The 41875-nt window shown below is 74.5% G+C and carries 34 protein-coding genes and 1 rRNA gene (1 of these 35 cut by a window edge); 20 read left to right on the forward strand and 15 right to left on the reverse strand.

Annotated elements, in window-relative coordinates; all coding sequences use genetic code 11:
• Together ACIQPQ_RS18960 and ACIQPQ_RS18965 are read right to left on the reverse strand one after the other, a co-directional pair.
• Positions 1-226 carry the 5' end (the start) of a glycerophosphodiester phosphodiesterase gene (locus ACIQPQ_RS18960; protein ID WP_401305164.1) on the reverse strand. 542 nt of this gene lie to the left of the window's left edge, so the window shows 226 of its 768 coding nt (coding positions 1-226); it begins with the start codon at positions 224-226; its stop codon lies off the left edge, out of view.
• Positions 223-819: a YitT family protein gene (locus tag ACIQPQ_RS18965; RefSeq protein WP_401305256.1), complete on the reverse strand. Its 597-nt coding sequence runs from the start codon at positions 817-819 to the stop codon at positions 223-225. Before ACIQPQ_RS18965 ends, ACIQPQ_RS18960 begins: the two co-directional genes overlap by 4 nt.
• 212 nt (positions 820-1031) lie before the next feature.
• On the opposite strand from ACIQPQ_RS18965, the gene ACIQPQ_RS18970 reads away from it, so the two are divergent.
• Positions 1032-2531, forward strand: coding sequence for a PLP-dependent aminotransferase family protein (locus tag ACIQPQ_RS18970; RefSeq protein WP_401305166.1), 1500 nt, complete (start codon positions 1032-1034; stop codon positions 2529-2531).
• 107 nt (positions 2532-2638) lie between these two features.
• On the opposite strand, the gene ACIQPQ_RS18975 is transcribed toward ACIQPQ_RS18970, so the two are convergent.
• Complete coding sequence (locus tag ACIQPQ_RS18975; RefSeq protein ID WP_401305168.1) at positions 2639-4336, reverse strand: ABC transporter ATP-binding protein; 1698 nt, start codon at positions 4334-4336, stop codon at positions 2639-2641.
• 55 nt (positions 4337-4391) lie between these two features.
• A complete protein-coding gene (locus ACIQPQ_RS18980) occupies positions 4392-4586 on the reverse strand; it encodes a hypothetical protein (protein WP_383781034.1) in 195 nt (64 codons plus the stop codon).
• 296 nt (positions 4587-4882) lie between these two features.
• Here ACIQPQ_RS18980 and ACIQPQ_RS18985 point away from each other — a divergent pair, with 296 nt between their 5' ends.
• The 5 genes from ACIQPQ_RS18985 (at position 4883) to ACIQPQ_RS19005 (ending at position 10648) form a co-directional block, all read left to right on the forward strand.
• Complete coding sequence (locus tag ACIQPQ_RS18985; RefSeq protein WP_383781031.1) at positions 4883-5275, forward strand: ankyrin repeat domain-containing protein; 393 nt, start codon at positions 4883-4885, stop codon at positions 5273-5275.
• A 333-nt stretch (positions 5276-5608) separates the two neighbouring features.
• The gene (locus ACIQPQ_RS18990) at positions 5609-7030 is read left to right on the forward strand and encodes a HEAT repeat domain-containing protein (protein ID WP_401305170.1); all 1422 of its coding nucleotides are present in this window, start codon (positions 5609-5611) and stop codon (positions 7028-7030) included.
• A 260-nt stretch (positions 7031-7290) separates the two neighbouring features.
• The gene (locus ACIQPQ_RS18995) at positions 7291-8418 is read left to right on the forward strand and encodes a glycosyltransferase family 4 protein (protein WP_401305172.1); all 1128 of its coding nucleotides are present in this window, start codon (positions 7291-7293) and stop codon (positions 8416-8418) included.
• Positions 8415-9689, forward strand: a complete 1275-nt coding sequence (locus ACIQPQ_RS19000; protein ID WP_401305174.1) for a glycosyltransferase — start codon at positions 8415-8417, stop codon at positions 9687-9689. The genes ACIQPQ_RS18995 and ACIQPQ_RS19000 overlap by 4 nt, the downstream gene beginning before the upstream one ends.
• Positions 9686-10648, forward strand: coding sequence for an SGNH/GDSL hydrolase family protein (locus tag ACIQPQ_RS19005; protein ID WP_401305176.1), 963 nt, complete (start codon positions 9686-9688; stop codon positions 10646-10648). The genes ACIQPQ_RS19000 and ACIQPQ_RS19005 overlap by 4 nt, the downstream gene beginning before the upstream one ends.
• Before the next feature lie 20 nt (positions 10649-10668).
• Here the strand turns inward: ACIQPQ_RS19005 and ACIQPQ_RS19010 are convergent, their stop codons facing one another.
• The 5 genes from ACIQPQ_RS19010 to ACIQPQ_RS19030 form a co-directional block, all read right to left on the reverse strand.
• The gene (locus ACIQPQ_RS19010) at positions 10669-11595 is read right to left on the reverse strand and encodes a biotin-dependent carboxyltransferase family protein (RefSeq protein ID WP_401305257.1); all 927 of its coding nucleotides are present in this window, start codon (positions 11593-11595) and stop codon (positions 10669-10671) included.
• A gap of 40 nt (positions 11596-11635) precedes the next feature.
• Positions 11636-12307, reverse strand: coding sequence for an allophanate hydrolase subunit 1 (locus ACIQPQ_RS19015; protein ID WP_401305178.1), 672 nt, complete (start codon positions 12305-12307; stop codon positions 11636-11638).
• Entirely contained in the window at positions 12304-13056 is a 753-nt protein-coding gene (locus ACIQPQ_RS19020; protein WP_401305179.1) for a LamB/YcsF family protein, read from the reverse strand. The genes ACIQPQ_RS19015 and ACIQPQ_RS19020 overlap by 4 nt, the downstream gene beginning before the upstream one ends.
• A 12-nt stretch (positions 13057-13068) precedes the next feature.
• Positions 13069-13896 (reverse strand): putative hydro-lyase, encoded by an 828-nt coding sequence (locus ACIQPQ_RS19025; protein ID WP_401305259.1) that lies wholly within the window; start codon positions 13894-13896, stop codon positions 13069-13071.
• 71 nt (positions 13897-13967) lie between these two features.
• Positions 13968-15320 carry an MFS transporter gene (locus tag ACIQPQ_RS19030; RefSeq protein WP_401305181.1) on the reverse strand — a complete coding sequence of 451 codons (1353 nt, stop codon included), beginning with the start codon at positions 15318-15320 and terminating at the stop codon, positions 13968-13970.
• 202 nt (positions 15321-15522) lie between these two features.
• Here ACIQPQ_RS19030 and ACIQPQ_RS19035 point away from each other — a divergent pair, with 202 nt between their 5' ends.
• From ACIQPQ_RS19035 to ACIQPQ_RS19055, 5 genes are all read left to right on the forward strand, one after another.
• Positions 15523-16224 (forward strand): GntR family transcriptional regulator, encoded by a 702-nt coding sequence (locus tag ACIQPQ_RS19035; protein WP_401305183.1) that lies wholly within the window; start codon positions 15523-15525, stop codon positions 16222-16224.
• Positions 16225-16491: 267 nt separating this feature from the next.
• Complete coding sequence (locus ACIQPQ_RS19040; protein ID WP_401305185.1) at positions 16492-18018, forward strand: hypothetical protein; 1527 nt, start codon at positions 16492-16494, stop codon at positions 18016-18018.
• A complete protein-coding gene (locus ACIQPQ_RS19045) occupies positions 18015-18233 on the forward strand; it encodes a hypothetical protein (protein ID WP_401305187.1) in 219 nt (72 codons plus the stop codon). Before ACIQPQ_RS19040 ends, ACIQPQ_RS19045 begins: the two co-directional genes overlap by 4 nt.
• Positions 18230-19102, forward strand: coding sequence for a hypothetical protein (locus tag ACIQPQ_RS19050; protein WP_383781002.1), 873 nt, complete (start codon positions 18230-18232; stop codon positions 19100-19102). Before ACIQPQ_RS19045 ends, ACIQPQ_RS19050 begins: the two co-directional genes overlap by 4 nt.
• A gap of 219 nt (positions 19103-19321) precedes the next feature.
• Positions 19322-23989, forward strand: coding sequence for a hypothetical protein (locus ACIQPQ_RS19055; protein ID WP_401305189.1), 4668 nt, complete (start codon positions 19322-19324; stop codon positions 23987-23989).
• Positions 23990-24179: 190 nt separating this feature from the next.
• Here ACIQPQ_RS19055 and ACIQPQ_RS19060 read toward each other — a convergent pair whose 3' ends face one another.
• On the reverse strand, positions 24180-24761 hold the full coding sequence (locus ACIQPQ_RS19060) for a hypothetical protein (RefSeq protein WP_401305191.1): 582 nt from the start codon (positions 24759-24761) through the stop codon (positions 24180-24182).
• A gap of 450 nt (positions 24762-25211) precedes the next feature.
• On the opposite strand from ACIQPQ_RS19060, the gene ACIQPQ_RS19065 reads away from it, so the two are divergent.
• From ACIQPQ_RS19065 to ACIQPQ_RS19080, 4 genes are read left to right on the forward strand one after another with little or no spacing between them, the layout of a single operon-like run.
• On the forward strand, positions 25212-28049 hold the full coding sequence (locus ACIQPQ_RS19065) for a nitrate- and nitrite sensing domain-containing protein (protein WP_401305193.1): 2838 nt from the start codon (positions 25212-25214) through the stop codon (positions 28047-28049).
• A complete protein-coding gene (locus tag ACIQPQ_RS19070; protein WP_401305195.1) occupies positions 28046-28480 on the forward strand; it encodes a roadblock/LC7 domain-containing protein in 435 nt (144 codons plus the stop codon). The genes ACIQPQ_RS19065 and ACIQPQ_RS19070 overlap by 4 nt, the downstream gene beginning before the upstream one ends.
• Before the next feature lie 9 nt (positions 28481-28489).
• Positions 28490-28885, forward strand: coding sequence for a DUF742 domain-containing protein (locus ACIQPQ_RS19075; protein WP_401305197.1), 396 nt, complete (start codon positions 28490-28492; stop codon positions 28883-28885).
• Between the two features lie 52 nt (positions 28886-28937).
• Positions 28938-29543 (forward strand): GTP-binding protein, encoded by a 606-nt coding sequence (locus tag ACIQPQ_RS19080; RefSeq protein WP_401305199.1) that lies wholly within the window; start codon positions 28938-28940, stop codon positions 29541-29543.
• 245 nt (positions 29544-29788) lie between these two features.
• Here the strand turns inward: ACIQPQ_RS19080 and ACIQPQ_RS19085 are convergent, their stop codons facing one another.
• Both ACIQPQ_RS19085 and ACIQPQ_RS19090 read right to left on the reverse strand, forming a co-directional pair.
• Positions 29789-31000, reverse strand: a complete 1212-nt coding sequence (locus ACIQPQ_RS19085) for a lipid-transfer protein (RefSeq protein WP_401305200.1) — start codon at positions 30998-31000, stop codon at positions 29789-29791.
• A complete protein-coding gene (locus ACIQPQ_RS19090; protein WP_401305202.1) occupies positions 30997-31518 on the reverse strand; it encodes a Zn-ribbon domain-containing OB-fold protein in 522 nt (173 codons plus the stop codon). Before ACIQPQ_RS19090 ends, ACIQPQ_RS19085 begins: the two co-directional genes overlap by 4 nt.
• A gap of 104 nt (positions 31519-31622) precedes the next feature.
• Here ACIQPQ_RS19090 and ACIQPQ_RS19095 point away from each other — a divergent pair, with 104 nt between their 5' ends.
• Entirely contained in the window at positions 31623-32498 is an 876-nt protein-coding gene (locus ACIQPQ_RS19095) for a M15 family metallopeptidase (RefSeq protein ID WP_401305204.1), read from the forward strand.
• A 45-nt stretch (positions 32499-32543) separates the two neighbouring features.
• Positions 32544-33080, forward strand: coding sequence for an NUDIX domain-containing protein (locus tag ACIQPQ_RS19100; RefSeq protein WP_383782215.1), 537 nt, complete (start codon positions 32544-32546; stop codon positions 33078-33080).
• Positions 33081-33110: 30 nt separating this feature from the next.
• Here the strand turns inward: ACIQPQ_RS19100 and ACIQPQ_RS19105 are convergent, their stop codons facing one another.
• The gene (locus ACIQPQ_RS19105; protein ID WP_401305206.1) at positions 33111-35498 is read right to left on the reverse strand and encodes a glycoside hydrolase family 31 protein; all 2388 of its coding nucleotides are present in this window, start codon (positions 35496-35498) and stop codon (positions 33111-33113) included.
• Between the two features lie 216 nt (positions 35499-35714).
• On the opposite strand from ACIQPQ_RS19105, the gene ACIQPQ_RS19110 reads away from it, so the two are divergent.
• Together ACIQPQ_RS19110 and ACIQPQ_RS19115 are read left to right on the forward strand one after the other, a co-directional pair.
• Positions 35715-37682 carry an acetoacetate--CoA ligase gene (locus ACIQPQ_RS19110; protein ID WP_401305208.1) on the forward strand — a complete coding sequence of 656 codons (1968 nt, stop codon included), beginning with the start codon at positions 35715-35717 and terminating at the stop codon, positions 37680-37682.
• Positions 37683-37771: 89 nt separating this feature from the next.
• Complete coding sequence (locus ACIQPQ_RS19115) at positions 37772-38683, forward strand: hypothetical protein (protein WP_401305210.1); 912 nt, start codon at positions 37772-37774, stop codon at positions 38681-38683.
• A 79-nt stretch (positions 38684-38762) separates the two neighbouring features.
• Here the strand turns inward: ACIQPQ_RS19115 and ptsP are convergent, their stop codons facing one another.
• Both ptsP and ACIQPQ_RS19125 read right to left on the reverse strand, forming a co-directional pair.
• A complete protein-coding gene (gene ptsP / locus ACIQPQ_RS19120; RefSeq protein WP_401305261.1) occupies positions 38763-40433 on the reverse strand; it encodes a phosphoenolpyruvate--protein phosphotransferase in 1671 nt (556 codons plus the stop codon).
• 81 nt (positions 40434-40514) lie between these two features.
• The gene (locus tag ACIQPQ_RS19125; protein ID WP_383782222.1) at positions 40515-40964 is read right to left on the reverse strand and encodes a PTS glucose transporter subunit IIA; all 450 of its coding nucleotides are present in this window, start codon (positions 40962-40964) and stop codon (positions 40515-40517) included.
• A 616-nt stretch (positions 40965-41580) separates the two neighbouring features.
• Between ACIQPQ_RS19125 and ACIQPQ_RS19130 the strand changes: the two genes are divergently transcribed.
• A 16S ribosomal RNA gene (locus ACIQPQ_RS19130) occupies positions 41581-41875 on the forward strand; the annotation flags it as partial.

Raw genomic sequence — 41875 nt, forward strand, 5'->3', positions numbered from 1 at the left:
TACGGCCCGCGCCGTCGGTCACCCGGTCCAGCGTCGCGTCGTGGAAGGCGACGAGCCGGCCGTCGCGGGTGGCGTGCACATCGGTCTCGATGTAGCGGTAGCCCGCCGCCACCGCGCGCCGGAACTGGGCCACGGTGTTCTCCAGGCCGTCGGCGGCGCCGCCCCGGTGGGCGAACGGGATCGGACCCGGATGGTCGAGGTAGGGGTGGCGTATGAGGGTGGTCACGGACGCAGTATCGCCCCCCGGGGTGACCCCGTGGCAACGACGGTGCCACCGTCCGGTGCCGGGGCGACGGCGAACACCCGCAGGAAGAGCTGCGCCAGCGGCCCGATCGACACCGCGTACAGCACCGTGCCGACGCCGACGGTGCCGCCGAGGAGGAAGCCGGTCACCACGACGGTGACCTCCACGGCCGTCCGCATCAGCCGGATCGAACGCCCCGTGCGCCGGTGCAGCCCCGTCATCAGGCCGTCGCGCGGGCCGGGGCCGAAGGCCGCCGTGATGTACAGGCCGGTCGCCGCGCCGTTGAGGACGATGCCCGCGATCAGGAGCGGCACCCGCACCGCCAGGCCGGACGCGTCCGGGACCAGGGCGAGCGTGCCGTCCATCGCCAGGCCGACGACGAACACGTTGGAGACGGTGCCGAGGCCGGGCCGCTGGCGCAGCGGTATCCACAGCAGCAGCACCGCCGCGCCCACGACGATCGAGACGACCCCGATGGACAGGCCGGTCCGTTCGGCGAGCCCCTGGTGGAGCACGTTCCACGGCTCCAGGCCGAGACCCGAGCGGACGAGCAGCGCGGAGCTGGCGCCGTACAGGGCGAGGCCGGCGTAGAGCTGGACGAGGCGGCGGGGGAGGCGGGACGGTCGCGGCGCGGGGGCCGCCGCAGAGGTGGTGGGGTGGGGTCGTGGTGCGGACGGCGGCTCGGACAAGGGGTCCCCCGGTGGTGGCAGTGGCCTGACCCATGACACTCTGTGGCTTGTCGGCACATGGCATCCATGGCCAATTCGGGGAAGGTGGACTGATCTTCATGGCGCAGTGGACCTCGGCGGTGGGGGCCGCCCAGCTCGCCCGGCTCCTCACCTCCCAGCAGGACCGGCCCGCGGGCCCCGGCACACGCCGCCCGCCCGCCTACCGCGCCCTCGCCGACGGCGTCCGTCTGCTGGTCCTGGAGGGACGCGTCCCGGTCGCCGCCCGCCTGCCCGCCGAACGCGAACTCGCGCTCGCCCTCTCCGTCAGCCGGACCACCGTCGCCGCCGCCTACGAGGCGCTGCGCGGCGAGGGCTTCCTGGAGTCCCGGCGCGGCGCCGGGAGCTGGACGGCCGTCCCGGCGGGCAACCCGGTCCCCGCGCGCGGCCTGGAACCCCTGCCCCCAGAGGCGCTCGGCTCGATGATCGACCTGGGCTGCGCGGCCCTGCCCGCCCCCGAGCCCTGGCTGACCCGTGCCGTGCAGGGCGCCCTGGAGGAACTGCCGCCGTACGCGCACACGCACGGCGACTACCCGGCCGGACTGCCCGCCCTGCGCGCGATGATCGCCGAGCGGTACACCGCGCGCGGCATCCCCACCATGCCCGAGCAGATCATGGTGACCACCGGCGCGATGGGCGCCATCGACGCCATCTGCCACCTCTTCGGCGGGCGCGGCGAACGCATCGCCGTCGAGTCGCCCTCCTACGCCAACATCCTCCAGCTCATGCGGGAGGCGGGCGCCCGGCTCGTCCCCGTCGCCATGGCCGACGGGCTGCGCGGCTGGGACGTGGACCGCTGGCGGCAGGTCCTGCGCGAGGCCGCGCCCCGGATCGCCTACGTCGTCGCCGACTTCCACAACCCCACCGGCGCGCTCGCCGACGAGGACCAGCGGCGGCGGCTGGTGGAGGCCGCCCGCTCGGCGGGCACCGTGCTCGTCGCGGACGAGACGATGAGCGAGCTGTGGCTCGACGAGGGCGTGGACATGCCCCGGCCGGTGTGCGGGTTCGACCCCGCCGGGTCCACCGTGATCACCGTCGGCTCGGCCAGTAAGGCGTTCTGGGCCGGGATGCGCATCGGCTGGGTGCGGGCCGCCCCCGACGTGGTCCGCAGCCTGGTCGCCGCACGCGCCTACGCCGACCTGGGCACCCCGGTCCTGGAGCAGCTCGCGGTGAACTGGCTGTTCAGCACCGGGGGCTGGGAGCAGGCCGTGGAGCTGCGCCGCGCCCAGGCCCGCGAGAACCGGGACGCGCTGGTCGCCGCCCTGCGCCGGGAGCTGCCGACGTGGGAGTACACGGTGCCGAGGGGCGGACTGACCCTGTGGGTGCGGGCCGGGGGGCTGTCGGGGTCCCGGCTCGCCGAGGCGGGGGAGCGGGTCGGCGTCCGGGTGCCGTCCGGGCCCCGGTTCGGCGTCGACGGTGCCTTCGAGGGGTTCGTCCGGCTGCCGTTCACGGTGGGCGGCGCGGTGGCCGACGAGGCGGCGGCCCGGCTCGCCGCGGCGGCCCGGATCGTGGAGAGCGGCGGCACGGCCGGCGGCGAGGGTCCGCGGACGTTCGTCGCCTGACCGGCCTCACGCCAGGTACGCGTACGGGCGGGCGGTGACCCGGAGGTCACAGCCCGCCCGTACGCGTCTGGGTCTGCGTCCCGCCCGTGCCGGGGGAACGCGTGGGGTCAGCCCGTGCGCGGTGCGGCGTCCGCGGGGACGGCGTCCGACGGGACCTCGGCCGGGGGAAGGGCGTCCGCGGGTGCCGACTGGGCCTGCGGCACGGCCTTGGTCAGCGTGACCGCCGTGCCGCCGCCGGACCGTGCCTCGGCCGCCGCCGCCTCGGCCGGGACCGGCAGGTGCTCCCCGTCGGCCGGGGTCGAGCGCGGCGGCAGCAGCTCCAGCACCGCCTGCCGGTGCGCCTCGCTGGTGGCGTCGTCGTACGGGTCCGGGGTGGCCGGGACCTGGAGCCGGTGCACGGGGCCGGTGCCGAGCCGGGCGTAGCCGCGGCCCGGCGGCACGTGGTCGACCGGGGTGGTGTGCGGGCGGCTGCCGAGCACCGACTCCAGCAGGTCCAGCGGGGCGGCGCCGAGGACGACCCGCGCGCGCGTGTGCTGCCGGACCGGGTCGGTCAGCGCGTCCAGGCTGTCGAACTGCTCGGCCACCACGACCGTCACCTGGGCGGCGCGGCCGTGCCGCAGCGGGACCTGGAGGAGGGCCTGCGGGTCGGGGCGGCCGTCGGTGGCGGCGAGATGGCTGAACGCGGTCGGCCGGTCGAGCAGGATCCACAGGGGCCGGCGGGTGTCGGCCGGTGCGGGGTCACCGGCCTGGCGGGCGTGGTTCATGGCGATGAGGCGCCGCTCGGTCTCGTGCGCCGCCCACTCCAGCGCGGCCACCGCCCCGGACAGGCCGACCTCCACGCCCAGCACGCCGTCCCGGCCGGTCAGGCAGGCGTACTCGCCGGTGCCGCCGCCGTCCACGACGAGGATGTCGCCGTGGGGGAGGGTCTGGAGGGCGATCGAGCGCAACAGGGTGGAGGTGCCGCTGCCGGGGTGGCCGACCGCCAGGAGGTGGGGCTCCGTGGAGCGGGCGCCGGTGCGCCAGACGACCGGCGGGACGTCGCGCGGCTCCTCGCCGTGGGTGAGGGGGAGCGTGCGCTGGACCTGGGAGGGGTCCGTGAAGCCCAGCACGGTCTCGCCCGGGGCGGTCACGAATCGCTGGGCGGCGATGTCGGTGGGGAGCGGGACGAGCACCGTGACGGTGACGGCGTTGCCCTCCTCGTCCCAGGCGAAGTGGTATTCGCGGCCGCGTCCGGCCTTGCTGCTGAGCAGGTGCTCCACGCGCGCGCGGGCGCGTGGCTCGCCGTCCGGGAAGTACGCGGGGTAGCGGACCTCCAGCTGGTGGATGCGGCCGGAGGCGTCGAACTCGTAGGAGGGGAAGGCCTTCTCCCACTCTCCGCCGTGGACGTAGAGGGGAGAAGGGTCCTCCGCCGTCGCGAAGTACGGCACCAGGGCCTCGTACAGCGCCTGGAGTCGCTGGATCTGCGACTCGTCGGGGCCTTCCGGGGCCGCTGGGGCGCGGTCCCGGCCCTGCCAGGCCGCAGCCGCCATCAGGGTGACGACGGCGAGCAGCGGACCGTACGGGACGAGCGCCACGACCAGGATCACCGAGGCCGCCAGGAACAGCAGCGGCCCGCGCCGGTCCTTGGGGGTCTCGGCCCACCTGCTCCGGCCGGCCGCGGCCAGCCGGCGCAGACCACGGGAGACCGTGATCAGCGGGTGCAGGACGTCGGTGGCGCTGTCCGCCGCCGTCCGGGCCAGCTCCCGGCTCCGGGCGAGCTGCGCGCTGCCGTTGCTCAGGATGCGGGGGAGGGGGCGGCGGGCCACTGCTGTCTCCTGGAGGTGCGTACGGAAGGGACGGACGGCGGAGGGTGGGGCGGCCTCAGAACTTGATGCCGCCGAGCAGGCTGGCCAGGCTCTCCCCGCCCGCCTTGATGCTCGGGGCGATGGCCGTGCTCGCCAGGTAGAAGCCGAAGAGGGCGGAGATCAGGGCGTGGGACGCCTTGAGCCCGTCCTTGCGGAAGAAGAGGAAGACGATGATGCCGAGCAGGACCACGCCTGAGATGGACAGGATCATTTCGGTTTCTCCTGGTTCGTGGGGACAGTCACCATGAGTACTTCCAGGCTCACAGGATGTATCCATACGATAAAAGGTGCAAGTGAGTGAAATTCGGTGGATTTCACCCGCGTGGTGGAGGTTCCGAGGGGTGACGGAACGGCGTGGGACGGGGTGATTGCGGCGAACGGGTCGCCCCGCGGCGTCGGGGGGGGGCGGCCCCGCGTCCACCGGACCCGCCGATTCCGGCCCCGCCCGCGTCGAGCCAGTACGCTGGCGATTCACCTGAACGGTTGCAAGGAGAGGCGGACCGGCCGATGACTGAAGCCCCCGACCCCGAGGTCGTGGAGCTGGCGACCAGGATCTTCGACCTGGCCCGCAGGGGCCGGACCGAGGACCTTGTGGCGTACGTGGACGCGGGCGTTCCGGCCGATCTCACCAACGACCGCGGCGACTCCCTCGTGATGCTCGCCGCCTACCACGGCCACGCCGAGGCGGTGCGGGCCCTCCTGGCGCGCGGCGCCGCCGCCGACCGCGTCAACGACCGGGGCCAGACCCCGCTCGCCGGGGCGGTCTTCAAGGGCGAGACCGAGGTCATCGAGGTCCTCCTCGCGGCCGGGGCCGACCCGGCGGCGGGCACGCCGTCCGCCGTCGACACCGCACGGATGTTCGCCAAGGCGGACCTCCTGGAGCTGTTCGGCGCGACCTGACGGGACACACGGGGTCTCCGGTTCCAGCCGGTCACCCCGCGACGACGACCACGGGGGAGGGCGAGCCGCACGCGACGCGGGGGCCGCCGGATATATCGGTCGCGGCGGGCTGAGCTGCCGAGTCATCATGGCGACGTGATTCACGGACGCGATGGCTGGGCAGGTGTTGCCGCACCGCGCGGACCGTGACGCGGTCCGCATGGGCCACCGACGAGAGGCAGAGGAAGATGGTCTACAGCAAGCAACAGACGGCAAACGCCCCGACGTGTCGGCACGCGGCCTGACAGTGCGTGTCCCCCGGTTGCGTCGACGCTTGATGTGAGGCTGTTTCCCATGTTCGATCCGGTCATAGCGCCCAGCGGCACGCTGCTCGGCCTGCTCCAGCGGGGCCGCGGCGACGGCACACTGCACGCGCTCACCGCACCCCGCCGCGAGGCGATCGCGGCACTGAACCACTGTGTCCTGCGCGATCCCCGCCACGACTGGCAGGTGGAGAACCGCTCCCTGTACTACGCGCGCCTCTTCCTCGACCTGCACGGCGGTCTGGAGGAGATCGAGGCGCACCTCTTCGACGTCGAGGACGCCTTCGACACCGAGGAGTCCCGCACGGGCCTCGCCCTGGCCGTCCTCGGCCACCTCGCCTCCTACGGCAGGCGTGACGCCCTCGACCTGCTGCGCCGCTACGCGGCCTCCGGCACGAACTGGGCCTGGGCGCTCGACGAACTCGCGCTCCGCGACGACGACGCGGGCCTGCGTGCCCTCGCCGCCCCCGTGCTCGCCCGGTTCGCCACCGACGCCGAGGGCGAGGCCGAACTCGCCGCCGTCGTCCGCGACTCCTTCGAACCACGCCCCTGGCGGCTGTGGGCCGAGGACCCCCGCGAGTACGTCTCCGCGCGCGTGCGGGCCGCCCAGGAGTCCGGCTGCTTCGACCGCTGGCAACGCCAGATGAACCCCCCCGGGCCACGCCCCGGCTGGAGCGTGGCCGCCGTCTTCGAATGGGCCCAGCAGGGCCTCGAACGCGGCGCCGCCCTCCACGTCCCCGCCGCCCGCTGCCTCACCGCCGTGGCCGGGCCCGAGGACCGCCCCGAGATCGTGCGCGCCGCCGAGGACGGCACCGAGGGAGCCCGGTGCACCGCCCTGCGCTACCTCGCCGACCACGACGACCCCGCGGCGCCCGACCTGATCGAACGCGCCGTGGCCACCGGCACCGCCCCGGTCGTCGAAGCCGCCGTGGACGCCTTCGAACGCATGGGCAGCACCACCGCCGTCGACCGCGCCCGCGGCTGGGCCCACCGCCCCGACGCCCTCGGCGCCGCCGCCGGACGGATGCTCGCCTGCCGCGGCACCACCCGCGACAGCGCCCTCGTCCTCGGCGCCCTCCGCGAGGCCGTACGCGGCGAAGGCTGCGACGCGCCCACCCTGTGGACCCTCGTCGACGGCGCCGGCCGCCTCGGCATCGTCTGCGCCGCACCCGTCCTGCGGCACATCTACCGCGAGACCGCCTCGTCTCATCTGCGCGGCCGCTGCGCCCGCGCCCTCGCCGCCACCGACCCCTCCTTCGCCACCGGCTTCGCCGTCGAATGCCTCTGGGACTGCGAGGAGGGCACCCGCGAGATCGCCGCCCGGCACGCCGAGACCGGCGACGCCCGCGTCGTCGAACGCCTCCGCCGCCTCGCCGCCGATCCGGCCGAGGAGGCCGAGGTCCAGACCGCCGTCCGCAGCCGCATCGGGCCGGACGCCGCCACGGCCATGTAGCCCGCCCGCCACCCCGCCGCCGTCACCCCGCCGCCCCCGGCCCGTGACGCGCCCGCCCCGCCTCTCGCGCCCCGCCCCCCTGTGACACCGCCCGCGGCGCCCACCGCCGCTCGCCGGGTGAACAGGGGGTGACCCGCGGGGCGGCCCGGCATGGACACCGCCCGACCCGCGCGGGCGCGCAGCGCAACGCTCATGGGACGTTCGGCGGCCGGAAAGATCCACGTTGACGCGTCCACGTTCAGCACGGCGACAACACCGGTATGCGTGTCGTCATCGTGACCGAATCCTTTCCCCCCGACGTGAACGGCGTGGCCCACTGCGCCCTCCAGACCGCCCGCCACCTCGTGGACCGCGGTCACCTCCCGCTCGTCGTCGCGCCGGCCACCGCCGCCGGTACCGCGCCGGACACCGAGGCGCCCTGCCCCGTCGTCCGCGTCCCCTCCCTCCCCCTCCCCGGCTACCCCCAGGTCCGCGTCGCCCTCCCCAGCCGACGCGTCGCCGCCGCCATCACCGACCACCGCGCCGACCTGGTACATCTCGCCAGCCCCTTCGTCCTCGGCGTCCGCGGCATGACCGCCGCCGCCCGCCTCGGCGTCCCCGCCGTCGCCGTCTACCAGACCGACCTCGCCGGGTACGCCCGTACGTACGTCCACGCGGGCGAGGCCGCCGCCTGGCGCCGCATCCGCTCCGTGCACGCCGCCGCCGACCTCACCCTCGCCCCCTCCACCCCCGCCCTGCACGACCTGGCGGCCCACGGGATACCCCGCGTGAAACTGTGGCCCCGCGGCGTCGACACCGTCCGTTTCCGGCCGGACCTGCGCGACGACACCCTGCGCCGCGCCCTCGCCCCGAACGGCGAGGTCCTCGTCGGCTACGTCGGCCGCCTCGCCCCCGAGAAGCAGGTCGAACTCCTCGCCGGGGCCTGCGCCCTGCCCGGCGTCAAGGTCGTCGTCGTGGGCGACGGACCCAGCGCACCGGGTCTCGCCGAGGCCCTGCCCGGCGCCGTCCTCCTCGGCCGGCGCACCGGCGACGACCTCGCCCGCCTCTTCGCCTCCCTGGACGTCTTCGCCCACACCGGCCCCTTCGAGACGTTCTGCCAGACCGTCCAGGAGGCCATGGCCAGCGGCGTCCCCGTCGTCGCGCCCGCCGCGGGCGGCCCCCTCGACCTCGTCGCGCACGGCCGGACCGGCCTCCTCGTCCCGCCGCGCGACGCCGACGCCGTCCGCGACGCCGTCGCCTCCCTCGCCGGGGACCCGGCCCGGCGCCGCGCCTACGGGCAGGCGGGCCGCGCCATGGTCGAGGGCCGCACCTGGGTCGCCGTCGGCGACCAGCTCATCGGCCACTACGCCGACGTCCTCGGCGCCCGCCGCCCGGCGGTGGCCGCATGAGCGCCGCACCGCTGCGGATCGTCCGCCTCGCCAACTTCGTCGCCCCCGCCTCGGGCGGCCTGCGCACCGCCCTGCGCGAGCTGGGCAAGGGCTTCAAGGACGCCGGGCACGACCCGGTGCTCATCGTGCCGGGCGACCGGGCGAGCGACCGGGACACCGAACAGGGCCGCGTGATCACCCTGCCCGGCCCGCTGCTGCCCGGCACCGGCGGCTACCGCGTCCTCACCGACCGGCGCCGCCTCACCGCCCTCCTGGAGGACCTCGCCCCGGACCGTCTGGAGGTCTCCGACCGCACCACCCTGCGCTGGACCGGCCGCTGGGCGCGCCGCGCGCGCGTGCCCGCCGTGATGGTCTCCCACGAGACCGCCGACGGCGTCCTGCGCACCTGGGGCCTGCCGGAGAACGCCGCCCGCCGCGCCGCCGACACGCTCAACATCCGTACGGCGCACGCCTACGCGCGCGTCGTGTGCACCACGGAGTTCGCCGAGCGGGAGTTCGTCCGCATCGGCGCCCGCAACGTCGTCCGCGCCCCCCTCGGCGTCGACCTGGTCCAACGCCACCCGTCCCTCGCCGACCCGGCCCTGCGCGCGCGGTACGCCCCGGCGGGCGAGACCCTCCTCGTCACCTGCACCCGGCTCTCCGTGGAGAAGCGGCCCGGCACGGCGCTGGACGCCCTGGAGTACCTGCTGCGGCGGGGCACGCGCGCGGTGCTCGTCGTCGCCGGGGACGGGCCGCTGCGCGCGCGCCTCGTCCAGCGCGCGCGTGAGCGGGACCTCCCGGTCACCTTCCTCGGGCACGTCCGTGACCGGGGCGAGCTGGGCGCGCTCCAGGCCTCCGCCGACATCTGCCTGGCCCCCGGGCCCGCCGAGACCTTCGGGCTCGCCGCGCTGGAGGCGATGGCCTGCGGCACGCCCGTCGTCGCGTCCGCCTCCTCGGCCCTGCCCGAGGTGATCGGCTCCGCCGGGGCGACCGCCGCCGACACCGGGGACGCCTTCGCGGACGCCGTACGGCACCTCCTGGAGCGGCCCCCGGCCGAACGCCGGGCTGCGGCCCGCGCGCGTGCCGAGTGCTTCGGCTGGGACACGGCGGTCCGGGCGTTCCTGGCGGCACACGAGGCGACGGTGCTGACGGGGGCGGAGGCAGGCGCGGGCGCGGGGGCGTCTGTGGTGCCCGTTGCGGCGGGGCCGCCGTCCGCCGCTTCCGGTGCCGGTGCCGGTGCCGGGACCGGGGTGGACGGTGCGCGCCCCGTCGTCGCCGGAGGGCTCGGATGAGACCCGTCAGATTCGTGGCGCTCGGTGACTCGCTCACCGAGGGCGTCGGTGACCCCGTCGGCGACGGGTGGCGCGGCTGGGCCGCGCTGCTCGCCCCCGGCCTCGCCCCGGCGGCGGGGACGCCCGGCGGTGCGGGCACGTCCGGGGCGCCGGAGGTGGCCGAGGCGTCGCCCGCGTCCGTACGGGCCGTGCGTGCCGTGGGCCCCACGCGGGCCGTCGAGTTCACCAACCTCGCCGTCAGCGGCGCGCAGACGCGGGACGTGCGCGAGGCGCAGCTCCCGGCCGCCCTCGCGCTCCGCCCCGACCTGGCGTCCGTCGTGGTCGGCGTCAACGACACGCTCCGCTGCACCTTCGACGTGCACGCGGTCGCCGCCCGCCTCGACACCGTGTACGGCGAGCTGACGCGCCAGGGCGCCACCCTGCTCACCGCCTGTCTGCCCGACCCCGGCGCGATGCTCGGCCTGCCCGGCGTCCTGGCCCGCCCGCTGGCCCGCCGCCAGCGCGCGGTGAACGCCGTCGTCCACGCGCTCTCGGACCGCTACGGCGCCGTCCACCTGCACGCCGCCGAGGGCGCCTGGCTGGCGGACCGCGCCATGTGGAGCGTGGACCGGCTCCATCCGGGGGAGGCGGGCCACCGGCAACTCGCCGTCCGCTTCCACGCCCTGCTGGCCGGGGCGGGCCGGGCGACCGGGCCCGCGCCCTCGCCCGACCCGGAGTCACCCATGCCCTCGATCTCGGCGGGCCTGTGGTGGCTGGCCACCGCGGGGACCGGCTGGGTGGCCCGCCGCTGCACCGACCTGCTTCCGCAGCTGCTGGCCCTGGCGGCGGACGAACTGCGTCACCGCGCGCGCGGCACCAGCGCCCGCCTGGACCTGCGCGCCACGGCGGCGGTCTCGGCGGCGCTGGCCGCGCTGTCGGTGGCCGAACGGGTGGCCGAACGGCGGCCCGACGCGGCGTAGAAGGCCACGCGCGCGGGGCGTCAGCGGCGCCGTACCGCCAGGAAGCGGACCGGGGTGCCCGGGACCGCCTGCGCTGCGGCCGGGAGGTCGGCCGGGTGGACGACCGCGATCACCGGGTAGCCGCCGGTGGTCGGGTGGTCGGCCAGGAAGACCACCGGGCGGCCGTCGGGCGGGACCTGGACCGCCCCGAGGACCATGCCCTCGCTCGGCAGTTCGCCCGCCGCGGCCCGCTCCAGGGCGGGCCCCTCGGTGCGCAGGCCGATCCGGTTGCTCGCCGGGGACACGCGGTACGCGCGCGTGGTGAACGCCCGTACCGCCGCCGGGGTGAACCAGTCCTCGCGCGGGCCGAGCGTCACGCGCAGGAGGAGTTCGGCCGGGGGCGCGGGCTGCGGGGCGACGTCGACGCGCGCGAGGACGCCGGGCGGCGTGTGCGGCACGCGCGCGTGCAACGCGGTGGTCGCGCGCGTGGACGGGGTGCGGGCGGCCCCCAGAGGGAGGACGGTGCCGTCCGTGAGGAGGGCCGGGCCGAGGCCGGAGAGCAGGTCCGTCGAGCGGCTGCCGAGGACCGGTTCGACGGCGACCCCGCCCGCGACGGCGACGTAGGCGCGTACTCCGGACACGGCGGGGCCGACGTCCAGCACGGCCCCGGCGGGCACCCGTACGGGCGCCGCCCACGCGGCCGGTCGGCCGTCGACGGTCACCGGGCCGGGCGCGCCCGTGACGGCCACCGTCACCGTCGAGCGCGCGCGTACGGCGCACCCGGTGAGCGTCGTCTCCAGGACGGCCGCCTCGGGCGGGTTGCCGACCAGCCGGTTGGCGAGGGCCGCCGCCGGTCCGTCCAGAGCGCCGGAGCGCGGCACACCGAGGTGCGCGTGGCCCGGGCGGCCGAGGTCCTGGACGGTGGTGAGGGCCCCGGCGCGGACCACGACGAGGGCGCGGTCGGTCACGAGGCGCTCGGGGCGGGACGGTTCACGGGGGCCGGGCCGGTCATGTCGCACCCTCTGATTCTTCCGGTTCTCCCGGTGCTCCCGGTGCTTTCGTTGCTCCCGGTTCCGCCGGGACGAAGCGCACGCGCGTGCCGGGCGTCAGCAGGGCCGCCCGCGCGCGCGTGGGGTCCCACAGCACGGCGGGCGTCGTCCCGATCAGTTGCCAGCCGCCCGGCGACGCGCGCGGGTACACCCCCGTGTACGGGCCCGCCAACGCGACCGACCCGGCCGGGACGGCGGTGCGCGGAGTGGCCCGCCTGGGCACGTCGTAGCGCGCCGGAAGGCCGGTCAGATAGGCGAAGCCGGGTGCGAAACCGCAGAACGCGACCCGGAACTCGGTACCGGCGTGGACGCGGGCCACCTCCCGCTCCGGGACGCCCCAGTGCGCGGCGACCGCGGCCAGGTCGGGGCCGTCGTAGCGCACCGGCAGCTCGACCACGTCACCGGTGGGCGGGGGAGCGGGCGGTACGTCGGCCGCGGACAGCTCGGCGGCCCAGCGGGCCGGGTCGCGCAGGCCGTCCAGGAGCACCGTACGGGCCGCCGGGACGATCTCCCGGACGGTCAGCGAGCCGTCCGCGCGGCGGCGCAGCAGCTCCGCGTGGAGCGCCTGCACCTCCGCCCCGGAGGCCACCTCCACGAGCAGGGCGTCCGTGCCGACGGGAAGAGCCCTCACGCGAACGCCCCCACCGGTACGCCCGACTCGTCCAGGGCGCGCCGCACCCGGCGGGCCAGCTCGACCGCGCCGGGCGTGTCGCCGTGCAGGCAGAGCGAGCGCGCGCGGACCGCCACGCGGGCGCCCGCGCGCGAGGTGACCTCCCCGTCACGGGCGAGGCCGACCGAGCGCGCCACGACGGCGTCCGGGTCGCTGATCACGGCCCCGTCCTGCCCGCGCGGCACGAGCGTGCCCTCGTCGGTGTACGCGCGGTCCGCGAACGCCTCCGGGACGACCGGCAGCCCCGCCGCCGCGGCCCGCTCCAGCAGGCGCGAGCCGGGCAGCCCCAGCACCGGGAGTCCGCCGCCCGCCAGGAGCACGCCGTCGACCACCGCCGCGGCCTGCCCGGCGTCGTGGACGGCCCGATTGTAGAGCGCGCCGTGCGGCTTCACGTACGCCACGCGCGCGCCCGCCGCGCGGGCGAAGACGTCCAGGGCGCCGATCTGGTAGGCCACCTCGGCGGCGAGTTCGGCGGGCGGCACGTCCATCGCGCGCCGCCCGAACCCGGCGAGGTCCCGGTAGGAGACCTGGGCGCCGACCGTCACCCCGCGCGCCACCGCCAGCTCGCACACGCGCCGCATGGTGGCCGGGTCCCCGGCGTGGAAGCCGCAGGCCACGTTGGCGCTGGTGACGACGGACAGCAGCCCCTCGTCGTCGGTGAGCCGCCAGCGGCCGAAGCCCTCGCCGAGGTCGGCGTTGAGATCGATCATCCTGTCTCCTGGTCAGGCGACGCGGAACTGCTCGTCGCGCGCGTCGGTGAGGAACATCTGCCCGGGGGCGTGGGTGAGGGCGAACGGCGGCCGGGACGCCGTCACCACGGCCTGCGGCGTCACCCCGCACGCCCAGAACACCGGGATGTCGTCCGGCGCGGCGTCCACCGGCTCCCCGAAGTCGGGACGGCCCAGGTCGGCGACGCCGAGCCCCGACGGATCGCCGCAGTGTACGGGGGAGCCGTGCACCGCCGGGAGCAGGCCGCTCTCCCGGATCGCCGCCGCCAGGTGCTCCGGCGGCACCGGCCGCATCGACACCACCATCGGGCCGCGCAGCCGCCCCGCGGGACGGCACTGACGGTCCGTCACGTACATGGGCACGTTGCGGCCCTGTTCGACGTGGCGGATCGGCACGCCCGCCTCCGCCAGCGCCCACTCGAAGGTGAAGCTGCACCCGATCAGGAACGACACGAGGTCCTCGCGCCAGTACGCGCGCGCGTCGGTCGGTTCGTCCACCAGCTCGCCGTGCCGCCACACGCGGTAGCGCGGCAGGTCGGTCCGCAGATCGGCGCCCTCCGCCAGCACGGTCGACCAGGACCCGGCGTCGGTGACGTCGAGCACCGGACAGGGCTTCGGGTTGCGCTGGCAGAACAGCAGCATCTCGTACGCCCAGTCCGCGGGCACCGCGATCAGGTTGGCCTGGGTGTGCCCCGCCGCGACCCCGGCCGTGGGCCCGGCGAGCCCGGCCCGGAAGCGGGCCCTGGCCGCGGCGGGACTCCACGCGCGCGCGTGCGGGTGGGCGAGAGCGACCGGCCGGTCCTGCGCCGGGTGTTCCGGCACCGGAGCGTCCTTCCCGGCGGGGCGCGTCGCGGGCCTGAGCGCCGCCCCGACGGCCGCGGGCGTCCGCGTGCTCACTCCAGCTCCTTGCCGCGCGTCTCCGGCAGTCCCAGCAGCGCCAGGGCCGCGATGCCGTAGCCGATCGCACCGAACACCAGGGCCCCGCCCACGCCCCAGCTGTCGGCCAGGAAGCCCACCGTGGTGGGGAAGACGGCGCCGACGGCGCGCCCGGTGTTGTACGTGAAGCCCTGCCCGGTGCCGCGCACGGCCGTCGGGTACAGCTCGCTCAGGAACGACCCGAAGCCGCTGAAGATCGCCGACATGCAGAAGCCCAGCGGGAAGCCGAGCACCAGGAGCACGGTGTCCGCGCCGCTCGGGATGTTCGCGTACGCCAGGATGCACACCGCCGACAGCACGGCGAAGAGCCAGATGTTGCGGCGGCGGCCCAGCCGGTCGGTGAGGACCCCGCCCGCCAGGTAGCCGAGGAAGGCACCCGAGATGAGGAACGTCAGATAGCCGCCGGTGTTGACGACCGACAGGCCGCGCTCGCTCTTGAGATACGTCGGCACCCAGGTCGCCAGCGTGTAGTAGCCGCCCTGGACACCCGTCGAGAGCAGGCCCGCGAAGAGCGTCGTCCGCAGCAGGGGGCCGCGGAAGATCGCCCTGAACGAGCCCTTCCCCGCGTGGCGCTCGCGCGCGGCGACCGCCGAGGGCGCGTCCTGCACCCGGCGCCGCATCCACACCACGAGCAGGGCGGGCAGGGCGCCCGTCCAGAACATGACCCGCCAGGCGACGTCGTCGCCGAACACGGAGAAGACCACCGTGTAGACGATCGCCGCGAGTCCCCAGCCGACCGCCCAGGAACTCTGGATCACGCCCAGGGTCCGCCCCCGGTGACGGGCGCTCGCGTACTCGGCGACCAGGATCGCGCCGACGGCCCACTCGCCGCCGAAGCCGAGGCCCTGGAGGGCGCGGAAGACCAGCAGCGTCTCGTAGCTCGGCGCGAAGCCGCACGCCACGGTGAACACGGCGTACGTCACCACCGTGATCATCAGCGCCCTGACCCGGCCGATCCGGTCCGCCAGGACGCCCGCCCCGGCGCCGCCGACCGCGGAGGCCACCAGGGTGACGGTGGTGAACAGGCCGGTCTGGCCGCTGTCCAGGCCGAAGTACGCGGCCAGCGCGACCATGCTCAGCGGCAGCGTGAAGTAGTCGTAGGAGTCGAGGGCGTAGCCGCCGAAGGCCCCGGCGAACGCGCGTCGGCCGCGCGGACCGAGCGCGCGGAGCCAGGCGAAGGCGCCGGTGTCGTCGACGGGGTGCGGGGCGGGAACGGAGGAGGCCGGGGCGACCGGGGCGGGGGGTGCGGTGTGCGCGGTCCCGGCGGCCGAGGGAGACGGGGGCGGTGAGGGAGGCGTGGGCTTGCTCATGGGCACCTCGCTAGGGAGACGGAGGGTGCGGAGGACTGAGCCGTGCGGTGGGGGAGCCGTGCCGTGCGGTGCCTTGCCGTACGTGGTCCGGGGCGCTCGGCGGGGAGGCGTGCCGTGCCCGGTAGCAGCAAGGTAGAGGATCGTTGAACGATCCTTCAATACCCCTGTTGTTTCGTTCTCCTCACTGCGCTTGAATTCCGGCATGACGGATCAGCTGGCGGGACTCGCCGACGACCGCGCCCTCCTGGGCCGCACCAGCACGGCGGAACGGGTGTCGGACATCCTCAGGAGCCGCATCGCGGAGGGCTACTTCCCGCCCGGCACGCGGCTGTCGGAGGACAGCATCGGCGGTGCCCTCGGCGTCTCCCGCAACACCCTGCGCGAGGCGTTCCGGCTGCTCACCCACGAACGCCTGCTCGTCCACGAGCTGAACCGCGGCGTCTTCGTCCGCGTCCTGACGGTGGAGGACGTCGCGGACATCTACCGCACGCGCGCGCTGGTCGAGTGCGCGGTCGTCCGCGGCCTGGGCGAGCCGCCGTACGGGCTCGACGCCCTCGCCGACGCGGTCGCGGAGGGCCTGCGGGCGGTGGCGGAGGGCGACTGGAAGGCGCTCGGCACCGCCAACATCCACTTCCACCGCGAACTCGTCGCCCTGGCGGGCAGCGCGCGCACCGACGAACTCATGCGCAGCGTCTTCGCCGAACTCCGCCTCGCCTTCCACGTCGTCGACGACCCCCGGCGACTCCACGAGCCCTACCTCACGCGCAACCGGCAGATCCTGCGCGCCCTCCAGGACGGCGACCGCGCCGAGGCGGAGAAGCTGCTCACCGTCTACCTCGACGACTCGCTGGACCGGGTCGTCGACGCGTACCGGCGACGCGTGGGGGAGGGGGCGGCGGGCTGAGCGGGGCCGGACGTACGGCTCGCACGGACCGCCGGACGGACCGCCGGACGGACGTGTGGCTCGGCCCCGTGGCACCGCTCGGGCCGGAAGGGTGGCCCGGTCGGGCAGGGCCGCTCCGACCGCAGGGCGGCCCGGCCCGGACAGCGGCCCGGCCCGGACAGCGGCCCGGCCCGCGGCGCCCCGCGGACCTGCTGTCGCGTCCGCGTGACGGTGGTCGCATCTGGGTCGTTTGGGTCGATGTCAGACCGAGGACCTAGTCTGTGCACCGTGACTTCGCCTGCGACGACGGACCGTGTTCCGCCCCAGTTCAGCGCGGGGCCGCGCCCCGCTCCGGGCCCGGCCGCCGACGAGGGACTGGCGCGGCGGCTGCGCGCGCTCGCCTGCACCGCGCCGATCCACGACCTCGACGCCCGCAAGGCCAACCTGGCCGGTGAGTACTCGGTCTACGGCATGGCGGAGATCGCCCTCGCCGCCATCGACCTCGTCACGCTCAACATGGACTTCGACACCGGCGCCGACCACGACCAGATCGTCGCCCGCCTCGTCCCGCGCATCGCCGCGCAGGCCCCGCACCGCGGCGGCGAGGAGCACGAGCGCGTCGCCCGCTGGGTCCTGGAGAACCTGATCAACGTCGGCAGCGTCGACCGCGGCTTCCGCGCCGTCTACGGCACGTTCGCCCCGGACGGCACCTACGTCCGCCGTGACTACGACTTCAAGCTGCTCGAAGAGGTCCCCGGCTACGGCGGCGCGGTCTACCTGCGCACCACCGACGAGGCCGTCAACGTCCTGGTGGGCGCCCTCGACACGGACGTCACCAGCGCCCAGATCGCCGCCGAGGTCAAGCTGGAGGTCCTCATCCGGCGCGGCAGGCTCGCGGACGCCCAACTCGCCGCCGAACAGGCCCGCTACCGCACCGTGCAGTACTCGGAGACCCTCCGCCGTGCCCTGGACGCCACCCGGCGCAACGTGCGCGCGGTGGACTGGCTCAGCTCCGTCCCCGACATGATCGCCGAGGCCCTCGACCACGTCGCCGACCGCTACCGCCACGAGAACGCGATCCTCACCAACATCCGCAAGGCCCGCGACGAGTCCGAGGACCCCGAGCACAAGCGGCGCGCCGCCGAACTGGTCGACATCGTCAAGGACTGCATCCGCCGCCACACCCAGCTCCAGTCCCGCCTGCTGGAGGCCGGCCCCCTGTTCCGCGCTGAACAGGACCGGCAGGCCTTCGCCGCGCCGATGACCACCTCGGGCATAGACCTCTACGGCCATCTCGTCGCCCCCGTCCTGCCCTTGCCGCTGGAAGGGGCCGTCCGGGTCACCGACGCGTTCTTCGCGCGCGGCACCGGCCTGCGCACCCCGGCCTCCGTCCGGGTGGGCGACCTCGTCGACCTGCTGCTCACCCCGCCGGTCGAACGGGAGCACTTGGGCGCCGAGATGCCCGAGCCGGACCTCATCGCCACCCCCGACGACAGCCGGTTCAGCGAGGAACAGCTCGCCTCCGCCATGGAGTTGCTGGACCTCCCCGCCGATGCGCCGCGCCGCCTGTCAGGGCTCCTCGCCGAGGCCCGGCAGCGCGACCCCGAACTGCCGTACCTGGTGGCCCTCCTGGCCGTCCACGCCGCCAGCCCGCCCGTCGGCACCGCCTACCGGCAGGGCGAGGAGAAGCTGCTCTTCGCCGTCGACGACGGCACCGAACTGGACGACCTGGAGTTCGGCGGCGCCGACCTGATAGTCGGTACCGCGCTGCTCGACGCGGCGGGGATGGCGGCCGACCGGACGGAGGCCGCATGAACGCCCGTACCGGACCCGGCCCGTCGCGTACGCCCCCGCCCGGCGCCCGCCTGGCCCCGGACCCGGTCCCGGCCCTGGCCTCACCGAGGGTCCTGCCCGTGTCGCCCGTCCCGCTTGATCCGCCGGGTCTGGCCGGCCCACCTGCCGTACCCGCCGCACCCGCCGTACCCGTCCTGTCGTTGCCGACCACCCCGACCGAGGAGTCCCACCCGTGAGCGAGCACGTCGAGTGGAGCGAGACGGAGGCACCCGCCCCGTCGGCGAGCCCCGCCGTCACCCCCGCCGACGCCGCCGACGCGGCCCGGCTCGTCGCCTTCGGCCTCCAGCCCAAGCTCCAGCCCGCGCGCGACCAGGAGTACGGCGAACTGCTGCGCCGCTACCGCGAGGACCCGCCGTTCGCCCGCCTCGCGGACGCGGTCGCCACCGGCCTCGGCCTCGTCGTCCTGGAGGTCTCCCCGCGCGCCGGGATGGCCGTCACGGCCGCCGAGGACTCCGTTTTCGCCGTCCGCATGGGCGACTACGCGCGCCGCGCCGCCGCCGACTCCGGCGACCGCTTCCTGCACGGTCTCGCCCACCTCGCGGTCGCCGCGATGGCGTTCCCCCGGCCCGAGGACCTGGCCGACGACGGCTACATCGGCCGCGTCAGCGTCAACGGCGTCGACGCCTTCGTCCGCCAGGCCTGCCGCCGCCTGGAGGAACGGGCCGAGGAGACCGGCGAGAACACCGACCCGGCCAGCGACGCCCCCGGACTGGAGTCGGCCTGGCGGATCTGGGCCCGGCGCAGCGCCACCGGCGCCACCAAGGACGCCCGCAGACTCGCCGGTTCCACCACCGGCATCGTCGGCAAGGCGGTCGCCTTCCTCACCGACTCCGGCTTCCTCCAGCGCACCGGAGACGAGGGCGGCGGCACCTACCGGACCACCGCCCGCTACCAGCTCCAGGTCCGCGACATGGCGGGCGCCGCCGCCCTCGCCGAACTGCTCGACCTCGGCGTCGTCCCGGTCACTGACGGCACCCCCACCCTCCTGCCGCCCGAGGAGAGCGAGGAACTGGTCGCCGGCGCCGGACTCCCCTTCCACTCCTGAGGAACGGGCCACGGGTCCAGACTCCCCGTAGCCCCGTAGCCCCGTAGCCCCGTAGCCCCGTAGCCCCGTAGCCCCGTAGCCCCGTAGCCCCGTACTCCGGAGGCGGTCCGGTACCCCTGAGCCCCGCCCGCCGCCGACACCCTCACCCCGTCCACCCCCTCACCCCGTCCGCCGCCCCCGCTTTCCCCCCAGCTGTCCGAAGACTTACGAGAGTCCGCCATGTACGAGCTGTCCCGGGTCCGCCTCTACTCCATCGGTCCTGCCGGTGCGCGCTACGCCGACACCGTGCTTGACCTGCGGGGCGTCGGCGACGTCGTGCCCGACCCCGCCCCCACCCAGGCGGAGTTCTTCGCGGACGAGCCGGTCGGCCCCCCGCGCCGCCCCGCGCCCGCCGGAGTGCTCTTCCTGGAGAACGGCGGCGGCAAGTCCGTCCTGCTCAAGCTGATCTTCTCGGTCATGCTCCCCGGCCACCGCAACACGCTCGGCGGCGCCAGCTCCGGCGTGCTGCGCAAGTTCCTGCTCGCCGACGACTGCGGCCACGTCGCGCTGGAGTGGCAGCACGTGCTGACCGGCGAGTGCGTCGTCGTCGGCAAGGCCAGTGAGTGGCGCGGCCGCCAGGTCTCCAACGACCCGCGCAAGTTCGCCGAGGCCTGGTACTCGTTCCGCCCCGGACCCGGCCTCAGCCTCGACAACCTGCCCGTCGCCGAGTCCACCGCCGTCCGGCCCTCCGTCGAGGGCCAGTCCGGCGCCCGCGGACGCCGCCGCACCATGAAGGGCTTCCGCGACGCCCTCACCGAGGCGGGCAAGGCCTACCCCCACCTGGAGATCCACTGGGAGGAGATCCACGACCGCTGGATCGAGCACCTGGGCGACCTCGGCCTCGACCCCGAACTCTTCCGCTACCAGCGGGAGATGAACGCCGACGAGGGCGAGGCTGCCGGTCTCTTCGCCGTCAAGAAGGACTCCGACTTCACCGACCTGCTGCTGCGCGCGGTCACCGACACCCGTGACACCGACGGACTCGCCGACCTCGTCGGCGGCTTCGGCAACAAGCTCGGCCGCCGCGCCGAACTCATGGCCGAACGCGACTTCACCGCGGGCTCCGTCGACCTCCTCGGCCGGATCGTCGAGGCCGCCGGCACCCGGGCCCGCAGCCGGGACGTCCACGCCGCCGCCGAGCGCCGCACCCGCACCCTCGCCCGGCGGCTGTCCGCCCGCGGCGTCCGCGAACGGGCCCGCGCCGCCGACCTCGCCCAACGCGTCACCGCCGCCGCCTACACCGTCACCCACTCCGAGGGCGGCCGCGGGCGCGCCGCCCTCGTCGCCGCCGAACTCGCCTACCGGCACGCCTCCCTGGCCCTCGCCGCCGCCGAGAAGGCCGCCGCCGCGCAGAAACGCGAACTGGCCGACGCGCGCACCCTGCACGCCGCCTGGCAGGCCGCCGAGGCCGTCCTGCGCCACCGCGCCGCCGCCGACCGCGCCACGCGCGTCTCCGCCGCCATCCAGGAGGCCGAGCGCGACGCCGCCCCCGCTCTCGCCGCCCGCGCCCGCGCCGCCCTCGACCTCGTCCGCGCCCTGCACACCGCCGCCGACAGCGCCGAACACCTCGCCAACGAGCAGGAGGAGCGCTCCGCCGCCCTCCAGGAGGTCGGCGAGGCCGCCCACCGCGACGCCACCGCCGCCGCCACCGACGCCCAGCGGGCCCGCAGCGAGATCGGCCACCTCCGCCAGCGCCTCACCGAGGTCGAGCAGGAGACCGCCGAGGCCGTCCGGGCGGGCTGGCTCGACGACAGCGCCCCCGACGCCGATCCCGCGCGCGCCGCGCTCGCCGCCAGCGACGCCGAGAAGGAGGCCGTCGCCGCCTGGGACACCGCCCGCGAGGCCGCCCGCCGGGCAGGCGAACAGGCCCGTGAGGCCGCCTCCGCCGAGTCCCGCGCCGAACTCACCGCCGCGCGCGCCGCGGACGCCGCCATCGCGGCCCGCCGCGCCCACGACGCCGAACGCCGTACCGCCGAGTCCCTCGCCCGCGAGACCCGCCTCGCGGAACTCCTCGGTCTCACCGACGGCACCGCGCCCCGGATCATCCCCCAGCCCCGCCAGGACGGCGAGTCCGACGACGCCGTCCTCACCCCCGAGGACCTCGACCGCTCCGCCGACGAGGTCGGCACCCTCCTCGACGACGCCGTCGCCTCCGCTGAACGCCAGCTCTTCGACCTGCGCACCGACGCCGCCGACGACTCCCGCATCCTCGGCGCCCTCGGCGACGGCGGCCTCCTGCCGCCCGGTCCCGACGTCCTCGCCACCGTCGAGTTCCTGGGCGAGCACGGCATCCCCGCCCTGCCCGGCTGGCGCTACCTCGCCCAGGCCGTCGACCCCGCCGACCACGCCCGTGTCCTCGCCGCCCGGCCGGAACTCGTCGACGGCGTCATCATCACCGACCCCGACTCGCACGCCCGCGCCCGCGACGCCCTCGGCGACGCCGCCCTGCTGCCCCGGTCCGCGGTCGCCGTCGGCACCGCCGCCGCCCTCCTCGCCCCCACCCCGCCCCCCGGCACCGACGCCGGTGACGTCTTCCTCGTCCCGCCGAATCCGGCCATGCACGACGAGCACGCCGCCGACGAGGAGCGGCAGGCCCTGCGCGCGCGGGCAGCCGAGCGGGACGAGGAGATCCGACGCCTCGCCGCCCGCCTCGCCAAGGACCGCGAACTCGCCGCCCGTCTCACTTCCTGGCGCACCGGCTGCCCCGCCGGACGCCTCGCCGAACTCGCGGCCGCCGCCGAGGAGGCCCAGGGCTTCGCCGAGGAGTCCGAGGCCGAACTCTCCGAGGCACGCACCCTGCGCGCGGAGACCGAGGAGGCCGCCGCCGAGGCCGCGCAGGCCCGCGACGAACGGCAGGAGGCCGCCCAGCGCGCCCGGCGGGCCGCCGACGCCCTCGCCGGGCTCGCCTTCCGGCTGCGCGAACGGGCCGGCTGGCAGGTCTCCCTGCGCGAACTCGCCGACGAGGCCGCCGAGTCGGAGGGCCGCGCCCAGTCCTGCCTGGAACGCGCCCGCGCCGCCGACGAGGACCGCCGCGCCGCCCAGCGCGCCGCCGACGACGCCCGCCGCACCGCCCGCGCGCTGCGCGCCGAGCGCGCCGAGATCGCGGGCGCCCCCGACGACGTACCGCACGACGGCACCGACGGCTCCGGCGGTGCGGACGGCTCGGGCGGTGCGGACGGCGCCGAGGACTCCGGCGCGCCGCGCGCGGCCCTGCCCGCCCTGCGCGAGGCCTACCGGGCCGCCTCCCAGCTGTACGAGAAGGTCGGCGTCGGCGCCGACCTGCGCGCCGAACAGGCCCGCGCCGAGAGCGACGAGAGCGCCGCCCGCGCCGAACTGGACCGCCTCAGCAACAAGGTCCGCACCCGCGCCGAGGTTCTGCTCCAGTCGCCCGACGGCTCCGACGGCCCCTCCCGCCAGGCCGCCGCCGCCCGCGCCGACGAACTCGTCCAGCTCCTGGAGACCCGCGCGTCCACCGCGAGCGAGCAGCTCGGACGTCTGCGCGGCGAGGCCGAACGGCACGCCCCCGAGGACGGCGAGGCCCACACCGACCTGGCCGACGACCTCCGGCCGAGCGACGCCGAGCACGCCCAGACCCTGCTGCGTACGGCCACCACCGAACTCGCCTCCCGTACCGAGGCGTTGGCCCAGGCCAAGCAGACCCACGCCGAACTCCTCGACGCCCACCGGGCCGCCGAGGACGCGGCCGGCGGCTTCGACGAGACCGCCGCGCTCCTGCGCGACCTGCTGCGCGAGCACACCCCCGACGAGGACCAGGACGAGCCGGAGCCCCACCCCGGCACCCTGGAGGAGGCCCGGCACGCCGCCGCCGAGACCCGCAGGTCCCTGCGCGGCTGCGCCGCCGACCTGTCCGCCGCCGAGGCTGCCGTCCGCGAGGCGAGCGACGTCCTCGTCCGGCACGCCAACTCCACCCGCTACGAGCAGGTCCGCACCCCGGCCCGCCAGCAGATCCGCGAACTGCCCGCCGCCGCCCTGCCCGAGCACGCCCAGAAGTGGGCCGACGCCTTCGCCCCCCGGCTGCGCGTCCTCACCGACGAGCTGGCCCAGCTCGAACGCAACCGCGACTCGATCGTGGACCGGCTGCGCGGCCTCGTGGAGTCCGCCCTCGCCACCCTGCGGTCCGCGCAGCGGCTGTCCCGGCTGCCCGAGGGGCTGGGGGAGTGGTCGGGCCAGGAGTTCCTGCGCATCCGCTTCGAGGAACCGGACCAGGCCACCCTCACCGAACGGCTCGGCGAGGTCGTCGACGAGGCGACCCGCGCGGCCGTCAAGAAGAACTCCGACCTGCGCCGCGACGGCATGTCCCTGCTGCTGAGGGGCGTCGCCGCCGCCCTCCACCCCAAGGGCGTCGCCGTGGAGATCCTCAAGCCGGACGCCGTGCTGCGCGCCGAACGCGTCCCCGTCGGACAGATGGGCGACGTCTTCTCCGGCGGCCAGCTCCTCACCGCCGCCATCGCCCTGTACTGCACGATGGCCGCCCTGCGCAGCAACGACCGGGGCCGTGACAAGCACCGTCACGCCGGGACGCTCTTCCTCGACAACCCCATCGGCCGCGCCAACGCGACCTATCTCCTGGAGCTCCAGCGGGCCGTCTCCGACGCCCTCGGCGTCCAACTCCTCTACACCACCGGCCTCTTCGACACGACCGCGCTGGCGGAGTTCCCGCTCGTCATCCGGCTGCGCAACGACGCCGACCTCCGGGCGGGCCTGAAGTACATCAGCGTCGAGGAACACCTCCGCCCGGGTCTGCCTCCGCAGCCCCGCCCCGAGGAGGCGGTGCACAGTGAGATCACGGCGACCCGCATGTACAAGCGCCCGCAGACGCGCGCCTGACACGCCGTCCGGACATCCGCGGTCCTGCAGTGCGGGCCGTCCCGGCAAGCCAAGGCGGCGGCTCGCGGTGCGTTGCTCCCTGTGAGCCATCGCGATCCGCGGTCTGTTGCTCCCCGTAAGCCGCGTCGGCCGTGCGCTCACCTTCCCGGGGAGCGCACGGCCGACGGCTCAGGACTGGCTCAGTGCTGTCTCAGGAGTGGGTCAACTGCCCCGCGCCGCCGGTGCGGCGACGTATCCGCCCCTGCGTCCGCTCGGCCGCCTGGGCCTGACGGCGGGCACGGCGGCGCTCCTTGCGCAGGGCGCGGGCCGTGCTGCTCGGCTCCGACACGACGCCGTTGCGCTGGTTCCACACCTGTCGGGTGACCCACACGTCCAGGACGGACCAGGTCGCCACCACGGTGCTCGCCACACTGCTGATCACCATGGGGAAGGCCAGCCACGACCCGGCCAGGGTCGACAGGAAGGCGACCATGGCCTGAAGCAGCGTCACGGCGATGATCAGCACCGCCCGCACCGCGGCCGTGCGCACCGGGTCGGGAAGCCGCCGTCTGCGCGCGGGCTCCTCCACCCACAACTGCCGTATCGCCGAAGGCTCCTGCGCCGCCTCGTCGGCCCTAACGCCACGCGCTGCGGTCCGCGCGTCCGAGGTCCGCGCGGACTCCGCCTCCGGAGTACTCCATGGAGCACTGTTCCGTGGTGCCGAGGCGCCAGTCACCCCGTCCTCGTCCCGTTCCAGGTCGTCGAGCGTCCCGCGCCGCTCCGCCGTGCCCATCAACGTGTCACTCCCCACCGCCGGCAGACCCCCTGCTTCCCGGTCCCCGCGCCACACAACTCCCGTGCCACGGAACCGGCTCCCCTGTTGGCTGCCCGGCTTGCGTCCCTTTACGCCGCTCGGATGCCGTACAGGACTCCCGTGTCCGGTTCCGCACCCGATTTCCACCTACTAGGACGAAGAAAACGCCCGAAAGATTCCCCAGATACGAAAAATTCTGGCCAACTACTCCCGGATGCGGCGCGGACCGCGCGTGCTGCCACAACGGACGATCAGGGCTGCCATCTCCCGTAATGAACGGACAACTCCCCCCGGAGCACACACCCCTACGGACGCGGGGATTCCGGACGTCTCTTCGAGGAGTGCCCGCGTCGGTAGTAGGCTCGCGCCGTTTGTTGACGCACATGCGTACTCCCCGGCGCCCGTGGGGGGTTCGAGCTGGGGGAGGACATGCGCTTTCGCGGGAAGTCGATCCGCCGGAAGATCGTGGCGCTGCTTCTCGTGCCGCTGGTGTCCCTGACCGTCATCTGGGCCTTCGCCACCGTGCTCACCGGCCGCGAGGCGAACCGCCTGTTCACCGTCTCCCACCTGGTGGAGAAGCTCGGATACCCGATCGAGGACACGGTCCGGGTGGTCCAGCAGGAACGCCGCCAGACCCTCGTCTACCTCGCCGACCCGCGCGCCTCGGACGCCCTGTCGGCGCTGCGCCGCACCCGGACCGTCACCGACACCGCCCTCGCCGAGATCCGCGCCAACGCCCGTGACTCCAAGGTCCGCGACTCCCTCGACCAGGACGACAGCGAAGGCCTCACCGCCGTGCTCGACGCGTTCGACGGCGTCGACTCCCTGCGCCGCAGCGTCGAGGACGGCACCGTGGACCGGGCCCAGGCCCTGGACCTCTACAACCGGGTGGTCGACCCCTGCTACGCCCTCCTCGCCAAGCTCGACGTCGTCGACAGCGTGGAGATGGACAAGCAGTACCGCGCCCTCGTCAGCGTCGCCCGCGCCCGCGAACTCCTCTCCCGCGAGGACGCCCTGCTCGGCTCCGCGCTCGTCGTGGGCCGCGTCTCGCGCGACGAGATCCGCGACATCTCCGACCTGGAGGCCCAGCGCGAGGTCGTCTACGACATCAGCCTCGCCCAACTCCCCGCCGCGGAGCGCGAACGCTACGAGAGCTTCTGGAAGAACGCCACCACCGCCCCCCTGCGCACCGCCGAACAGGCCGTCGTCTCCACCGCCCCCGGCACGATGCCCCGCGGCGTCACCGCCCGGACCTGGGACACCTCCGCCGCGACCGTCCTGGACGAACTCGGCACCCTCGACGAGCAGGCCAACGACCGCTACCAGGACCGCGTCCGCCCGGTGGCGACGCTCGTCATCACCCGCTTCGTCGCCGACGGCGTCCTCGGCCTGATCGCGGTCCTCCTCTCCGTCTTCCTCTCCGTCCGCGTCGGCCGCGGCCTCATCCGCGACCTGCGCCAGCTCCGCCTCGACGCCCACGAGGCGTCCGCCGTCCGGCTGCCCAGCGTCATGCGCCGCCTCTCCGCGGGCGAACAGGTCGACGTCGAGACCGAGGTGCCGCGCCTGGAGTACGACAGGAACGAGATCGGCGAGGTCGGCCAGACCCTCAACACGCTCCAGCGCGCCGCCGTCGAAGCGGCCGTCAAACAGGCGGAACTGCGCTCCGGGGTCTCCGAGGTGTTCGTCAACCTCGCCCGCCGCAGCCAGGTCCTGCTGCACAAGCAGCTCACCCTCCTCGACACCATGGAGCGCCGGACCGACGACGGCGAGGAACTCGCGGACCTCTTCCGCCTCGACCACCTCACCACCCGCATGCGCCGCCACGCCGAGGGCCTGGTCATCCTCTCCGGGGCCGCCCCGTCCCGGCAGTGGCGCAAGCCGATCCAGCTCATGGACATCGTGCGCGCCGCCGTCGCCGAGGTGGAGGACTACGAACGCGTCGAGGTACGGCGCCTGCCCCGCGTCGCCGTCACCGGCCCCGCCGTCGCCGACCTCACCCACCTCGCCGCCGAACTCCTCGAGAACGCCTGCGTGTTCTCCCCGCCGCACACCGCCGTCCAGGTCGTCGGCGAGCGCGTCGCCAACGGGTTCACCCTGGAGATCCACGACCGGGGCCTCGGCATGTCCCCGCATGCGCTCCTCGACGCCAACCTGCGGCTCGCCGAGACACCCGAGTTCGAACTGTCCGACACCGACCGGCTCGGCCTCTTCGTCGTCAGCCGCCTCGCCCAGCGGCAGAACGTCCGCGTCTCCCTCCAGCCGTCCCCCTACGGCGGCACCACCGCCGTCGTCTTCATCCCCGACGCCCTCCTCACCGACGATGTCCCCGACACCAACGGCGTCGGCTTCCGGCTCGACCGGCCCCGGCCGCCCAAGAACGGCGAGCCCACGCCCGCCGCCCGGTCCGCGCTGCCGCACGCGCCCGTGCACCTCGCGGGCCTCTCCGCTCCCCTGCTCGACGGCCCCGTCGAACTGGAGGCGCCGATCGGCGGGCACACCCTCACCGGCTTCCCGGCCTCCCTGGACGACGACCCGGACCGCAGCGGCCTCCTCGGCCCGCGCCGCCCGCTCACACGCGGGCAGGACGCCCCGGCCACCGGACCCGACCGTCCCGGCGCGGGCATCCCGGCAGGCGGCCTGGCCCACGGCACCGGCTCCGGGCGGGACGAGGACCCCGCGGAGCCGCCCGTCACGGCCGCGGCCCCCGTCCCCCTGCCGACCCGCCGCACGCCCAAGCTGGTCAGTTCGCACGGCCGCCCGGTGCCCGACCAGCGCCCCCGCCGCACGGACCCGGCGGAGCCGTCGTACCGGACGGCGGGACGACGGCCCGAGGACGACGGCGCGCCCGCGCCGCTGCCCTCACGCCGCCGGGGCACGGCCCCGCAGATCCCCCGCAACGCCGGCCCCGACGAGCACCGCGCGCCCGCCACCCGGACGGGGCCCGATCCTCGGGCGGACAGCGACACCGGCCCGGGACCCGGCACCGGTCCCGGCCGGGACATCGGCCCCACCACCGGTCCCGCCACCGGTACGGGCGCCCTGCCCCGCCGCATACGGCAGGCCAACCTCGCGCCGCAGCTGCGGCAGGTCTCCGAGCGGCCCCCGCGGGACGTCTCCGACCTCGCGGACCGGGACGCCGACCAGGTCCGCAGCCGGATGGCCTCGCTCCAGCGGGGCTGGGAACGCGGGCGCGCGGAGAACGCCGCGGACGACGATCCGCGCGGCGGCACAGCAGCACACCGAACGACAGAGGGGGACGGTCGATGACCGCACCGAACGCGACCGACCACGACGGCACCGGCAACGGTGAACTCAACTGGCTCCTGGACGACCTCGTGACACGAGTCGCCGGTATCCGCAAGGCTCTCGTCCTGTCCGGCGACGGCCTGCCGACGGGCGTCTCCAGAGACCTCAGCCGGGAGGACAGCGAGCACCTCGCCGCCGTGGCCTCCGGGTTCCACAGCCTCGCCAAGGGCGTCGGCCGCCACTTCGAGGCGGGGCGCGTCCGGCAGACCGTCGTCGAACTGGACGAGGCGTTCCTGTTCGTCACCGCCGCCGGTGACGGCAGCTGCCTCGCGGTCCTCACGGACGCCGACTCCGACGTCGGCATGGTGGCGTACGAGATGACGCTCCTCGTGAAGAGAGTCGGGGTACATCTGGGCACCGCGCCGCGCACCGATCAGTCCTCGGGCGGGTAGTGACACGGCATGAGCACAGACGGTCAGGCAACCAGTCACTGGTTCGACGACGAGGCGGGCCCCGTCGTCCGTCCCTACGCCATGACACGCGGTCGCACCACCAGCGCCGTCCAGCACCGTCTCGACCTGATCGCGGTCGTCGTCACGGAACCCCACGCCGGTGACCCGGACGACGACCCGCGGCTGTCGCCGGAACACGTCGAGATCGTCGACCTGTGCCGCGACGTCCCGCAGTCGGTCGCGGAACTCGCCGCCGCGCTCGACCTCCCGGTCGGCGTGGTCCGCGTCCTCATCGGCGACCTCGTCGACGCCCGCCTCGTCCACGTCAACCGGCCGGTGCCCCCGGCCGAGCTGCCGGACGAGAGCATCCTCCGCGACGTCATAGACGGCCTCCGCGCCCTGTGAACAGCGCACTACCCCTCCGTTTCCCCCCGCCTCCCACCAGGAGAGATCACCGATGACACCCGGGCGTTCCGAGCGTGGCCGACCGCCGGTCGAACCCGTCACGCTCAAGATCCTGGTGGCGGGCGGATTCGGGGTCGGCAAGACCACCCTGGTCGGTGCCGTGAGCGAGATACGGCCGCTGCGCACCGAGGAGCACCTCACCGAGGCGGGCCGCCCGTTCGACGACACGACCGGCGTCGAACGCAAGCACACCACCACCGTCGCCATGGACTTCGGCCGCATCACCCTGCGTGAGGGCCTGTCGCTCTACCTGTTCGGCACGCCCGGCCAGGAACGCTTCTGGTTCATGTGGGACGAACTGTCCGAGGGCGCGCTGGGCGCCGTGGTCCTGGCCGACACCCGCCGCCTGGACGACTGCTTCGCCGCCGTCGACTACTTCGAACGCCGCTCCATCCCCTTCCTGGTGGGCGTCAACTGCTTCGAGGGCGTCGCCCGCCACTCCGCGGACGACGTACGACGCGCCCTCGACCTGGACGACGAGGTACCGATCCACCTCTGCGACGCCCGAGACCGCACCTCCGTCCGCGACATCCTCGTCTCCCTGGTAGAACACGCCCTGACCTACACCCCACCCCGCACCCCTTCAATCACCACCTAACCCCCACCCCCTACCCCAGGGGCGCGGGGAACCGCGCAGGCCAGCAGGACCCCACCAGCACCGCAAACCCACCAGGCCACCCCCTACCCCAGGGGCGCGGGGAACCGCGCACATCAGCGGGCCCCACCCGCACCCCAAACCCACCAGGCCACCCCCCACCTCAGGGGCGCGGGGAACCGCGCACACCACCCCAAACCCACCCGCACCCAAACCCACCCGCACCCAAAAGCCCACCCGCCCCCTCCTCACCGCACCGCCACCACCGCCGACCCATGCCCGAACAACCCCTGATTCACCGCGATCCCCACCCCCGCCCCGTCGACCTGCCGCGCACCCCCCTCCCCCCGCAACTGCCGCGTCACCTCACACACCTGCGCGATCGCCTGCGCGGGCACCGCCTCTCCGAACGAGGCGAGCCCCCCACTCGTGTTCACCGGCACGCGCCCCCCGAGCGCCGTCACCCCCTCCCGCAGCAACCCAGCCCCCTCACCCTCGCCGCACAGCCCCAGGTCCTCGTACCACTGCAACTCCAGCGCCGTCGACAGGTCGTACACCTCCGCCAGCGAGAGGTCCTCCGGCCCGACCCCCGCCTCCTCGTACGCCGCCGCGGCGATCGACGCCCGCAACGACGACCCCCACGACCCTGACGACCCTGACGGCTCGACCGCCACCGCCGAGTCGGTCGCGATGTCCGGCAGATCCAGCTCCGTGACGGGGAACCGCGGACCGATCGTCGTCACCGAGCGGATTCGCACCGGATCGGCCACCCCGTGCCGCCGCGCGAACTCCACGCTGGAGAGGATGAGCGCGGCGCCCCCGTCCGAGGTCGCGCAGATGTCGAGCAGCCGCAGCGGATGCGCCACCACGGCCGAGGCAGCCACCTCCTCGACGGTGACCCGCGCGCGGTAGCGGGCGTAGGGGTTGAGCGCCCCCACCGCCGCGTTCTTCACCTTCACCCCCGCGAAGTCCTCAGGCGTGTCCCCGTACAGCGCCATGCGGCGCCGCGCGTAGAGCCCGAAGTACGTCGGATTCGTCGCCCCGAGTATCCGGAAGCGCAGCCAGTCGGGGTCATCGGGCCGGTCCCCGCCAGCGGGCCGGAAGAACCCCTTCGGCGCCGAGTCCGCCCCGACGACCAGGACGACGTCCGCCAGCCCGGCGAGTATCCGGGCCCGCGCCACGGCGATCGCCTGCCCGCCGGACGCGCACGCCGCGTACACACTCGTCACGTCCGCGCCCTGCCACCCCAGCGCCCCGGCGAACGTCGCGCCCGCCACGTACCCCGGATAGCCGCCCCGTACGGTGGCCGCGCCGACCACCGAGCCGACGTCCGCCCACGCCAGACCGGCGTCGTCGAGCGCCGCGCGCGCCGCCACCACGCCGTACGCGACGAAACCGCGCCCCCACTTGCCCCACGGGTGCTGCCCCACGCCGAGCACCGCGATGTCACGCCCCGTCATTCCTTCACCTCCGTCGGCCTCCACCACCACGTCGTCCGCACCGTGTCGGTGCCCTCGCCGAGCACACCGGCGACGACCTCGGCCTCCATGCCCACCGCCAGATCGGCGACGCTGACTCCGGGAACCGCCTGCCCCAGCACCACCATCCGCTCGGCCTCCAGCTCCACAGCGATCAACGCGTACGGCTCCCACGGAAGTTCCGGGTTCGTCACATAGGGTGACGGCGGCCGGTAGCGGCTGTCGGTGAAGGACCAGATCCGGCCGCGCCGCGACAGCGGCACCTCCTCCAGCGCGCCCCCGGCGCACGCCGGGTTGCGGCAGTACGTGTCCTCACGGGGGAAGAAGACGGTGCCGCAGGCCGAGCAGCGCGTCCCGAGCAACACGAACCCGCCACCGGCCCCGCCGCCCTCCCGCCCCTTCCCGCTTCCGCCGCCGTCCCCTCCGCTGCTGTCCCCTCCGCCGTCGTCCTCGCCGTCCCGGAACCAACCCGGCATCACCGGAGTACGTGGACCCGTCATGACCCCTCCCCACGCGCCGACCGTTTCTGACGGAACGTCAGAAGTGTGGCACGCGCGGCACCGAATGGGCAGAGTGCGCCCGCCCGCCTGATAGACCGGGCGACATGCCCCGACGCCCCGCCGCGCTCCGCACACTCGTCACCGCCCTGACGACCGTCCTCGCCCTCACCACCCCCACCGCCGCGACGGCCCGCACGAGCCCCACCCCAGCGCCGACAGCCACCTCCACCTCAGCACCGGCAGGCACCCCGACCCCGAAGGCCTCGACCCCCAAGGCGCCCGCCGACTTCGTCGCCCTGAGCGCCGTGGACCCGACCGTCCGCCAGGAGATCCGCTACGCCACCCCGCACACGTTCCTCGGCACGCGCGTCGACGGCTACCTCCGCCCGGTCTGCCTCCTCACCCGCCCCGCCGCCAAGGCGCTCCGCACCGCGCAGCGCCGCCTCCTGCGCCACGGCTACACCCTCAAGGTCTACGACTGCTACCGGCCCCAGCGCGCCGTGGACCAGTTCGTCCGCTGGGCCGAGGACCCCGACGACCAGACGATGAAGGGCGAGTTCTACCCCTGGGGCGACAAGTCCCGCCTCTTCGCGGACGGATACATCGCCCGCCGCTCGGGACACAGCCGGGGCTCCACCCTGGACGTCACCCTCGTCCGCCTGCCCGCGCGTCCGACCCGGCCGTACGTCCCCGGCGAACCCCTCACCCCGTGCACGGCGCCCCGCGCGGAGCGCTTCCCCGACAACTCGGTCGACATGGGCACCGGCTACGACTGCTTCGACCTCCTCAGCCACACCCTCGACCCCCGTGTCCAAGGCGCCGCGCGCGCCCACCGCCTCCTGCTGAAGCGGACCCTCGAACACGTGGGCTTCGTGAACCTCGCCCAGGAGTGGTGGCACTACACCCTGGCGGACGAGCCCCATCCGGACACGTACTTCGACTTCCCCGTCACCCCCACGTCCCTCACCAGCGCGTTCTGACGGACCCGCACACGGTGACCGCCCTTGATCGGATACAGTCCGCGCGTGTCCGAAACTCAAGCCTCCGCTTCCAACTCCGCGCCCGGCTCCCACTGTTCGAGCTGCGGAGCGCCCTATGGAGAGGGCGTCACGGGCTGGCCCCGCACCTGCCCGGCCTGCGCCGCCACGGCCTATCGCAACCCCCTGCCGGTCGCCGTCGCGCTCCAGCCCGTGTACGACGCGAAGGGCACCGCCCTGGTCGTCATCACCCGAACCGTCGCTCCCGCGCGCGGTGGTGTCGCGCTTCCCGGCGGCTTCATCGACGACCGTGAGGACTGGCGCCAGGCGGTCGTCCGCGAACTCCGCGAGGAGACGGGCATCGAGGCCGCCGCGCGCGACGTACGTCTCGCCGACGCGCTCAGCTCGCCCGACGGTCACCTCCTCCTCTTCGGGCTGCTGCCGGAACGCCCGGCCGACCGTCTGCCCGTCTCGGTGGCGACCGACGAGACCGAGGGCTGGCACCTCCTGCACCGGCCCGACGAACTCGCCTTCCCGCTGCACACGCTCGCCGTGCGCGCGTTCTTCGAGGGCCGTTACATCTGAGCCGCCGCGGCCCGGACCCGCGGACGCCTCCTACGGCTGAACCGCGGCGCCGAGCCCGCGCACGCGCACGGGGTGGGACGGCTCGTACAGGCCGTCTTCCCCCTCCGGCCCCTCCCGCTCGACGACGACCCCGAGGCGCCCCTTCCAGCGCGACACGTACCGTTCCACCTCGGGCTCCTCCCAGCCGTCTCCCGCGTCCCGCACCACCAGTCCGCCGCCGGTCCGCCCGCGGGCCGGCGCCCACACCTCCAGCTCCAGCCCGCCGTCCGCGCCGCGCACCGGCAGAACGGCACCCGCGCGCGCGAGCACCGGTATCCGTCCCGGCGGCGCGTCCACGAGCACCTGCCCTGGCCCCTGGTACGTCCGTTCCGTCGCCGTGTCGTACCAGAGCCCCCGCGGCAACTGCACCGCCCGCCGGTCCGCGCCCGGGTCCAGCACCGGCGCCACCAGCAGACAGTCACCCAGCAGGAAGGCGTCCTCGCAGTCGCGCAGCGCCCGGTCCTCCGGCGCCGCCCACCACAGAGGCCGCACATAGGGAGCCCCCGTCCGCCGCGCGAGATGCGCGAGCGTCACGAAGTACGGCAGCAGCCGCCGACGCTCCACGAGCGTCGCGCGCGCGTGCGCCAGCACCTCCGGCGCGAACTCCCACGGCTCCCCGTGCCCCGCCCGCCGCCCCGCGCGCGTGCGGAACAACGGCAGGTACGCGCCCAACTGGAGTCGGCGCAGATACAGCTCGGGGGAGACGGGCCCCTCCGCGCCGCCCGCGTCCGGCCCCGCGTATGGCACCCCGCACAGACCCAGCCCCAGGACGAGCGACAGCGACGCGCGCAGCCCCGGCCAGCCCGCCGCGACCTCCCCGGCCCCCACACCGCCGTACCGCTGCGCACCGGCCCAGCCGGAGCGCGCCAGGACGAACGGCCGCTCCTCGGGCAGCAGCTCCCGCAGCCCCTCGTAGGCCGCCTGCGCCATGCACAGGCCGTAGACGTTGTGCGCCTCCCGGTGATCGCCACCGCGGCCTTCCAGCGCGTGCCGGGCCGACCGGGGGAGCGTCGACTCCCCGAACGCGGTGAACGCGGTCGGCTCGTCCAGGTCGTGCCGGACACCCGCGAACCCCTGCTCCAGCCGCTCCGCGTGCAGGGCGCCCCACCACGCGCGCACCCGCGCGTGCGTGAAGTCCGGGTACAGCGACGCGCCCGCGCGTCCCTCGCCCTCCACCAGCCGCCCCGTCCCGTCCCGCACGAAGACGTCGCCGGCTGTTCCCGCGTCGTGCACCGGGTCGCCCGCCGCGGCCGGTACGGACGGAGCCTGGACCGACACCAGCCGTATCCCGTCCCGCCGCAGCTCGTCCGCGAGCACCGGCAGCTTCCCGAACCGCTCCCGGTCCACCGTGAACCCCCGCCGCTCCGCCAGGTGCTCGACGTCCAGGTGCACCGCGTCCAGCGGCAGACCGTGCTCATGGTGCGCCGCGACGACCCGCCGTACGCCCTGGTCGCCGCCGAAGTCCTCACGTGCGTGCTGATGGCCGAGCGCCCAGGACGGCGGCAGTGCCGGAGCCCCGGTGAGCGACGCCCACGCGAACAGCACGCGCGACGGCGTCCCCACCATCACCCAGCAGCGCAGCGGACCGCCCTCCATGCGCAGCTCCGACACGCCCGGCCGGTCGTGCCCGGAACCCGCCCCCTCCTCACCCTCCCTCAGCCGCACCGCGCCGTCCCAGGTCGTGTCGTAGAACGCCAGGTGCGTCGCCGCGTCCGCCACCACCATCTGCGCGGGCATCGTCAGGTGCGGCGGATCGTCGCCCGGACCGACCGGCCGACCGGGATCGGTGTTCCACAGGCGGTACGTCCCCCCGCGCAGGCGCGGACCGCCGGTGCGCCCGCCGAGCCCGAAGAACCGCCCGTCCGCCGCCACCTCCGACCGCTGCATCCACCGCCCGCCGCCCCCGTCCCGCGTCTCCCACCAGCGCGGCGGCAGATCCCGCCGCAACGTCACCCCGCCCGGCGTCCGCACCTCGATCGCCCCGTGCCGGGACACGACCACCGTCACCCGCTCCGCCACCACCCGCCAGCCACCGTCCATGTCCGGCTCCAGCACCGCCCGCGGATCGGCCTCCGGACACCGCCCGGCCAGCGCGTACGACGGCTCGGGCTCCGCCCCGTCCCACCCCCAGAACACCGACCCGTTCGCCGCCACGTGCAGCCGCAGCTCCGAACGCCCGAAACGGATCGTCCCGCCACCCGGCCCCGGCTGCGCGTCCCGCACCGCACCGGGCACCCGCGCCCGCTCCGCACCCCGCGCCGGCAGCCCGGTGGCGTCCGTCCGCCGCCTGCGCCACGCCGCCCTCACGGTCCGCCACCGCTGCGCCGCCCCCACGGGACCGCCCACCGTCATCGAACGCACCAGGCCACGACCGTTCATGCTGCTCACCCTGTCACTGAACGCTCCCCGCGGACGGGTCGTTCAACTGCCGTTCACCCCGTGTTGCGACCACATCTTCACGACACGGACTGTGTGGGACACACCCTGGTGCCGAAGTCGATCACATGGCATCGTCCGTGTCAGCCGCGTCACGCGCACACCCCCGCACGTGCGCGGTCGACGCACACAACGCGCACAGCCCCGGGAGCCGCACCCATGACGACCGCCATCCCCGAGCCGCTCTGGCAGCCCGACCCGCAGCGCGTCGCCGACGCGCAGGTCACCAAGTTCCAGGCCTGGGCCGCCGAGCACCACGGCGCCCCCGCCGACGGCGGCTACCCCGCGCTGCACCACTGGTCCGTCACCGAACTGGAGGCCTTCTGGCGGGCCGTCACGCAATGGTTCGACGTACGGTTCTCGACGCCCTACGCGCGCGTGCTCGGCGACCGCGCCATGCCCGGCGCCGAGTGGTTCCCCGGAGCCACCCTCAACTACGCCGAACACGCCCTGCGCGCGGCCGACACCCGTCCGGACGAACCGGCCCTCCTGCACGTCGACGAGACCCACGAACCCCGGCCCGTCACCTGGTCAGAGCTGCGCCGCCAGGTCGGCTCCCTCGCCGCCGAACTCCGCGCCCTCGGCGTCCGCCCCGGCGACCGCGTCAGCGGCTACCTGCCGAACATCCCGCAGGCCGTCGTCGCCCTCCTCGCCACCGCCGCGGTCGGCGCCGTCTGGACCTCCTGCGCCCCCGACTTCGGCGCGCGCAGCGTCCTCGACCGCTTCCAGCAGGTCGAACCCGTCGTCCTCTTCACCGTCGACGGCTACCGCTACGGCGGCAAGGAGCACGACCGCCGCGACACCGTCGCCGAACTCCGCCGCGAACTGCCCACCCTGCGCGCCGTCGTCCACATCCCCCTCCTCGGCACGGACGCCCCCGACGGCACCCTCGACTGGTCGGCCCTGACCTCGGGCGACACCCCGCCCGTCTTCGAACAGGTCGCCTTCGCACACCCCCTGTGGGTGCTGTACTCCTCCGGCACGACCGGCCTCCCCAAGGCCATCGTCCAGTCCCAGGGCGGCATCCTCGTCGAACACCTCAAACAGCTCGGCCTGCACTGCGACCTCGGCCCCGAGGACCGGTTCTTCTGGTACACCTCGACCGGCTGGATGATGTGGAACTTCCTCGTCTCCGGCCTCCTCACCGGCACCACCGTCGTCCTCTACGACGGCAGCCCCGGCCACCCCGACACCGCCGCCCAGTGGCGCATCGCCGAACGCACCGGCGCCACTCTCTACGGCACCTCCGCCGCGTACGTCATGGCCTGCCGCAAGGCGGACGTCCACCCCGCCCGCGACTTCGACCTCTCACGCGTCCGCTGCGTCGCCACCACCGGCTCCCCCCTGCCCCCCGACGGCTTCCGCTGGCTCCACGACGAGGTGCGCGCCGACCTGTGGATCGCATCCGTCAGCGGCGGCACCGACGTCTGCTCCTGCTTCGCCGGCGCCGTCCCGACCCTCCCCGTCCACACCGGCGAACTCCAGGCACCCGGCCTCGGCACCGACCTCCAGTCCTGGGACCCGCAGGGCCGGCCCCTCGTCGACGAGGTCGGCGAACTCGTCGTCACCAACCCCATGCCGTCGATGCCCGTCCGCTTCTGGAACGACCCCGACGGCAGCCGCTACCACGACAGCTACTTCGACACCTACCCCGGCGTCTGGCGCCACGGCGACTGGATCACCCTCACCTCACGCGGCTCCGTGATCATCCACGGCCGCTCCGACTCCACCCTGAACCGCCAGGGCGTCCGCATGGGCTCCGCCGACATCTACGAAGCCGTCGAACGCCTCCCCGAGATCAAGGAATCCCTGGTCATCGGCGTCGAGGAACCCGACGGCGGCTACTGGATGCCCCTCTTCGTCCACCTCGCCCCCGGCGCCGCCCTCGACCAGCCCCTCCTCGACCGCATCAAGCGCACCATCCGCACCGAACTCTCCCCCCGCCACGTCCCCGACGAGGTCATCGAGGTCCCCGGCATCCCCCACACCCTCACCGGCAAGCGCATCGAGGTCCCCGTCAAACGCCTCCTCCAGGGAACCCCGCTGGAGAAAGCCGTCAACCCCGGCTCCATCGACCGCCTCGACCTCCTCGCCTTCTACGTCGACCTCGCCCGCAAACGCGCCTGACCTGCACCGGAGCACGGCCCAGGACCCGTTGTCAGTGCGGCCGGTTACGTTGAGTGAGCATTGATGACTGCGCACTCACAGGGGGAGCCATGACGGCCCACACCGACCACCGCACCATGCGACGCGTCCTGCGCCGTGAGATCGCCGGCACCATCGGACTGCTCACCGACGAGCACGACTTCCGCGCCATGCGCCGCTACCGCACCTTCGCCTTCGCCGACCACGCCACCTACCTCCGCCAGGTCGAGGAACTCCTCAGGATCAGGGCCCGCCAAGGCACCCACACCACGGTCGCCCTCTTCGACCCACGGGAGTACGCGGACTACTGCCGGGCCAAGGACCTCGACCCCGACGTCCCCGCCCACCGCACCCGCTTCACCGCCGAACTCGCCACCACCGGCCCCACCCTGCCCTACGACGGCAGGCCCCTCGCCGACCTCGTCCCCGACCTGGTCGACGAGGCCGTCCGCCAGGCCACCTGGGAGTACGCGGCCACCCTCCTCGCCCGCCTCGGCCCCTGCGCCACCTGCGGCGAGGACGTCGGCCGCGCCGCCTTCTCCGGCGCCTCCGACCTCGTCGTCCGCATCCTCGACACCGCACCGCCCGGCGACCGCCACCTGGTGTGCAGCGTCACCGGCACACCCGAGACCCTCGTCGCCGCCCTCCGCGCCGACGGCGACACCGACGGCACCCCGCTCGACGAGGCCGAGGTCCTCGAATTCACCACCGTCCTCGCCCTCGGCGTCGCCACCCGGAGCCCCGGCGGCCTGGTCGTCCGCGTCAGCACACCCGACCGACCCGACCGGGTCTACGGCTGGCGACTGCGCGACGGAGCCCTCCACCCCCTGACCGCGGGAGAGGTCTTCGACGCCTACTGCACCGACGCCGACTCCGGCGACCTCATCGCCCCCGAACCCGGCGTCGACTACGGCGCACCACCCGCCCTCACCCGCGACGACCCCGACGCACCGGAAAGCCCGCCGACCGGCCACCACCACTGACCCGGCAACGGCGGAGGGGCGCTCCGCCCGAAGACGAAGCGCCCCTCCTGCCACCCGGCCGGTGCCGTCGCGGACCGTGCTACTCGCCGGAAAGCACGGCCTGCGCCGCGCTGCGCGCCTCCTCGGCGCTGTCCGCCGCCCGCGCGGCCACCGCGGCCCGCTTGCACTGCGCCAACGTGTACTTCGCCAGCGTCGCCCGCACATACGGAATCGACGCCGACCCCATGGAGAGAGAGGTGACACCCAGCCCGGTCAGCACACACGCGAGCAGCGGGTCGGACGCGGCCTCACCGCAGACACCACAGCTCTTGCCCTCGGCCCTGGCCGCCTCGGCGGACAGCGCGACGAGGTCGAGCAGCGCGGGCTGCCACGGGTCCTGGAGCCGGGACACCGCACCGACCTGCCGGTCCGCCGCGAACGTGTACTGCGCCAGGTCGTTGGTCCCCAGCGACAGGAACTCGACCTCGCGCAGGATCGAGCGCGCCCGCAGCGCGGCCGAGGGAATCTCCACCATGGCGCCGAACTTGGCGTTCAGCCCCGCCGCCCGGCAGGCCTCCGCGAACGCCTTCGCGTCGGCACGGTCCGCCACCATCGGGGCCATCACCTCGAGGTGGACCGGCAGGCCCTCGGCGGCCCGCGCCAGCGCCGACAGCTGCGTCCGCAGCACCTCGGGGTGGTCGAGCAGCGACCGCAGCCCGCGCACGCCGAGCGCCGGGTTGGGCTCGTCGGCCGGTGTCAGGAAGTCGAGCGGCTTGTCCGCGCCCGCGTCGAGGACCCGGACCACGACCCGGCCCTCGGGGAACGCCTCCAGCACCTGCCGGTAGGCGTCGACCTGCTTCTCCTCGGACGGCGCCTGCTTGCTGTCGTCGAGGAAGAGGAACTCGGTCCGGAACAGACCGACCCCCTCCGCCCCGGCCTCGACGGCGGCCGGTACGTCACCCGGCCCGCCCACGTTCGCCAGCAGCGGCACCCGGTGCCCGTCCGCGGTGGCCCCCGGACCGGTCGACGCCGACAGCGCCGCCCTGCGCTCCGCGGCCGCCGCCTCCAGCTGGGCCTTCTTCTCCTCGCTCGGCGCGACGAAGACCTCACCGCTGCTGCCGTCGACGGCGATCACCGTCCCCTCGGCGAGTTCACCGGCCCCCGGCAGCGCCACGACCGCCGGTACGCCGAGCGCCCGCGCGAGGATCGCGCTGTGACTCGTCGGCCCGCCCTCCTCGGTCACGAACCCCAGCACCAGCGTCGGGTCGAGCAGCGCGGTGTCGGCCGGGGCCAGGTCCCGCGCCACCAGCACGTACGGCTCGTCGCTGTCCGGGACGCCGGGCATCGGAACGCCCAGCAGCCGGGCGACGATACGGTTCCGCACGTCGTCGAGGTCGGCCACCCGGCCCGCGAGGTACTCACCGGCCGCGGCCAGCAGCTCCCGGTACGCGGCGAAGGCGTCGTACACCGCCCGCTCGGCGGTGCTGCCGACGGCGATGCGCCGTTCCACGTCCACCATCAGCTCGGGGTCCTGGGCCATCAGCGCCTGAGCTTCCAGCACCGCCTGGGCCTCACCTCCCGCGAGGTTGCCCCGCGCGGTCAGGTCGGCCGCCACGGCGTCCACGGCCCGGCGGGCGCGGGCCTGTTCCCGGCCCGCCTCTCCGGCCGGAATCTGCTTGGCGGGCGGTTCGAGCACCGCCGTCCCCATGTGCCGAACCTCGCCGATCGCCACACCGTGGCTCACGCCGACGCCTTGCAGCGTTGTCTCCATCTCACCCGTCTCCGGTCGTGCGGCGGTCACCGCCGCCGCGGTGGTCGTCCTGTGTGCCGTCATACGGACGGCACCTTTGCGTCAGCTCCAGGAGAAGAGCTGGTCGCCCGTCTTCACGTCGCCGTTCTCGACCAGTCCGGCGAGCGCGTCGGCGGTGGCCTCAAGGGCGACGACGGGGCAGATCGGGGACTTGCCGGCCTCTTCGACCGCGGCCGGGTTCCAGCGCACGACGGCCTGTCCGCGCGTGACGGTGTCCCCCTTGTTCACCAGCAGCTCGAAACCGGCGCCGTTGAGCTGCACCGTGTCGATGCCGAGGTGGGTGAGCACACCGTGGCCCTCGGAGTCGACGACGACGAAGGCGTGCGGGTGGAGGGAGACGATCACCCCGTCCACGGGTGAGACGGCCTCGGAGGGCTCACGCACCGGGTCGATCGCGGTGCCGGGTCCGACCATGGCTCCGGAGAAGACCGGATCGGGCACGGCGGCCAGTCCGATGGCGCGTCCGGCGAGCGGGGACGTCACGGTGGTCATGAGGAGCCTCCCAGGGGGGTGGAGATGTACACGGGCCGTCACTACCAGTCCCGGACGGCGCGCTGTTCAGCAGGGTATGTCATATGAAGTACCCATTCCGTACCGCATCCCGACCGTGGTCTAGACCACTAGCCTAATCGATTTGCACGCGCTCCGCGCCCCCGTGTACAGTCGTACTCCTGCCTGAGGGTGAGCGACGCGATCAAGCACGCTTAACCGGGCAGCACCCAACTTGTCAGACCTCCTCTCGGATCGTCTTTCGCATGCCTGCGAAACGGTGGTCAGGGAGACGGAAAAACACTGATAGAGTCGGAAACGCAAGAACACAGCAGGACAGCACAACAAAGCAAAACAAGCAGTACCCGAAGGGAAAATGCCCGGAGGAAAGCCTGAGCCGGTTGGCTGGGGTGAGTACGAAGGAAGCGTCCGTTCCTTGAGAACTCAACAGCGTGCCAAAAGTCAACGCCAGATATGTTGATACCCCGTTCCCGGCAGTGATAGCCGGGGATGTGGTTCCTTTGAAGAAAAAACACACAGCGAGGACGCTGTGAACGGCCGGGCTTATTCCGCCTGGCTGTTCCGCTCTCGTGTGTGTGAACCGGATGACCGGTACACATTCACGGAGAGTTTGATCCTGGCTCAGGACGAACGCTGGCGGCGTGCTTAACACATGCAAGTCGAACGATGAAGCCCTTCGGGGTGGATTAGTGGCGAACGGGTGAGTAACACGTGGGCAATCTGCCCTGCACTCTGGGACAAGCCCTGGAAACGGGGTCTAATACCGGATATCACTCTTGCAGGCATCTGCGAGGGTTTAAAGCTCCGGCGGTGCAGGATGGGCCCGCGGCCTATCAGCTTGTTGGTGAGGTAATGGCTCACCAAGGCGACGACGGGTAGCCGGCCTGAGAGGG

Origin of the sequence: Streptomyces sp. NPDC091281, from assembly GCF_044757425.1 — a bacterium.
Lineage (GTDB): Bacteria > Actinomycetota > Actinomycetes > Streptomycetales > Streptomycetaceae > Streptomyces.

Bases quoted from the DNA above. Each gene is read 5' to 3' on its own strand.
- ACIQPQ_RS18970 (WP_401305166.1), top strand. From the start codon at position 1,032: ATGGCGCAGTGGACCTCGGCGGTGGGGGCCGCCCAGCTCGCCCGGCTC.
- ACIQPQ_RS18980 (WP_383781034.1), bottom strand. From the start codon at position 4,586: ATGATCCTGTCCATCTCAGGCGTGGTCCTGCTCGGCATCATCGTCTTC.
- ACIQPQ_RS18985 (WP_383781031.1), top strand. From the start codon at position 4,883: ATGACTGAAGCCCCCGACCCCGAGGTCGTGGAGCTGGCGACCAGGATC.
- ACIQPQ_RS18990 (WP_401305170.1), top strand. From the start codon at position 5,609: ATGTTCGATCCGGTCATAGCGCCCAGCGGCACGCTGCTCGGCCTGCTC.
- ACIQPQ_RS18995 (WP_401305172.1), top strand. From the start codon at position 7,291: ATGCGTGTCGTCATCGTGACCGAATCCTTTCCCCCCGACGTGAACGGC.
- ACIQPQ_RS19000 (WP_401305174.1), top strand. From the start codon at position 8,415: ATGAGCGCCGCACCGCTGCGGATCGTCCGCCTCGCCAACTTCGTCGCC.
- ACIQPQ_RS19005 (WP_401305176.1), top strand. From the start codon at position 9,686: ATGAGACCCGTCAGATTCGTGGCGCTCGGTGACTCGCTCACCGAGGGC.
- ACIQPQ_RS19020 (WP_401305179.1), bottom strand. From the start codon at position 13,056: ATGATCGATCTCAACGCCGACCTCGGCGAGGGCTTCGGCCGCTGGCGG.
- ACIQPQ_RS19030 (WP_401305181.1), bottom strand. From the start codon at position 15,320: ATGAGCAAGCCCACGCCTCCCTCACCGCCCCCGTCTCCCTCGGCCGCC.
- ACIQPQ_RS19035 (WP_401305183.1), top strand. From the start codon at position 15,523: ATGACGGATCAGCTGGCGGGACTCGCCGACGACCGCGCCCTCCTGGGC.
- ACIQPQ_RS19045 (WP_401305187.1), top strand. From the start codon at position 18,015: ATGAACGCCCGTACCGGACCCGGCCCGTCGCGTACGCCCCCGCCCGGC.
- ACIQPQ_RS19055 (WP_401305189.1), top strand. From the start codon at position 19,322: ATGTACGAGCTGTCCCGGGTCCGCCTCTACTCCATCGGTCCTGCCGGT.
- ACIQPQ_RS19060 (WP_401305191.1), bottom strand. From the start codon at position 24,761: ATGGGCACGGCGGAGCGGCGCGGGACGCTCGACGACCTGGAACGGGAC.
- ACIQPQ_RS19065 (WP_401305193.1), top strand. From the start codon at position 25,212: ATGCGCTTTCGCGGGAAGTCGATCCGCCGGAAGATCGTGGCGCTGCTT.
- ACIQPQ_RS19070 (WP_401305195.1), top strand. From the start codon at position 28,046: ATGACCGCACCGAACGCGACCGACCACGACGGCACCGGCAACGGTGAA.
- ACIQPQ_RS19075 (WP_401305197.1), top strand. From the start codon at position 28,490: ATGAGCACAGACGGTCAGGCAACCAGTCACTGGTTCGACGACGAGGCG.
- ACIQPQ_RS19080 (WP_401305199.1), top strand. From the start codon at position 28,938: ATGACACCCGGGCGTTCCGAGCGTGGCCGACCGCCGGTCGAACCCGTC.
- ACIQPQ_RS19085 (WP_401305200.1), bottom strand. From the start codon at position 31,000: ATGACGGGGCGTGACATCGCGGTGCTCGGCGTGGGGCAGCACCCGTGG.
- ACIQPQ_RS19090 (WP_401305202.1), bottom strand. From the start codon at position 31,518: ATGACGGGTCCACGTACTCCGGTGATGCCGGGTTGGTTCCGGGACGGC.
- ACIQPQ_RS19095 (WP_401305204.1), top strand. From the start codon at position 31,623: ATGCCCCGACGCCCCGCCGCGCTCCGCACACTCGTCACCGCCCTGACG.
- ACIQPQ_RS19105 (WP_401305206.1), bottom strand. From the start codon at position 35,498: ATGAACGGTCGTGGCCTGGTGCGTTCGATGACGGTGGGCGGTCCCGTG.
- ACIQPQ_RS19110 (WP_401305208.1), top strand. From the start codon at position 35,715: ATGACGACCGCCATCCCCGAGCCGCTCTGGCAGCCCGACCCGCAGCGC.
- ACIQPQ_RS19115 (WP_401305210.1), top strand. From the start codon at position 37,772: ATGACGGCCCACACCGACCACCGCACCATGCGACGCGTCCTGCGCCGT.
- ptsP (WP_401305261.1), bottom strand. From the start codon at position 40,433: ATGGAGACAACGCTGCAAGGCGTCGGCGTGAGCCACGGTGTGGCGATC.
- ACIQPQ_RS19125 (WP_383782222.1), bottom strand. From the start codon at position 40,964: ATGACCACCGTGACGTCCCCGCTCGCCGGACGCGCCATCGGACTGGCC.